General features: G+C 54.8%; 56 protein-coding genes (2 of these 56 cut by a window edge). 31 read left to right on the plus strand and 25 right to left on the minus strand.

Going from position 1 to position 56,848, the window contains the following annotated elements; translation table 11 throughout:
• On the plus strand, positions 1-69 hold the 3' end of the coding sequence (locus tag THINI_RS14955) for an energy transducer TonB (protein ID WP_002709392.1). The gene continues 684 nt to the left of window position 1, outside the view; 69 of the gene's 753 nt are visible here — the last part of the coding sequence; its start codon lies off the left edge, out of view; the stop codon is at positions 67-69.
• A 69-nt stretch (positions 70-138) separates the two neighbouring features.
• Here THINI_RS14955 and THINI_RS14960 read toward each other — a convergent pair whose 3' ends face one another.
• Positions 139-1,023: a bifunctional sulfate adenylyltransferase/adenylylsulfate kinase gene (locus tag THINI_RS14960; RefSeq protein WP_002709393.1), complete on the minus strand. Its 885-nt coding sequence runs from the start codon at positions 1,021-1,023 to the stop codon at positions 139-141.
• 105 nt (positions 1,024-1,128) lie between these two features.
• Here THINI_RS14960 and THINI_RS14965 point away from each other — a divergent pair, with 105 nt between their 5' ends.
• The 7 genes from THINI_RS14965 (at position 1,129) to THINI_RS15000 (ending at position 8,655) form a co-directional block, all read left to right on the plus strand.
• A complete protein-coding gene (locus THINI_RS14965; protein ID WP_002709394.1) occupies positions 1,129-2,034 on the plus strand; it encodes a LysR substrate-binding domain-containing protein in 906 nt (301 codons plus the stop codon).
• Positions 2,035-2,083: 49 nt separating this feature from the next.
• The gene (locus tag THINI_RS14970) at positions 2,084-2,731 is read left to right on the plus strand and encodes an MT-A70 family methyltransferase (RefSeq protein WP_002709395.1); all 648 of its coding nucleotides are present in this window, start codon (positions 2,084-2,086) and stop codon (positions 2,729-2,731) included.
• 15 nt (positions 2,732-2,746) lie between these two features.
• Entirely contained in the window at positions 2,747-3,409 is a 663-nt protein-coding gene (locus THINI_RS14975) for a hypothetical protein (RefSeq protein ID WP_002709396.1), read from the plus strand.
• On the plus strand, positions 3,399-3,866 hold the full coding sequence (locus THINI_RS14980) for a YcgN family cysteine cluster protein (RefSeq protein ID WP_002709397.1): 468 nt from the start codon (positions 3,399-3,401) through the stop codon (positions 3,864-3,866). Before THINI_RS14975 ends, THINI_RS14980 begins: the two co-directional genes overlap by 11 nt.
• The gene (locus THINI_RS14985; protein ID WP_002709398.1) at positions 3,842-4,234 is read left to right on the plus strand and encodes an RNA-binding S4 domain-containing protein; all 393 of its coding nucleotides are present in this window, start codon (positions 3,842-3,844) and stop codon (positions 4,232-4,234) included. Before THINI_RS14980 ends, THINI_RS14985 begins: the two co-directional genes overlap by 25 nt.
• 265 nt (positions 4,235-4,499) lie before the next feature.
• On the plus strand, positions 4,500-7,442 hold the full coding sequence (locus THINI_RS23565) for a SpoIIE family protein phosphatase (RefSeq protein ID WP_002709399.1): 2,943 nt from the start codon (positions 4,500-4,502) through the stop codon (positions 7,440-7,442).
• Positions 7,417-8,655, plus strand: coding sequence for a PhnD/SsuA/transferrin family substrate-binding protein (locus tag THINI_RS15000; protein WP_169314625.1), 1,239 nt, complete (start codon positions 7,417-7,419; stop codon positions 8,653-8,655). Before THINI_RS23565 ends, THINI_RS15000 begins: the two co-directional genes overlap by 26 nt.
• Before the next feature lie 161 nt (positions 8,656-8,816).
• Here THINI_RS15000 and THINI_RS15005 read toward each other — a convergent pair whose 3' ends face one another.
• Entirely contained in the window at positions 8,817-9,731 is a 915-nt protein-coding gene (locus tag THINI_RS15005) for a transporter (RefSeq protein ID WP_169314626.1), read from the minus strand.
• Positions 9,732-10,167: 436 nt separating this feature from the next.
• Between THINI_RS15005 and THINI_RS15010 the strand changes: the two genes are divergently transcribed.
• The 8 genes from THINI_RS15010 (at position 10,168) to THINI_RS15045 (ending at position 15,625) form a co-directional block, all read left to right on the plus strand.
• Positions 10,168-10,551 (plus strand): hypothetical protein, encoded by a 384-nt coding sequence (locus THINI_RS15010; RefSeq protein ID WP_002709403.1) that lies wholly within the window; start codon positions 10,168-10,170, stop codon positions 10,549-10,551.
• Between the two features lie 480 nt (positions 10,552-11,031).
• Positions 11,032-11,331, plus strand: coding sequence for a hypothetical protein (locus THINI_RS15015; RefSeq protein ID WP_002709404.1), 300 nt, complete (start codon positions 11,032-11,034; stop codon positions 11,329-11,331).
• Positions 11,332-11,891: 560 nt separating this feature from the next.
• Entirely contained in the window at positions 11,892-12,407 is a 516-nt protein-coding gene (locus THINI_RS15020; RefSeq protein ID WP_245536627.1) for a C39 family peptidase, read from the plus strand.
• A gap of 147 nt (positions 12,408-12,554) precedes the next feature.
• Positions 12,555-12,821 carry a hypothetical protein gene (locus tag THINI_RS15025; RefSeq protein WP_154724423.1) on the plus strand — a complete coding sequence of 89 codons (267 nt, stop codon included), beginning with the start codon at positions 12,555-12,557 and terminating at the stop codon, positions 12,819-12,821.
• Positions 12,822-12,902: 81 nt separating this feature from the next.
• Positions 12,903-13,424 (plus strand): hypothetical protein, encoded by a 522-nt coding sequence (locus tag THINI_RS15030; RefSeq protein ID WP_002709407.1) that lies wholly within the window; start codon positions 12,903-12,905, stop codon positions 13,422-13,424.
• Between the two features lie 128 nt (positions 13,425-13,552).
• Positions 13,553-13,885: a hypothetical protein gene (locus tag THINI_RS15035; protein ID WP_154724424.1), complete on the plus strand. Its 333-nt coding sequence runs from the start codon at positions 13,553-13,555 to the stop codon at positions 13,883-13,885.
• A gap of 49 nt (positions 13,886-13,934) precedes the next feature.
• A complete protein-coding gene (locus tag THINI_RS15040; RefSeq protein WP_002709409.1) occupies positions 13,935-14,969 on the plus strand; it encodes a hypothetical protein in 1,035 nt (344 codons plus the stop codon).
• 44 nt (positions 14,970-15,013) lie between these two features.
• The gene (locus tag THINI_RS15045; RefSeq protein ID WP_040839484.1) at positions 15,014-15,625 is read left to right on the plus strand and encodes a hypothetical protein; all 612 of its coding nucleotides are present in this window, start codon (positions 15,014-15,016) and stop codon (positions 15,623-15,625) included.
• Here THINI_RS15045 and THINI_RS15050 read toward each other — a convergent pair.
• Positions 15,591-16,649, minus strand: coding sequence for a DUF2333 family protein (locus THINI_RS15050; RefSeq protein ID WP_002709411.1), 1,059 nt, complete (start codon positions 16,647-16,649; stop codon positions 15,591-15,593). The genes THINI_RS15045 and THINI_RS15050 overlap by 35 nt on opposite strands.
• 113 nt (positions 16,650-16,762) lie before the next feature.
• Here THINI_RS15050 and THINI_RS15055 point away from each other — a divergent pair, with 113 nt between their 5' ends.
• On the plus strand, positions 16,763-19,063 hold the full coding sequence (locus THINI_RS15055) for an AsmA family protein (RefSeq protein WP_002709412.1): 2,301 nt from the start codon (positions 16,763-16,765) through the stop codon (positions 19,061-19,063).
• 306 nt (positions 19,064-19,369) lie between these two features.
• Positions 19,370-19,948 (plus strand): class I SAM-dependent methyltransferase, encoded by a 579-nt coding sequence (locus tag THINI_RS23570; protein ID WP_002709413.1) that lies wholly within the window; start codon positions 19,370-19,372, stop codon positions 19,946-19,948.
• Here the strand turns inward: THINI_RS23570 and THINI_RS15065 are convergent.
• Together THINI_RS15065 and typA are read right to left on the minus strand one after the other, a co-directional pair.
• Positions 19,945-20,124 (minus strand): hypothetical protein, encoded by a 180-nt coding sequence (locus tag THINI_RS15065; protein ID WP_002709414.1) that lies wholly within the window; start codon positions 20,122-20,124, stop codon positions 19,945-19,947. The genes THINI_RS23570 and THINI_RS15065 overlap by 4 nt on opposite strands.
• Positions 20,124-21,968, minus strand: coding sequence for a translational GTPase TypA (gene typA, locus THINI_RS15070; RefSeq protein ID WP_002709415.1), 1,845 nt, complete (start codon positions 21,966-21,968; stop codon positions 20,124-20,126). The genes THINI_RS15065 and typA overlap by 1 nt, the downstream gene beginning before the upstream one ends.
• A gap of 154 nt (positions 21,969-22,122) precedes the next feature.
• Here typA and THINI_RS15075 point away from each other — a divergent pair, with 154 nt between their 5' ends.
• Both THINI_RS15075 and THINI_RS15080 read left to right on the plus strand, forming a co-directional pair.
• Positions 22,123-23,262: a Fic family protein gene (locus THINI_RS15075; RefSeq protein WP_002709416.1), complete on the plus strand. Its 1,140-nt coding sequence runs from the start codon at positions 22,123-22,125 to the stop codon at positions 23,260-23,262.
• Between the two features lie 74 nt (positions 23,263-23,336).
• Positions 23,337-24,167 carry a GntR family transcriptional regulator gene (locus THINI_RS15080; protein WP_002709417.1) on the plus strand — a complete coding sequence of 277 codons (831 nt, stop codon included), beginning with the start codon at positions 23,337-23,339 and terminating at the stop codon, positions 24,165-24,167.
• On the opposite strand, the gene THINI_RS15085 is transcribed toward THINI_RS15080, so the two are convergent.
• Entirely contained in the window at positions 24,127-25,068 is a 942-nt protein-coding gene (locus THINI_RS15085; RefSeq protein ID WP_002709418.1) for a ribokinase, read from the minus strand. The genes THINI_RS15080 and THINI_RS15085 overlap by 41 nt on opposite strands.
• A 224-nt stretch (positions 25,069-25,292) precedes the next feature.
• On the opposite strand from THINI_RS15085, the gene THINI_RS15090 reads away from it, so the two are divergent.
• From THINI_RS15090 to THINI_RS15120, 7 genes are all read left to right on the plus strand, one after another.
• Positions 25,293-25,820, plus strand: a complete 528-nt coding sequence (locus THINI_RS15090; protein ID WP_002709419.1) for an RICIN domain-containing protein — start codon at positions 25,293-25,295, stop codon at positions 25,818-25,820.
• Between the two features lie 56 nt (positions 25,821-25,876).
• On the plus strand, positions 25,877-27,136 hold the full coding sequence (locus THINI_RS15095; RefSeq protein ID WP_040839485.1) for a hypothetical protein: 1,260 nt from the start codon (positions 25,877-25,879) through the stop codon (positions 27,134-27,136).
• A 3-nt stretch (positions 27,137-27,139) separates the two neighbouring features.
• Entirely contained in the window at positions 27,140-28,573 is a 1,434-nt protein-coding gene (locus THINI_RS23575; protein WP_002709421.1) for an OmpA family protein, read from the plus strand.
• A 35-nt stretch (positions 28,574-28,608) separates the two neighbouring features.
• Positions 28,609-29,103 carry a hypothetical protein gene (locus THINI_RS15105; RefSeq protein WP_002709422.1) on the plus strand — a complete coding sequence of 165 codons (495 nt, stop codon included), beginning with the start codon at positions 28,609-28,611 and terminating at the stop codon, positions 29,101-29,103.
• A gap of 9 nt (positions 29,104-29,112) precedes the next feature.
• Positions 29,113-29,676, plus strand: coding sequence for a hypothetical protein (locus tag THINI_RS15110; protein WP_002709423.1), 564 nt, complete (start codon positions 29,113-29,115; stop codon positions 29,674-29,676).
• Positions 29,677-29,763: 87 nt separating this feature from the next.
• Positions 29,764-30,156, plus strand: a complete 393-nt coding sequence (locus THINI_RS15115) for a group II truncated hemoglobin (RefSeq protein ID WP_002709424.1) — start codon at positions 29,764-29,766, stop codon at positions 30,154-30,156.
• A gap of 91 nt (positions 30,157-30,247) precedes the next feature.
• Entirely contained in the window at positions 30,248-30,880 is a 633-nt protein-coding gene (locus THINI_RS15120) for an outer membrane beta-barrel protein (RefSeq protein ID WP_002709425.1), read from the plus strand.
• 28 nt (positions 30,881-30,908) lie between these two features.
• Here the strand turns inward: THINI_RS15120 and THINI_RS15125 are convergent, their stop codons facing one another.
• The 13 genes from THINI_RS15125 to THINI_RS15185 form a co-directional block, all read right to left on the minus strand.
• Complete coding sequence (locus tag THINI_RS15125) at positions 30,909-32,264, minus strand: hypothetical protein (protein ID WP_002709426.1); 1,356 nt, start codon at positions 32,262-32,264, stop codon at positions 30,909-30,911.
• 77 nt (positions 32,265-32,341) lie between these two features.
• Positions 32,342-33,097, minus strand: coding sequence for a lysophospholipid acyltransferase family protein (locus THINI_RS15130; protein ID WP_002709427.1), 756 nt, complete (start codon positions 33,095-33,097; stop codon positions 32,342-32,344).
• Entirely contained in the window at positions 33,094-33,639 is a 546-nt protein-coding gene (gene gmhB / locus THINI_RS15135) for a D-glycero-beta-D-manno-heptose 1,7-bisphosphate 7-phosphatase (RefSeq protein ID WP_002709428.1), read from the minus strand. Before gmhB ends, THINI_RS15130 begins: the two co-directional genes overlap by 4 nt.
• Before the next feature lie 2 nt (positions 33,640-33,641).
• Positions 33,642-34,232, minus strand: coding sequence for an RdgB/HAM1 family non-canonical purine NTP pyrophosphatase (gene rdgB, locus THINI_RS15140; RefSeq protein ID WP_002709429.1), 591 nt, complete (start codon positions 34,230-34,232; stop codon positions 33,642-33,644).
• A complete protein-coding gene (gene rph, locus THINI_RS15145) occupies positions 34,229-34,945 on the minus strand; it encodes a ribonuclease PH (RefSeq protein ID WP_002709430.1) in 717 nt (238 codons plus the stop codon). The genes rdgB and rph overlap by 4 nt, the downstream gene beginning before the upstream one ends.
• A gap of 62 nt (positions 34,946-35,007) precedes the next feature.
• Positions 35,008-37,386: a hybrid sensor histidine kinase/response regulator gene (locus THINI_RS15150; RefSeq protein WP_002709431.1), complete on the minus strand. Its 2,379-nt coding sequence runs from the start codon at positions 37,384-37,386 to the stop codon at positions 35,008-35,010.
• Position 37,387: 1 nt separating this feature from the next.
• The gene (locus THINI_RS23580) at positions 37,388-39,610 is read right to left on the minus strand and encodes a hybrid sensor histidine kinase/response regulator (protein ID WP_002709432.1); all 2,223 of its coding nucleotides are present in this window, start codon (positions 39,608-39,610) and stop codon (positions 37,388-37,390) included.
• A gap of 217 nt (positions 39,611-39,827) precedes the next feature.
• The gene (locus THINI_RS15160; protein ID WP_002709433.1) at positions 39,828-40,118 is read right to left on the minus strand and encodes a hypothetical protein; all 291 of its coding nucleotides are present in this window, start codon (positions 40,116-40,118) and stop codon (positions 39,828-39,830) included.
• 138 nt (positions 40,119-40,256) lie between these two features.
• On the minus strand, positions 40,257-40,589 hold the full coding sequence (locus tag THINI_RS15165) for a hypothetical protein (RefSeq protein ID WP_002709434.1): 333 nt from the start codon (positions 40,587-40,589) through the stop codon (positions 40,257-40,259).
• Positions 40,586-41,284, minus strand: a complete 699-nt coding sequence (locus tag THINI_RS15170) for a response regulator transcription factor (protein ID WP_169314627.1) — start codon at positions 41,282-41,284, stop codon at positions 40,586-40,588. The genes THINI_RS15165 and THINI_RS15170 overlap by 4 nt, the downstream gene beginning before the upstream one ends.
• A gap of 80 nt (positions 41,285-41,364) precedes the next feature.
• Entirely contained in the window at positions 41,365-42,564 is a 1,200-nt protein-coding gene (locus tag THINI_RS15175) for an ABC transporter permease (protein ID WP_002709436.1), read from the minus strand.
• Between the two features lie 2 nt (positions 42,565-42,566).
• Positions 42,567-43,769, minus strand: a complete 1,203-nt coding sequence (locus tag THINI_RS15180; RefSeq protein WP_040839486.1) for an ABC transporter permease — start codon at positions 43,767-43,769, stop codon at positions 42,567-42,569.
• Positions 43,770-43,788: 19 nt separating this feature from the next.
• On the minus strand, positions 43,789-44,478 hold the full coding sequence (locus THINI_RS15185) for a DUF3108 domain-containing protein (protein ID WP_002709438.1): 690 nt from the start codon (positions 44,476-44,478) through the stop codon (positions 43,789-43,791).
• A gap of 141 nt (positions 44,479-44,619) precedes the next feature.
• On the opposite strand from THINI_RS15185, the gene trxA reads away from it, so the two are divergent.
• Entirely contained in the window at positions 44,620-44,946 is a 327-nt protein-coding gene (gene trxA / locus THINI_RS15190; RefSeq protein ID WP_040839487.1) for a thioredoxin TrxA, read from the plus strand.
• A gap of 306 nt (positions 44,947-45,252) precedes the next feature.
• The gene (gene rho, locus THINI_RS15195) at positions 45,253-46,512 is read left to right on the plus strand and encodes a transcription termination factor Rho (RefSeq protein WP_002709440.1); all 1,260 of its coding nucleotides are present in this window, start codon (positions 45,253-45,255) and stop codon (positions 46,510-46,512) included.
• 61 nt (positions 46,513-46,573) lie between these two features.
• Here the strand turns inward: rho and hflX are convergent, their stop codons facing one another.
• The 5 genes from hflX to THINI_RS15220 form a co-directional block, all read right to left on the minus strand.
• The gene (gene hflX, locus THINI_RS15200) at positions 46,574-47,854 is read right to left on the minus strand and encodes a ribosome rescue GTPase HflX (protein WP_002709441.1); all 1,281 of its coding nucleotides are present in this window, start codon (positions 47,852-47,854) and stop codon (positions 46,574-46,576) included.
• Between the two features lie 38 nt (positions 47,855-47,892).
• Positions 47,893-48,120, minus strand: a complete 228-nt coding sequence (gene hfq, locus THINI_RS15205; protein ID WP_002709442.1) for an RNA chaperone Hfq — start codon at positions 48,118-48,120, stop codon at positions 47,893-47,895.
• Between the two features lie 160 nt (positions 48,121-48,280).
• A complete protein-coding gene (gene miaA, locus THINI_RS15210) occupies positions 48,281-49,207 on the minus strand; it encodes a tRNA (adenosine(37)-N6)-dimethylallyltransferase MiaA (RefSeq protein ID WP_002709443.1) in 927 nt (308 codons plus the stop codon).
• Positions 49,207-51,039, minus strand: a complete 1,833-nt coding sequence (gene mutL, locus THINI_RS15215; protein WP_002709444.1) for a DNA mismatch repair endonuclease MutL — start codon at positions 51,037-51,039, stop codon at positions 49,207-49,209. The genes miaA and mutL overlap by 1 nt, the downstream gene beginning before the upstream one ends.
• The gene (locus THINI_RS15220; RefSeq protein ID WP_002709445.1) at positions 51,039-53,042 is read right to left on the minus strand and encodes a S1C family serine protease; all 2,004 of its coding nucleotides are present in this window, start codon (positions 53,040-53,042) and stop codon (positions 51,039-51,041) included. The genes mutL and THINI_RS15220 overlap by 1 nt, the downstream gene beginning before the upstream one ends.
• A 196-nt stretch (positions 53,043-53,238) precedes the next feature.
• On the opposite strand from THINI_RS15220, the gene ileS reads away from it, so the two are divergent.
• Both ileS and lspA read left to right on the plus strand, forming a co-directional pair.
• Positions 53,239-56,058: an isoleucine--tRNA ligase gene (gene ileS, locus THINI_RS15225; protein ID WP_002709446.1), complete on the plus strand. Its 2,820-nt coding sequence runs from the start codon at positions 53,239-53,241 to the stop codon at positions 56,056-56,058.
• On the plus strand, positions 56,051-56,578 hold the full coding sequence (lspA, locus tag THINI_RS15230) for a signal peptidase II (protein WP_002709447.1): 528 nt from the start codon (positions 56,051-56,053) through the stop codon (positions 56,576-56,578). The genes ileS and lspA overlap by 8 nt, the downstream gene beginning before the upstream one ends.
• A 35-nt stretch (positions 56,579-56,613) precedes the next feature.
• Here the strand turns inward: lspA and argH are convergent, their stop codons facing one another.
• Positions 56,614-56,848, minus strand: partial view of an argininosuccinate lyase gene (argH, locus tag THINI_RS15235; RefSeq protein ID WP_002709448.1) — the end only. It continues 1,169 nt past the right edge of the window; the window shows 235 of its 1,404 coding nt (coding positions 1,170-1,404); its start codon lies off the right edge, out of view; the stop codon is at positions 56,614-56,616.

The raw sequence follows: 56,848 nt of genomic DNA on the forward strand, positions 1-56,848 counted from the left end.
CCATTCCCACCGGAAATCCGCAAGGCGCAGTGGACGTTTAGCTTGACGGTGAATTTCAGGCTGGAGTGATTGTCAGGATAAAAAATGCGGGCCGAAGCCCGCACCGGATCGCATCACCTGAAGAGAGGCAGGTATGTTTCAGGCGACTTCACAAAGTGGGTGACGCGCTGCCGGTTGGGCGGGGCGGTCACGTTTCAATAGCCCGGAAATGATGTCCAGGCCGATTTCATCGCGGTATTGCAACAACCAGCGGCGGGTTTCCTTGCTGACATGGCTGCTGACCACAAAGCCGGTCGCGCCATAGTTGCGGCTGACCAGCGCTTGCAGCAGCAGGCAACGCTTTTCCCCCAGACCTTCCACGCACGGCAGCAACGACAGCTTGATCTGGCGGGCGGACTGGCATTTGACCTGGCTACGCAGCTTGTGCATGTGCTCGTGGAAATCCGGCTGGCTTTCATCCGCGCCCACCTGCACCAGTAGGCCACCACCGATATTGCTGGCGGTCAGCCATTCGCAGGCTTGGCGCAGGTCGGCGTCCTCCAGTTCCGGGGTGGCTTGCACCGCGACCACGCTATCCCAGTCCTGCAAATGCTGGCGCAGGGTGGGGACATTGAAGCGAATGCTGTTGAACGCCGGGTGCAGGATTTTCTGCAAGGGCTGCACCACGCCACTGGCGTACCAGGTGTCGGCAGTAAGGCTGGGGTCGAAAGCCTGCGCCAGTTCGGCGGCGTCGGCAGGCAGGCGGTAGAAACTGTCAACGCTGACTTCGGCGACCGGGCGGCGTTCCACCGCATCCACCAGTACGATGCGGCCACTCAACTGGGCTGCGCGTTTTTCCGCCGGGGTTAGGGAAAGCGCCAGTGGCAGCGGCCATAAGTAACCGTTGGCCAGCCGGTTGTTGCGCAACACGCTGCTATGGTCGGCTTGATCCAGATAGCCATCCAGGGGAGCCAAGGCTCCGGTCAACAACAGCTCCAGCGTGCTGATTCCATGCTGATCAAGAATTTTGTGCAGAATGCTCATGAGGTTTTCCCTCCGTCAAATATTGCTTGCTGGCCAGTATGCTGCAATGCATAAATAATGAAAAACGATATAATTCGATATGAATATCTGAAAATGAGATAAATTATGAAGCTGTTCCAACTCCGCCTGCTCAAAACCCTGCTCAATAATGGCCTGAATGTGTCGCGCGCCGCCGACCAGCATTACATCGTGCAATCCGCCGTCAGCCGCCAACTGGGCTTGCTGGAAGAGGAGCTGGGAATGCCGCTGTTCGAGCGCAAGGGCAAGCGGCTGGTGGAGCCGACCCCGGTGTGTCAGGCAATTGTGGGCGAACTCGACCGCATCGAGCAGGCGCTGGAAAACATACGTGCCGTGGCCGACGATTACCGCCTACAAACCCGTGGCGAAATCCGCATCGCCACCACCCATACCCAAGCCAAGTATTTCCTGCCGGAAGTGATGCTGGAATTCCGCCAGCGCTACCCCGATGTCGCCATCCATTTCCTGCAAGGCACGCCGGTGGAACTGGTACGGATGCTGCACGACGGCAAGGCCGATATTGCCGTTTGCACCGAGGAGCTGGGGAATGATTCAGCGCTGGACAGCCGCAAATGCTACGACTGGAACCACGGGCTGGTGCTGCCGGACGGGCATCCGCTGGCGGAAGGCGCACTGACCCTGCAACGGATTGCGCAATACCCGGTGCTGACCTACATCTTCGGCTTTACCGGGCGTTCCAAAATCCACGAAACCTTCCGCAGCGCTGGTATGGAACTGGATGTGACCTTCGCCGCCACCGACACCGACGTGATTATCAGCTACGTGCGGCTGGGGCTGGGGGCGGGCATCATCGCCAAGATGGCCTATTCCCACATCCACGACGACGACCTGGTGCTGCGCGACCTGTCGCACTTGTTCCCGGTTTCCACCACCCGCGTGGCGTGGCTGAAAAACAAGTTCCTCAAGCAGTACATCCTCGAAATGGTCGATTTGCTGGTGGAGTACGGGGAAAGCGAAGAGTGGTATGTCTGAACTGAATTCAGGGTATAATCGGCTTATGTTAAGTTTATGGATGGCAGTCATGAGCGCTGCGGACGATTTGCGGAAAGAACTGGAGGGGCAGAAGTTCGCCACCATTCTGGCGGATCCGCCGTGGCAGTTCACCAACCGCACTGGCAAGATGGCTCCCGAGCACCACCGCCTTGCCCGCTACCCCACCATGACGCTGGACGACATCAAAGGTCTGCCTGTCAACGAAGTTGCCGAAGACACGGCACACTTATACCTGTGGGTTCCCAATGCGCTACTGGCTGAAGGGTTGGAAGTCATGAATGCATGGGGTTTTACCTACAAAACCAACATCATCTGGTACAAGGTGCGCAAGGATGGTGGCCCTGACCGGCGCGGTGTCGGTTTCTATTTTCGTAACGTTACCGAAATCATCCTGTTCGGTGTGCGCGGGAAAAATGCCCGTACCCTGCAACCAGGCAGAACCCAGCCCAATATCATTACCTCACAAAAGCGTGAACACAGCCGCAAGCCAGATGAGCAATACCCGGTTATTGAAGAATGCAGTTGGGGGCCATTTCTGGAGCTGTTTGGGCGTGGAGGGCGCAAAGGCTGGACGACTTGGGGCAACCAGTCCGAAACCTACAAGCCTGACTGGCCGACTTATTCCAACCATTCCCAAGCTGATGTTGCTGGCAGTGAACAGCAAGAATTATTCTGAATCAAAGGTTCCCACATGAAACACGTATTGGCAGGCAGCCTGTTCGCGTTGTCGCTGGCTGTTGTCGGCTGTGACCAGACTCCCCAGCATCCCGAAGATTTACCTTGGCAAATCACCGTCACGCCGGATGGCCACCCGCAGGTGTTCAAGCTGGAAATCGGCAAATCCACCCTCAGGGGTGTGATCGAGCACTTGCGCAGCTTCCCGGAAATGGCGGTGTTTTCGCACGAAAGCGGCAAGCGCACCCTGGAAGCCTACTTCGGCACCCAACGCATTGGCCTATTTGATGCCAAAATCGTCGCCGAACTACAGGCCGATGACGCCATGCTGGACAAGTTCCAGAATGAGGCTGGCAAACCTGAAGGCATGGCCAGTGGCCAGTGGAAATACCCGTTATCCGAAACCAGCCTGAAAGCGGCGGATGCTTTGCCAGTGCGCAAGCTGGTCTACATGCCCTCGATCAACTATGAGCCGGATATTGTCACGGCGCGTTTCGGCGAGCCTACCGAACGCTTGCCAGCGCAAAAAGACGGCGTGGAATTCTGGCTCTACCCGCAGAAAGGGTTGGCGATCGTGATGAATAATGACGGTGGCGAAATCCTCTATTACACTGATCGACAGAACTATGCAGCACTGAAGCAGGAATTGCTGGAGACGAAACCGAAGAATGCCAACTAATACCCGCGACCTTCCATGGTGGCAAGCCAAACCGCTGGCCGAGATGACCCTCGACGAATGGGAAAGCCTGTGCGACCACTGCGCCAAATGCTGCCTGATCAAGCTGGAAGACGAGGAAGACGGCACGGTCTATTACACCGACGTAGCCTGTGACCTGCTGGACGGGGAAACCTGCCAGTGCAAGGATTACCGCAACCGCGAAACCCTGGTTCCCGATTGCCTGCGCCTGACGCCCGACAACCTTGACCAGCTTTACTGGATGCCGCCGAGTTGCGCCTACCGTTTGCTGCACGAAGGCAAAAACCTGCCAGCCTGGCATCATCTGGTATCCGGCGACAAGGAAAGCATCCAGCGCACCAAACAGTCCATCGCCGGGCGTTTCGTCTACGCATCCGCCGTGGATGAAGCACACTGGGAGGAGCATGTCGTCACATGGCCGCTGAAGCGGAAACTGTAAGCCAACGTATCGACAAGTGGTTATGGGCAGCGCGCTTTTTCAAGACCCGCCCGTTGGCCGTTGAGGCTGTCGAGGGTGGGCATGTCCACGTCAACAAGGAACGGGTGAAACCGTCACGGAATGTGCGCCCTGGTGATGAAATCCGTATTACCAAGGGTTTTGAAACCTGGGTGGTGACGGTCAGGGGGGTGAATGCGCAACGCCGCCCTGCCACTGAAGCCCGTTTGTTGTATGAGGAATCCGAACACCACCGCGAGCAACGCGAAGCTGTGATTGAGGAGCGGCGGCTGCACGGTGTCAATATCCGGGTAAAGAAGCCGGACAAGCGCGAACGCCGCCTGATTGAGCAGATGAAGAAACATTGGTAATGCCATAAAGGGGTGGCTGATAATATAACAAAACGGTAGAACTTTGACTTGGCGCAGGTTGTCGCTGTGTTTTGCTTGTTTTTAACTCCATTTCTTTGGAGACACTGCCTTGTACCTTCTATAGAATAAACAATCATTAATATTATTAATAAAAATATGGCGCGTTAACGCATGAGTGTTTCGCATGGTGGGTTCTGGCCATTCAGTGCCCACTAATCAGGCAAGGCCGCTTTGCCAACTGTCCGCTTCCAAGAGAATAATACCAATGTTTAATAGAAGCCGGGGTGTTGCGCCCAAACCGCAACAAAAACACGCAGCAGCCTCTGGTTCCAACCCAGATCATCGCACCACAGGGTACAAACCATTACTGACCCGCCCTACTTTATCCGCACGCCTCCATGCGTTTTTTGCCCGGAAAGACCAACACAACCCTGGTATCCGCTCACTGGTTATCGGTGTTTGGTTACGCTCCCTGGTCGGCCTGACCTTGATTGCCATTTTGGCTACTTCCACCTATTTCATTATCCATTCGATGCTAACCATCAATGAAAGTAGTGGCACTATCGTCAATATCAGCGGGCGTCAGCGGATGCTGTCACAACGTGGCGCACTGTTCGCTTTGGAACTGGCCTCCTCGGAAAAGCAGGCAGCGCAGGAGAATGCCCGTGAAGAGCTGCAAAAAGTCGTCGACCTGATGCTCAGCTCCCACTTGGGGCTGACTCAGGGCAGCCAGGAAATGGGCTTGCCGGACACGATGTCTGAGACCATGCGCAAGCTGTATTTTGGGAAACCTGACCAACTGGACAGCCAGGTAAAGCGCTATCTTGATGAAATCAATGCGCTGATCCGTGACAGCCGCACGGGTACAGTCAATTATAGCAACCCACACCTGCAATACATCCTGACAGCAGCTCCCGATCGTTTGCTGAAAACCCTAAATGCAGCTGTCAAACAGTATGAAACCGAAGCCGGGGAGCAAATACAAAACGCTATCCGTTACGAAATGCTGGTGTATCTGGTGACGCTACTCACCTTGCTGCTGGAAGCCCTGCTGATCTACCGCCCATTGGTGAACCGTGTCAGGTCTACAACTGAAAATCTGGTACGCCAGCAGGAATTCAGTGATAGCGTCATCAATACCTCACAGGCGCTCATTATTGGTCTGGACAAGCAAGGCAAGGTTTCCCTGTTCAACGCTTACAGTCAAGCCCTTAGTGGCTACCATGAAGACGCCGTGATCGGGCGTGACTTCCTTGATACATTTATTCCACCTGACAAACGTCAGCAAATGCGGGAGCTGCACGCCAACCTGTTTACCGATAAAAGCAGCCAGCGCTTTGAGGCACCACTCCTGACCGTCAACGGCAAGACCTTGATCGTAGAATGGTCAAAGACCAGCCTGTTTGACCCGGTTACCCGACAGCCTACGCTCCTGCTGGCGACCGGGATCGACATTACCCTACGCAAAAAAACCGAATTCGCCCTCAAGGCGGCATTGAAACAAACCAAGGCACTCAGCGCACGCTTACGGGAAGAGGTTGCCCATGCCGCCGTGCTGCAACGGGCACTATTGCCCCCGCCGGACATCACCCTGCCTGGCTTGCAAGGTCTGGCCTGCCTGACCACTTCGACCGAAGTTGGGGGCGATTATTATGACTATTATGCGGTGGGTGACTACTACTCCGTTTTCCTGGTTGGCGATGTCAGTGGCCACGGAGTGGCCGCAGGTACGCTGGTCAGCGCAGCCAAAATGGGCGTACACCAGCTAGCCAGCCGGGGGGAAACCGACCCCGCGCTCATGTTGGAACACCTTAACGCTGCCCTGCTGACTGCCAGCCATGAAAGCATGTTCATGACCATGGTCTGTTGTTGCCTGGACAGCCGTACCGGAAACTTGCGGGTGGCCAATGCCGGTCATGCCTTCCCTTACCTGTGGATGGCTGCCGAACAGGAATGGGGCATGATCGAAGCTGAAGGTTTGCCATTGGGGCGCGTGCAATTACCCCAATACACTACCCAGTCATTTGATATGGAACCTGGCGACCGCCTGTTCCTGTATACCGACGGCATTCTGGAAGAAGAAAATGTATCCGCTGAAGCCTTTGGTTATGAACGCCTGGAGGGGCTGTTGTATGAAACGGGCAACTCCCCTTTGCAGCAGGCGCATGAGACCTTGTTTAACAGTTTGAAGGCATTCTCCGGGCAAGAACATTTCCATGACGACGTTACCCTGATGATGGTTGAGCATACCGAACGGGTAACGGCTATAGCGGTGGAAGAGCCTGTGGGTCTGCAAGCTGTCGCCAGTCAGGAGCTAAGGCAAATTGACGCTGCCACGCTGTTGGGGCAGCCTGGCGCACTGGCTGAGCATACAGCCCGCCAGTACGTGGTGTTGACCTGTCACGAAGGGCAGGTGGATGACCTGCTGATTCCGATGTGCCGCTTCGGTATCCGCCGCATCCTGCCGGAAGACCAGCCATTCCTGCGTGAACTCGGCTGGCAGAACCTGTTGCGGCAACACCAGTTGACGCTGACTGACGACATCTACCAGTGGCTGCCCAACCCCGCCCTACATCGCGAATGGGTACTGCATCATAGCGATGACAAGGCTTTCATCATTCAGGAAATTGGCTCACTGTTGGCCGAATCCGCGCAAGTGCCGGAGGAGGTGCAGGATGTTGTCCTGTTGATGTCAGACGAGTTACTGGAAAACAGCCTTTATGGTGCGCCCCGCAATGACCAGGGCGCTCCCCGTTTCGTTAAGGGTGGCAGGCGTCAGGTTGGGGCGGAAGAGGGTATCCGCATCACCTTGTCGCAGGATACTTCACGTCTGGGGCTGATGGTCACTGACCATTGGGGAACGCTGACACCTTCGACTTTCCTCAACCGTTTGTTCCTGAACGCTGCGCACCAAGGCATTGAGGCAGGTGTAGGCGGTGCGGGCATGTACCTGATGTGGCGTACATGCGACTACTTGCAAATCCGTGTGCTGCCGAACCGCAAAACCCAGGTCACGCTGTTGTGGTCATTGGCGCATCTGCCTGACCCTGAAACCGATAGCGGCTTCCAGTTCCTGTATCATAATGACCTGGACGAGCGGGTTGCCAATGATGAGCTGAACCAGTTTGAGACCAACCACGGCGATGACAAGCAAGCAACAATAAAGGGTAATGAAAATGAATATGAAAGCGAATACGAATATGCATGAGGTCGCCCACGTACAGATTACATCCAGTATTGACCCGGAAAAGCAAAGCTACACCTTGCTGCTTTCCGGTGAAATTGATGTCACGGCGGCTGAAGCTTTTGCCATCTTGCCCCCGGAACCTCCCCAGCCCTGGGTCATTCTGGATTTTGCCCACGTTGGCAAGGTCAACTCCATGGGCCTGGCCCAGTTGATGCGCCTGCTGGAAAGCTGGAAAAATTTGGGGGTACGGCTGGAAGCCAGAAACCTGAACCGCATGGTCAGCATGTTATTCAAGATGACCGGCATGAGCCGCTATTTCGGGGCGCAGGCAGGTGACGATACACCCGGAGCCAATTTTGCCAATATCAGTAGCGCCACCGGGCGACCCGCGCGTGTAGCTGCTACAGAATCCGCCAGATCCCGCCTTAACCGCCCCAAGTTGCGCAGGGTGGCGCGTGCGGGGGCGCAAGCTGCCGAGCCTGTGGCTCCACCTGCCGATAACAAGATGACATTTTCCATCAGCCTGCAAGGGAACCAGCAACTTGGTGGGTGGTATCTGCTGAATATCCTGTTGCAACGCCAGCTCAACCGCCCGATTTCAGTCAGTATCAACCAGCTGGATAAGCCCTGTAAATTGCATGACCAAGGGTTGGTGTTTGCCACGCCGTTTGAGGCGTGTTTGCTGATCCTGCGCCACCATTTCATTCCCGTAGCCCAGCCGCTGGATGACACGAATGAAGTGTCCATCGTTTGCCGCCAGGATGCCGCAGGCAAGACTTTGGGCGACTTTGCCGGGGCATCGGTGGTGACAACGACCGAATCCAGTTTCGTATTTCTGTTGGGGCGCTTTTTTTGTGATGAATGTGGGCTGGATTCCGCGCAGTTGCAATATCACTTCACAGGCAATGAAATCACTGCGGTGCGTTCGCTGATAAGTGGGCAGGCCGATATGCTGTTCATGCTGAGCAAAAACTACCATCAGCTTTCCCGTATCAGTAAGGAGGCCACCACCTTACTGGATGAAAGTGAAACGGCGGTTGCGCATCACATGCTGTTACTTGCTCCTGAATACGCCGAGGAGCAAGCGGTGTTGCAGCAGACATTGATGGGCTTGCCGGAAACTGACAAAGGGCAGCAGATCCTGGCTGAATTGGGCATCAAGCGCTGGGAGGCTCCCAAGGAAGATGAAATCAAAATGCTGCTGATGCTCTATCAGCGCTATGTTGGCTTGTGAGGTTGGAATGTGGCTGGTGGATAAGTCTTCCCGGATTCCATCTGGTTTTCGGCCGCCTGTACCTGACGCTAGGCAACGACGGATCATGTTTCTGTGGAAAACCAGACAGGTACAGACGCTGCTTGCCCGACAGGTTTCAAACAGAACCGGCTGTTAAGTGGTCACTCGCCTTTTTTGCCACCCTCTTTTCCTTGTTGCTTTGGCTCATTGGCGAAGTTCCGTACCCATCCCATTGTTACCTGCACGTTGTTATCGCCGGAAACCTGCGGACGGACGTTGACATCCAATGTGTCACCCTCATTCAAGGCATAGGCAACCCCAAGGTCAAGCGCTGTCCGGGTAGTAGCGATACCTCCTTTTTGACCATCTTTCCGGCTGGCTTGGGTCGCACGCCAGTTCAGGCCGCCGCTCAGGGTAACTTTATCATTGACAGCAAAGGCAACCGATGGGCTAAGGATCAGGCTGTTGCCGGGGCGAATCCGGCTATCTGCTACCTCGCGTTTGCCGTTGAGCTGGAATGCACCAGTCATTGACAGCACGATGGGGTCATAAGCCTGATAGGCTGTTGCTCCGATTACCATGGATTCCCCATAGGCAGTATCGCCATCAGCTTGACGTTCGGCTACCTGTACCTCGGCGAACCCCAGTAGTCCGGGTTGGTCGGCATTACCATTCAATTGATGGTTAATGCCAATCCAGGCATCTGCAAAGCGTCCGTCGGTGTCTTCAGTGGCAGTCCCTGTGCTGCTCAAGCTACGTTGCTGGAAACCCAGTAGTGAAGCCCGCCCGTAAACTTCATTGCTCTTGTCGATGCCGTAGCGCAAACCGGCGCTGGCAACCATGGCGTCAACGTTGCTGGAGTTTTCTCCCAGTGCTGTTGGTATCCGGACAAAGCTGGTAGGACCCGTCTGGACAGTGATGGACTCAAGGGCTTCCACACCTTTGCGCTCACTGTTGCTATAGGTGGTGGAAAATTCTATGCGCAGCTTACCTTCATCACTGAGCAGGTCATCGACAGTCAGGGGGAGATCCGCCAGTGCATCTGTGAAAGTGGCGGCTATAAAAGGAAGAAGCAAAAATTTTGTCTGTTTTGTAGGCATTGGGGTGTACCAGATTCAGGGGTTGTTCATAAATGATATTATTCAGGACATTAGCAGGCAATAGCCCTTGTCCTGAAAAATGGTCTGATTATCGGTAGAGGATGTTGCCCTGATTAATTAATTCGCTTGGTTTATTTATAGATAAAAGATAAATAAGAATGGATGCATTCATCTGAATACATTTGGGTGGGTTCTTACATAAGAAGTTTCTAATAAAATAAATAGTTATTCTTTTTTTAATACCGTTTGTCGGTATTTCGGGTAATTCCATGATTTCCTCCTATAGTCTTTTTCAAGTGCGGTTTGTTTAACGCGGCACTTGAAAATAACCTGATGAAAAATGAGTGATTGCATGAATCATTAGGTTCTTATTTATCTTGAAACTTTGTCTTGAGTCATAGGAGTTCATTTTATGAAAACTTTGTTTGCTACCATGATGCTGGCTTCCGCTGTTATTGCTTTCCCTGTTTTTGCCGAAGATACTGCTGTCAGTGAAGTATTGGCTGGCAATGCCGCTGAATTGTCTTCCTCCGAAATGGAAACTACTGAAGGTGCTGGATCTGTTCTCGTTTTATCAGGTGCAAGTAATTCTGTACTAAACGTTGCGGGGGCAGGGTCTTTTGTTGGTAGTAGCCAAGTTGCTGGAGCTACCGGAACAGGTGTTGCGCTCGGTCCTTTCGGTACTACAATTGTGGGTGTTGGAAGCAGTAATACTGGTATTAATGCGGCAGTACTTGGCTCTGGCGTGTTCAGTTCTCAAGGTGCATTTGCTAGTGGTTCCGGTTTTTCATTCTAAAAAACTTGGATAATTGATATTAAAATCCGTTTGTTTTAATAGACGAATGTTGGCTGTATATGCTGTCGGCAATTCAATTTCGGTTTTTTTTATTTTTCAATATTTATTAAATATCAATGATTTGATAATTTTAATGAAACTGAATTTTGAATTGCCGATGGTATAGTCGGCCAATCCGGTCTCAGTCACAACTTGAAACTAGCGGCTGTTAGCTGGTGGCGTGTTTATCAGTAATTCCCGGTCAAATTCCTGTACATCCTAGCTCTGAAGCTATTTCAGTGAATAATGTGCATAGGGGTAAGGATTCTGGAATCCTTGCTACATGAGGGTTGTGGGTCGACTGGGAATTGCTGAGTGTTTATGCCGACTTTGGATTTGTTTCTTAGGGTGTTTACCTTAAAGATTAATGCATGTTATAGCGATGGTATATTTATGTTAAAGTGAATATGCCATTTTCTAAATTAATTTCATGAGGTTGTTATGAAAAAAAAATTGCCTATACTTTCTTTTATTGGTTGTTTGATTAGCATTAATGTGTTTGCTGACTCACAAGATATCGAAGATTCAGTATTTTCAGACAATGTTGGAGTTAGCGTCCTTTCTATGTCTGAAATGAAAGAAACAGAGGGATCTGCGATAATCGTTGGCACGCAGCTTGGTCAAGCTTTTTCTAGTGCTACGGGGATTGGAGGGATAGTGGGTGTCGGAGTTGGTGTTGCATTGGCTAATAATATAAGTACTAATATTGTGCTACCTCCAATTAGTATTAATATAAGATAAGGTTTTATTGGTTCTTTGAGCTTTCCTGTGGTTAGGCTTTTGCCATATATGAACACTCCACCGGCTAACAGCCGGTGGTTTCGGGTTGCGGCTGAAGTCGGATTGGTCGGCTATGCAGCCGACTGTAAAAAACCATAACAAAGCAATGTGACAACTGAACAGCAACCTATAAAATAACAGCAGCATCAACCCGATTAAGAATTGATTGACCGGCTAAAGCTGTGGGATTTACCGATCCCCTATTTAAGATGTTAGAAAATGGGCTGTCAAGCTTATTGTGATCAGGTGCTTGCAAGCCTGAGTTTATCGCTTTCCATTTGGCTTGAGAGCAAGAAAGTACCTTAAACCATGGGAGATACCAAAGAACGAACCGTTTTATTAGCCTTCATGGATCCCCAGTTTTGTGAGTATTCATAATGCACAGAATGCTATTGGTAATTTTCTACTTAGTGTTGGCATTGCCATTGAGTGGACAATCTGAAGAGATTGTTTTCTCTAGCCGTACTGTTTCAGGAGTCTTACACATAGAAAGCTGGAAGGCGTTGCGGGATAAGGGGGTGGTGAAACAGGATCTGGACTATTCATGTGGGGCAGCTTCAATAGCCACTTTGCTAACGGAGTATTACCGCAGGCCAACTACTGAAGAGGAAGTGCTGAAACTGTTGGCAAAAGGTGGCAGCCGTGCCTCCTTTGCCGACATGCAGCGCATCCTACCCCAGTTGGGGTTCAAGGGGTTTGGGCTGGCAACTTCATGGGAACAACTGGTTTCCCTGAAGTTACCAGTCGTTGTTTATGTGCGTCACCGTAAGGAAGATCACTTTACGGTGCTGCGTGGCATCAGCGACACGCATGTGAGCCTCGCTGACCCGTCACTGGGCAACCGCATCCTCACCCGCCAGCAGTTCAAGGACATCTGGGAAACCCGTGACGAGCCGGGGCTGGAAGGCAAAATGCTGGCAGTTTTACCTCTGGGTAAAAAGAAAAAGCCTGTTGACAAGGGTTTTTTCGCTAAACCACAGCCCCCCGTCTTGCCACTGAAGCTGCTGACGCAGCGTCGTCCATCCAGCCCTCCATAATTCTTTCATCAGTAGAAACGATCAGGTCATCAATAAAAAATACTTTTCCTCAATAGCCCTTACTACTCTCGATACAGGCTTGGCGGAGCACCAACCCCCAAGCTTGTTTTTTTAATGGCAATAGAAGGAGTTGAGATGAGATCTTTGTTGATTAGTATATTGGGGGTGAGCGCCTTGTGTGTCATGACGGCGGTCAATGCGGATGAGGCGGGTATTGGCGTGGGTACGGCCACAGTTTTGCAGTTACAACTTGATGGTCAGGATAATATCCAGGATTCGATGATCGGCCATCTTGATTCGGCGCTGGAGGATACTGTGATCTTGGTCGGTGAAGCTAGCGTGGTGCAAGTGCAAACAGGCGGCAGGAATAACGTGCAAACCTCATGTATTGGTACACATAGCGCAGACTGTTAATCCCACCCCAGCCTGATATTCCGGGCTGCCTGTCATTACAGTGTGTGACAGGCAGCCCGGTAGCTTTCAACAGGAATCCCCATGCAACGAATCAACGTTTTCAGCTTGGCAGCTGTATGGCTGCTGACAGCCCAGGTATTTGCGGATGATGGCGTCACAATTGCAGTTGACCATGCCAGCGTCAGCCAGTCACAAACCAGTACGGATGGTGCATGGCAGGAAGCAGGTATCGGTGTTGTCTCCAATTTGGCAGGGGCAGCAAGTGGTTATGTCAATGTCAGTAATGTCGCTATTACCCAAATACAAGCCAATGTCTCTGGCGGTCAGCAACAGGTTGTCGTGGGGGGGGGGGATTATATTGTGGGGGCGGAGATTGATATTTCGGTCAGTGATGTGACGGTTATCCAGGTGCAGGATGGCCTTGATGATGGTAGCCAGCTTGTACAGGTTGGTGCAGTGATTGGGGGGCAGGGTAACCCTGTTCACTCTGATGCTGAAATTGCTGTCGCAGGTATTGGGGTCATCATGCAGGAACAAACTGCCAGTAACCATGTCCGGCAGGTTGTCCGTATTGGGGTGGTGGCCAATAAATACCGCCCTTGACCCGAATGATGAGGGTATATGGATATGTTGAGTGGAGTGTGCATTTCACTGGTCATGTGCTTATAACCGTCGGTCAAAGCTGGCCTTATTGGCGTTAAGCACACGCTTTATGATGCCGGAAACACCAGTTGAATCAGGAAGTGACGAAGATGAGCTTAAAACGATTGCTGCTATGTAGTTTGTTGTGCATCAGCATTCCCGTATATGCGGAAGAAGATGCAGAGAGTGAAAACCTGATGACGGAGATGGCTGCCAAAATGGCGCAAATGAAAGCACGGCTACGGGCTTATGAGGCAGATGTGGAATATACCAATGATGATGCTTATGCCTTCTCACCGTTCGATACGACCGGTTGCGACATTAATATTGGCAATGTCATTGTCGATGACGGCGCTGATTCACCTGACGAAGTTATTGTTTTGATTGATGGGGATGTTATCCAGTCCAATAACTGCCGTTAAATTCGCAGCCGCCATCATTTTAGCCAACCATAAACGCGAGACAACAATCATGAAAAAGTCCGTACTATTAGCAAGCGTTGTTGCCATGTCTTTCCTGGGTGGTTGCGCCAGCCTTGATTCCCGGTTAGCGCAAGAATTTGCCAAAATCCGACGTGGCCCTTCTGGTTCGCCCTACAAATCCATCACCAATTTTTCTGATGCCCTGACGTGTGTTGATGATTTGATGCTGGTCAAGGGTGTGAAAGATATTCCTGTTATGGTGGAGGATATTGATGACAAAACAGAGGAGGTCAAAACAGGCACCCGTGACATGCTGATTTCCGCCATTTCCCGAATGACTACCAAAAGCAAGGCCATTAAGCTAATTGCCTACGGTAAGGATTCAGGCAATCTGGTTTCTTTTATGAAAGCAGCCAATTATGTGGGTGCTTACAAGGAAATGCCGTTGTTTGACATTCAGGGATCCATTACCCAGTTTGACAAGGGGGTTGTCAGTACCGATAGCAGTGTTGGGCTGTTCCAGCGTAAAAAAGGTGGGGGCGGTGCTGCCCATGGCAGTTCCCTGAATGTAGTGGCACTGGATTTGAATGTGTTGCAGGCATCTGATATGAGCGTTATGCCTGGTATCACCTCCAGCAATTCTGTCGCCATTTTCCAGCGTGCTGATTCACTGGATATGGATGCCAGTATCAATAAACTTGGCATCTATTTTGACCTGAGCTTGAATGCAAGTGAGGGTAAGGCGCAAGCGGTGCGTAATCTGGTGGATTTGGCCGCGGTTGAACTGGTGGGCAAGTTGGTCGGCGTACCTTACGGTAAGTGCCTGGGCGTTAAAGAGCCAGCGGTAGGCATGGCCGGAGCAACCGGGCAGACCGGCGAAAAAGGGGGCGATAGCCTAAAACCGACAGTATCCCAACCTGTTGATCCTGCTAAGGTGGTCGCGGTGAAACTTCCCAAGCTGACCCCCAAACAGGATGCGTTGGCTTCGTCCCCAACAGTGAGGCGCGTACTCAATGAAGGGGATAGCCTTGACCCGCAAGGGATTGTGAGAGTAAAACGGATTGTCACAACCAGCCAGCCTTAACGTGGATGACGGTTGATCAAGCAATTCAAGAGGAGTTGGTAACGATGAAATGGCCTATCATGACTTCTGCATTGCTGCTGTTGGTGGCAGGCAAGGCATCCGCCGATTTTTTCGATTTCTTCGACATGGGGGACATGTTTGGCGACAACCGCCAGCAGCAAACCCATCGCGCTACTGGCAACGGGCAAAGCTACGGCAACAGCGCCAGTCAATCGTCTGGCCAGTCACGCGGGCGTGGCGAAGCCGACATTAATATGGATTTCAACCTAGATTTTCGTGCGCAAGGCTGGGGCATGGGAGAGGCGGCAGGCAGGGGCAAAAGCCGTGGCGATGTGGCGCAGTCCCAGTACCTGAACAACCAGTACAGTGCTTGGGGTACGGGTTACAATAACCTTTCTGGCTATACTTTCCCGGATGCTACCAGCCTTTCCGGTTATACCTTCCCTGACCCGAACGCCATCAATGCGGCGACGGCTTACCGGAGTGCCTACCCTTATTCGGCTTACGCCTACCGTTACCCATCATATAGCTACTCATATAGCTACGGCTACCCGCAGCCTTACGCGCAGCAAGGGTATCAGGCTTACTACTACCCCTACTACGCGCAGCCTTACTACGGCTTTAGCCCTGTTCCAGTAACCGGCGCAGGTCGATAACGGCGGCATTCGCCCGTGACAGGTAGGAAGCCATGATCAGCGAGTGGTTGGTGACGAAGCCGAAACCGTTGCCATTCAGGATCATCGGACTCCAGATGGTGTTCTGGGTGGATTCCAGTTCGCGGATGATCTGTTGCAGGCTGATGCGTGCGTTCTTCTTGTCCAGTACCGGGCCAAAATCGGTTTCCACCGCTTTCAGGAAATGCAGCAGCGCCCACGCTTGCCCACGCGTTTCGTAGAATACGTTGTCAACCTGCATCCACGGCGTTTTGTTGAACTGGCTACCCGGTGTTGGGGTGGATTGTTCCGCCGCGCTATCGCCTGCCAGGCCAAGGTTCAAGCCTTCCCGTCCGACGCTGGCGCTGAGACGCTGGGAAAGGGAGCCGAGGCGTTTTTCCACCTGCGCCAGCCAGTCGCGCAGGTTGTCGGCGCGGGCGTAAAATTGCGCATTCATCTGTTTAGGGTCGCTCAGGCGCAGCAAATAGCGGTCGAGCGCCTTGATGGCGGTGCGGTATTCGCTTTCGGTCGGCGGGAACAACCAGGAGTCGGAGTCGAAGTTGAAACGCGGCTCGGCGATGATCAGATCCTTGTCTTCGGTCGATTGTGACTGTGAACGGCTGAAATCATTGCGGAAGGCGCGCGCCATGTCGCGGGTTTGCACCAGCACGCCGAATTCCCACTCTGGAATGTTGTCCAGATAAATGCCCGGCGGGGTTACGTCATTGGTGAGGTAACCGCCCGGTTTGTCCAACAGGGTGCTGGCCACCTTGATCAGGGTGCTGGTGGTGGTGACACCGGTGACCAGCCTGGTTTTGGTTTCTTCCACCTTGAGCTTGGCGTTTTCGTTGACGTCAAAGGTATCCGGCTCGTTGCTCCAATAGAGGCCGAGTACCAGCACCACGATGATGTAGGTGACGATGAATAACCCCAGCGTCCACCACAAGCCCTTTTCTTTCCAGGTCTTCGGGTGGTAGAGGTCAAGCACTTTTTTGCTGCCAGAGGCGGATGCGCTCAGTATTGCCATGACAATTCCTTCATGATCCAGTCGTTTTCATTGGTGTATAGTGGAGGATTTTAGGCTAACAGGATTCGTCCGCGATATAAAAACCATTCCGGACGGTTTATCAGGAGAGATTCATGGCGGTTTTACGTCCCCTCGCATGGTTATTTGCGCTGGTGCTATTGGTTGTGGCAGCGATAGCAATGTTTGCGCTGACCTTTGACGCCAACCGTTACAAGCCGGAACTGGTTACACTGGTGAAGGAAAAAACCGGGCGTGACCTCAATATTGATGGCGACATCGAGCTTTCCTTTTACCCCAATATCGCCCTGCAACTGGGGCAGGTGAAACTGGGCAATGCCAAGGGTTTTGACAGTGGCCTGTTTGCCGAAGCCGACAATGCGCGGGTGGCAGTGCAATTCCTGCCCTTGCTGGAACAGCAACTGAAAATCAACGAAGTCTACTTGCAGGGTTTGAAACTGAACCTGCACCGTAACAAGAGTGGAAAAACCAACTGGGAAGACCTGCTGCCTGCCGGTTCCGCACCTGCCGATGACGAAGCAGGCGAAGCCATGACCAAACTGCTGGGTGGTTTCGTGGTGGCGGGCGTGAGCGTGGAAGATTCGCAGGTGCGCTGGCGCGACGATGTGCAAGGCAAAACCCTCACCCTTGCTCCGCTTAACCTGAAAACCAGCGCCATTCACCCCGGCGAACCGGTCGACATCCATCTCGACACCAACCTCAAGCAGAACCAGCCCGCGCTGGATATGCACCTCGACATCGCCACGACTGCGCAACTGGCTGACAACAAGGACGATTTCACCCTTACTGCCCTCAAGGTGCAGGCGCAACTGCCCGATCAACTGGATGCCAGCGTCAGCGGTAACCTGCAAGGCAAGCTCGACAGCCAGCAACTGGCTGTTCCCGATTTGCAGGCGGTGCTCAAACTGGCAGGGCTGGGAACACTCAATCTCGGTGGTAACCTGAAAGCCGATCTGAGCAAACAGACGCTTGACCTCGGCGGCTTGCAGGCCAGGGCGCAACTGGACAACGCCGTTGCTGGCAAGGTGGATGCCGGGCTCAGCGGCGATGCCCATTACAATCTCGACAAACAGGTGCTGAGTATGGGTGGGATGCAACTCCAGGCCAACCTGCAAGGCGGCGAGCTGCCAGTGCAAAGCGTCAGCGCCAAACTCAGCGGCCAGCCCACGTTCAAGGTGAAAGACCAGCAACTCGATATCGACGAATTGCAACTGACTGCCGATGTGGAAGCCGATCAGATTCCCGGTGGCCAATTGCAGCAGCAAGCTAGCGGTAACCTGAAACTTAACCTGGCCAGCGGCAAAGGCGTACTGGATTTACCGAAAACCTGGCTGCAAACCAAGGACTACCAACTGGACGGCCAGCTGCAAGTGCAAGACCCGCTGCTACCGGAACGGAAAGTGGATGGCAGTTTCAAATCCGCCGTGCTGAGTTATCCCCCCTTCGAGTTGCAACAGGCCACCCTCGGCGTGCACCTGGGAAACGGCCAGTTGCAACTGACGCCCACCGGGACGCTGTTCAAGGGTAACTATCAGGGAACCATCAACATCGACACCTTGCAAACCCCAGCGACCCTGCGTACCGAACACAAAGTGCAAAAACTGCGTACTGAAGACTTGTTATTCGCCCTCACCGATGACCGGCTGGTGACCGGCGCGCTGGACATGAACGCCAAGCTGGATTCGGTGGTCGGCGATGCTGCCACTTTCAAGCAGAACCTCAACGGTGTCATCGATTTTGAATTAACGGATGGCACCATCCGCGACGCCAATTTCGCGCAAAAAACCAAGGAAATAGTCAAGCTGTTCGAGAAGGAAAGCATCAACGACATGGGCGAAAAGGAAGTCGCCTTCACCACCCTGAAGGGGCAGTGGAAGGTTAAACAAGGCGTGTTCAGCACTGCCGAAAACGTCATGACCGCGCCGCATTTCCAGGTCAAGGGCAACGGCGAGGTCAACATCGTCAACGAATCCCTCGACTTCAAACTGCGCGTCGGCGAAAAGCCCAAGCCCGACAAGCCGGAAGGGCTGTTTGCGCCGCTGCACATCTTCGGCCCGTGGAGCAAACCCAGCTATGAGGTGGAACTCGACGTGTTGCTCAAGGAAATGGCCAAGCACAAGCTTGATGAGGAAAAAGGCAAGCTGAAAGACAAATTCGAGGCCGAAAAGCAGAAACAGACCGACGCCCTCCAGCAAAAACGTGATGAAGCCAAGGATCGCCTGAAGCAGGAATTACAGGGTGAGCAGGACAAACTGGAACAGCGCTTGCAGGATCAGTTGCAGAAACAATTGGGTGGTTCCGGTGAACAACCGCAAGAAGGCGAAGCCAGCCCGGAAGACCAACTCAAGAAAAAACTGGAAGATGGGTTGAAAGATAAGCTGAAAGGGTTATTTTGAGGCTAATAGCGGGCAGGTTGGCGATTGGGGAAGATAGGCTGGCCGAATTAATTCTGAATTATCAATGCGGTGATAGTGTTGCTGACATCGCCCATAAACTTAAGGGGATATGGTCATGCGGGGCGCGACACGCTGCATTGACGCGGTGGCTATATGCTTTGGATATTTCCTTGGTTCTTGGCAGGTATTGCTATCCTTGCTTATAATCTCCAATAATATTCGATTGTTCTATTTATTTTTATAATAAAAATCAGATTATTTATTGTTACTTATAATTTTCTGGTGGATATTGGAAAGGGATTTTTCATGTTCTACAAGACACTGTACCCCCTCTATAGAAAAACCGGGGCATCAACCTATTTCCGCAAGCGGCGCTTTGACCTGATACGCGAAATGCTGGCATTGACTCCAGGCCAGAGAGTGCTGGAAGTAGGGTGTTCCAGTGGCATCGATTTCATGCAGTTTGCCGATCAGTATCAGGTGATGGGTGTTGATGTGCGCGATGTGCCCAAAGTCTGTGACTTTCCGTTCCGGCAGCTGAATGCGAAATCTTTGCCCTGGCCTGATCGGCATTTTGATGCGGTGGTATCGATTGGGGTACTGGAACACATCCAGCCCATCGATACTTTGTGCGCGGTGACGGCTGAAATCCGTCGTGTGGCGAAGCGGTTTTGCGTGATTGTGCCTTCCAATGGCACCTGGATTGAACCGCATACCTGGGTTCCCTGGTGGCAGTTGCGGGGGCAACACACCAAGCCGCCGTGTGCTTTCGAGTTGAATTATTTCAGTGATGAAGCCTGGTTGCAGTTTCCTGGCTTCCTGGATGCGGTGACGAAACGTTACTGGCATGTGCCGGGCGTGCAGAACCTGATGATCCTCGGTTAATCGCCCGTTACCACGTCCACCACTGCACCGCCTACCTTGAACGGCACTTTGGCAACTTCTACCGCCGCACCCGTGGCAGCACCCACCGCAGCGCCGGTGACGCTGCTGGCGACCTGGACGGCGCAGCCCTGTAATAACAGGGCTAACACCAGCAAACCGGCATAGGCAGGGCGCATTACGCCGCCTCTTCCTTCTTGGAAGCCCGTTTGCGCTCATGTTCCAGCAGGAAGCGTTTACGGATACGGATGCTCTTGGGGGTGATTTCCACCAGTTCGTCGTCGTCGATGAACTCCATCGCCTGTTCCAGCGTCATGCGGATCGGTGGAACCAGGATCAGGTTTTCATCCGTACCGGCAGCGCGGATGTTGGTCAGCTGCTTGGCTTTCAGCGGGTTGACCACCAGGTCGTTGTCGCGGCTGTGGATGCCGATGACCATGCCTTCATAGACTTCTTCACCGTGGCCGATGAACATGCGCCCGCGCTCTTGCAAGTTGAAAATGGCGTAAGCCAGCGCCTTGCCGGTGGCGTTGGCAATCAGCACGCCGTTGTGGCGTTGGCCAATTGAGCCGGGCTTGACCGGTGCGTAATTTTCAAAGGTATGGTAAATCAGGCCAGTGCCGGAGGTCATGGTCATGAAGTCAGTCTGGAAACCGATCAGGCCGCGTGACGGCATGATGTATTCCAGCCGTACCCGCCCTTTGCCATCCGGTGCCATGTCTTTCAGCTCGGCCTTGCGCTCGCCTAGTGCTTCCATCACCTTGCCCTGGCTTTGCTCTTCGATGTCGATGGTGACGCTTTCAAACGGTTCCATTTTAACGCCGTCGATTTCGCGGATGATAACTTCCGGGCGGGAAACAGCGAGTTCGTAGCCTTCGCGGCGCATGTTTTCGATCAGGATGCCGAGGTGCAGTTCGCCACGACCGGATACCTTGAATTTCTCAGGGTCGTTGGTGTCTTCGACGCGCAAGGCGACATTGTGCAGCAGTTCCTGTTTGAGGCGCTCGTTGAGGCGGCGGGAAGAGGTACCGGTTTTGACTTCCTTGCCCGCAAATGGCGAGGTATTGACCTGGAAAGTCATGGTGACGGTCGGCTCGTCCACGCTCAGCGGTGGCAGCGCCACCACATTATCCGGGTCACACAAGGTGTCGGAAATGTGCAGCTCATCCATGCCGGAGAAGGCGATGATGTCACCGGCTTGCGCTTCGTTGACTTCCACGCGGTCGAGGCCGTTGAAGCCGAGGATTTTCAGGATGCGCCCGCTGCGGATATTGCCTTCGGTATCAATGGCCTTGATCTGGGTGTTGGTCTTGACCTTGCCCTGCTTGATGCGCCCGATACCGATAATGCCGAGGTAGGAGTTGTAGTCGAGCTGGCTGACCTGCAACTGGAACGGGGCATCCACGTCTACGTCTGGCGCGGGTACGGAGTCGATAATGGTTTCAAACAGTGCGGTCATGTCGCCGCTGTCGACGGTCTCTTCCAGACCCGCAAAACCGTTCAGGGCGGAGGCGTACACCACCGGGAAGTCGAGTTGCTCGTCGGTGGCGCCGAGGTTGTCGAACAGTTCAAACACCTGATCCATGACCCAGTGCGGGCGTGCGCCGGGGCGGTCGATCTTGTTGACGACCAGGATGGGCTTGAGGCCGTGGGCAAAGGCTTTCTGGGTCACGAAACGGGTTTGCGGCATTGGGCCGTCCACCGCGTCCACCAGCAACAGCACGGAGTCGACCATGGAGAGTACGCGCTCAACTTCGCCACCAAAGTCGGCGTGCCCAGGGGTGTCGACAATGTTGATGCGGTATTCGACGCCATTTTTCGGGTTAGTCCAACGCAGGGCAGTGTTTTTCGCCAGGATGGTAATGCCGCGCTCTTTCTCCAGCGCGTTGGAATCCATCATGCGTTCGGAAACTTCGGCGCGTTCGCCCAAAGTGCCGGATTGTTGTAGCAGTTTGTCCACCAGGGTGGTTTTCCCATGGTCAACGTGGGCGATGATGGCGATGTTTCGCAGGTTCTGGATCACAGCTAAAGTACTCAATGAATGCTTGAAAGGCGCGATTATACTTGGAATATGGTAATTTTCTAATGAATTTGTATCGTAGGGTGGTTTGCATCGCTTGACCTTGTACTTGCGGCGATTACGACCTATAAACACTGCAATACCTGCGGTGATTACGATGACCTGGATACACCAACAACCCGCCTGGCCTCATTTCTACTGGGATGATAAAACCTTGAGCACCCCACTGGCCTCTGTGCGCCACCAGCAAGGACGCTTGTTGGGGCGGATGGATGCACTGGGCTTTTCCTTCCAACGGGAAGCCAGCCTGAATGCACTGACCAATGAGGTGGTGAAATCCTCCGCGATTGAGGGCGAACACCTAAACCGCGAAGAAGTCCGCTCCTCCATTGCCCAAAAGCTGGGGATGGATCAGGGTGGGCGTTTGCCAGCCAGCCGCCACGTCGAGGGCATCGTCGAAGTGATGCTGGATGCGACCCAGGCTTACCAGCAACCGCTGAGCGAAGAACGTTTGTGCGCTTGGCACTGCGCTTTGTTTCCGACCGGTTTCAGTGGCATGACCCCCATTATGGTGGGTATGTGGCGACCACCCTCCGCAGGGGCAATGCAGGTTATTTCCAGCAGCTATGGGCATACAAAGGTACATTTTGAAGCACCGGAAGCGACCCGTTTGCCGGATGAAATGGCGGCATTTCTGGCCTGGTTCGCAGCAGATGGCGGGCTTGACCCGGTGCTGAAAGCGGGCGTGGCGCATTTCTGGTTTATTACCTTGCATCCGTTTGAGGATGGTAACGGGCGTATTGCCAGGGCGATTGCCGATATGGCTTTGGCACGGGCGGATCAAACCCCGCAGCGGTTTTACAGCATGTCGGCGCAAATCGAGGCCGAACGCAAACACTACTACGCACAACTGGAGCGCCAGCAACGCGGCTCGTTGGACATTACCCCGTGGCTGGGTTGGTTTCTGGGTTGTCTGGAACGCGCCATTGGCAGTGCCGGGGAAGCATTGGGCGCGGTATTGCACAAAGCCAGGGTGTGGGAATGCCTGCACCCTTACGCGGTGAATGAGCGCCAGCGGGTGGTGCTGAACCGGATGCTGGGTGATTTTGAGGGTTATCTGAATACCTCAAAATATGCAAAGTTGGCGAAATGCTCGAATGATACCGCCTTGCGCGACATTACCGCGTTGCTGGCGTGGGGTGTTTTGGTACAGAATCCAGCCAAAGGTCGTAGCACTAGTTACCGGCTGGTCACGGCAGAAGAATTGCGCCAGTTTGATCCATCCAAACAGCCATGATTGTCAGCCCCTAAAGTTAAGTGGTCTTTTATGGTATCCTCTGTGGTGATGTTGTTACCGGTTATCCGTCATCCATGAAAAACCAGACCAATGCTGTACCCGACAATGCTTTCAACCTGAATGCGGTCAATGATAGTGCCGTCTTTATCCGGCGTTTGAAGCCGGACGCGGGTATTTCCGAGCCAGTCTACCGGCAGTTGCAACGCCAGATTATCGAAATGATCCAGTCGGGCGAGTTGGGGGAGGGTGACAGCCTGCCTTCCGAGCGTACCCTGGCGGAAGCCCTGAGCCTCAGCCGTACCACCATCCGCCGCTGTTACAATGAGCTGCGCGAACAGGAATACATCACGACCCACGGGCGTGCAGGTGTCATGGTCAACACGCCGCCGCGCATTAACCCGGAACTGGGCAGGCTCAAAGGCTTTACCGAAGAGATGCGCGAAATCGGGGTGGAGCCTTCCACCCGTTTGCTGGAACGGCGCATTGTCTCTGACCGAACCATTGCTTCCATTTTCAACCGCCCGTCGACCGCCCGTTTCCTCAAGCTGGTGCGTTTGCGCCTGGGGGATGGAGTGCCGATGACCCGTGAAGTGGCCTGGTATGATTTGACGCTGGCTCCAGCGCTGGCGGATTGGGATGTGTCCGGTTCCGCTTACCAGTTCCTGCGCCAGCAGTGCGGCGTAACGTTGGCGGATGGCGAGCAGACCATTGAGGCGGCCATGAGCAATGACGAGGAAATGGCAGTCTTCGGGTTTGATGAGCCTGGGCCTTGCCTGCTGCTCAAGCGCAAGACCTACGCCACCAGCGGACAGGTGGTGGAATACGTGGAGGGGACATTCCGGGGGGATGCCTATACCTACCGGATTACCTTGCAGATGAATCCGCGCACGCCTGCCCCTGCATGAATGCCTGTACATGGGTCAGTGCTGGCAAGGCAGATAATACCCCTGCCTGACTTGCGACTATCGCCCCGCAGGCATTGGCAAAGCGCAGTGCTGCATTTAGCGGCGTATTTTGCCCCAGGGCGTAAGCCAACCCAGCAGTGAAGGCATCGCCCGCGCCGGTGGGGTCGGTTACTGTCACCGTCCAGGCAGGTTCATGCATGGCTGTTTCCCCCTGCCTGACAACACAGCCGCGTCCGGCCAGTGTCACCACCAGCAAACGCCCCCGCCATGCCAATGTTGGCAGTAAACGCAGCCATTGGATGATTGATAAAGCCTCTGCATCGGCAAGACCAAAGCAAGCGGCTGCTTCAGTTTCATTGAGAACCAGAATGTCAGTCAGCGCCAACATTTCCGGGTCAGGAGTACGCCAGGGGGATGGGTTCAACAGGGTTGTAATGTCTTGTTGTCGAGCTTGCTGGAAGGCTTCCCGTATCGGCGCATCAGGAATCTCGAACTGGGCGCAAACCAGTTGGCAGGAAGTCAGCATGGGGCTGGCCGCTTTCACATGGGAGCCATCCAGTTTGGCATTCGCACCAGGGTATATGGCGATGATATTGCTGCCATCTTCAGCGACCAAACCGACACCAAAACCAGAAGCGTCGGGCAGGGTAAGTACCAGGCTGGTATCCATGCCTTCAGCGTGCAGCAAGTCCAGCAATGCGGCTCCGGCTGCATCATTGCCTATTGCCAGTAGTGTATGTGCCTGCAAGCCAAGACGGTGCATCCCCACGGCCAGGTTCAGCCCTTTGCCGCCGTGTTCCGCCCAAAATTCGCTGGCTTGCACGGATTCACCGGTTTTGGGCAACTGCCCGACACGCAAACTGTTGGCATTGATGTAACTGCCCAGTACGAATACGTCCATCCTGTTTTCCCTCTGCAAGACAGGCGGATTGTAGAAGAAACCGTGCGAAAGGCTGGCATGTGTTTTTTGGTATCAAGCAATAGGCAGTAGCTAATGTCTATATCGCCATTATAGGGGATACTGGATGCGCAAAAATACCTAGAATGCGCAACGTCTGAACATTGAATAATGGGTTTGTTGGTATTATATTGGTATCTCAAGTTCATAACCAAAGCGAGGATGTCATGAAACCATTATTATTTACTTCACTGTTTTTGGTACTTGTTGGTACGGGCTTAACCACTACAGCAAATGCCGAACCTGCCTCAGATGGCACGTTCTACATCAAAGCCAAGCATAGCGGAAAATGTGTTCACCAACACGGACAGATCAACGACAATGGCGGCAATGTTACCCAATGGGATTGCGTCAACCAGGACAATGTCAAGCTGGAGCGAATCCCAACCGGCAGCGGCTATTTTCTACTCCGTTTCAAACACAGCGGGAAATGTGTCACGGTCGAAAACGACAGCCTGGATCGTGACGCCAATATCATCCAGTGGGACTGCAATTATGACGGCCCGCGCAACCAGACCTGGCACATGGTTAAAGCCAGCAATAGCCCAACTGATCCTTACGTGCAAATTCAATCCGGTAACGGAGCCTGCCTGCATCAGCATGGTGCCACCAACGGTAATGGCGACAACATTACCCAATGGGATTGTATTAACCAGCCCAACGTATTGTGGAAATTTACCCCGGCACCGAACTGAAATCGCTCTTACCAACGTTTAGGAGTGGGTCAATAATGAAAAATCGGGGCGGTATAATGCTGGTAGCGATGCTTCCAGTTTGCGTAATGTTCCCTGCACTAGCGACAGAAGTTACAAAGCCAGCAGATACTTCCAATACGGCAGACACACAAGGGGCGGAGAAGCCGGACATTTCGCTGGATGGTGATATTCAGAGCGAGGTATCCCCAAAGCCTGATGCCATCTCATTCAGTGATGCCGTCAAAGCGATGGAAGCCCCCGAAAAAGGTGAGTTTGCCAAAGCCTTGGAAGCCTCAGAACAAGCAGGACAAGGGGTAAATGCTTCCCCGGTGCCATTTTGTACCGAGGCTTTCCGCTCCGTTAGCATTGGGGGAGGTGGTGGAGGTAACGCCTGCGCTGAGCCCGATCCACAGCGTCAGGCTGAGAAGGATGAACTTCTCAAACAAATCGGGGAAATGAAACCTGCTGATATGGTATCCAGCTTGGTCGACCTGGAATTGCGCCTGCGTCAACTTGAAGCCAATCGTAATACGATCAAGGCACCTTTTAAGGTGGTGGATAACAATGGGCGGGTGATCCTGAGCGTCACAACCGATAACCAAGGGTCGGATTACCTGGTCATGGGTGAACAAGGCAAGCCGAGTATCCTGTTGCAGCGTAATGGCGAATATGCACGCTTGAGCGCCCGTATTTCAGCCGATAACCGGGCTTATTTAAATGCAGATACCGCAACTGGAGCGAGTGCTGCTGCCGAGCATAATCATTTCGCTTCCGGGGTAGGTACTTCTGCCCTGGGAGGGAGTGGTTTGTTTATCCGTCAAGTTCAAGGGCAAGCAGCCTTGCCTGCCGCAGAAATTGCAGCCCTTCCGGGTAAAAAAGTTGCCCTGCGTTTGTATAACGAACAAGGCAAGGCAGTGGTCTCTGCGGGTATGAACCCAGCAGCAGGTGGCGCAGGTACGGTCAGAACGGCTAACACCAAAGGCGAAAATGTTGCCTTTATGGGAACAACCTCGGAGGGGGAAAACGGCGCAGTCGGCGTAGCCAAAAACGGCAAGGATGTCGTTGCCATGCTGGCAGAACCCCGTTTGGTTGCAGTGTATAACGACACAGGTGCGCCGATTGTGTCGATGGGTAAAAGCGATAAATCCGACGGCGGAAATCTGACTACCCGCGATCCCGCTGGTGAGGGCGTTTTCAGTGCAGGCTATAACAGCGCTGTTGGTGGCGGCGATGCTTGTGTATATCGTGCCAAAAGACAGAATACCTTCTGTCTCGGTATCGGTCTTCCTGGCATGATGGGCACAATGGGAAACTGATGGATGAATAGGCGAACTGTACTTCCAATACTCTCGTTATTGCTCGCCGTCAGCAATAATGGTGTGGCAGCAACTACCCCACCTACTATTCCCCTTTGCCCCGGTTTACACATAGTCACTGCTATCAACCAAAGCAGCGGTGATTACGAATCCATCAAGCGCATTATGGCTGTGGATGAAGCCGGTGTTACCCTGCATTATTCCAGTGAACATGAGGTCAATGACCCCTTCAGCGACAAACCGCCGGAACTGGTCAGTACCAACGTGACCCGCCGGGTATTGCGCGCAGACCAGCAAAAAGCGGGCTATTATCTCGCGGTTTTTGACCCCAAATTGCCGAAAACCGTGCCGAACAGCACCGCCATCAGCCTGACCCACGACAATTTCACCCGGCTGAAAAGCACGGGCAAAGCAGACGTTTCCATCGTTACCACGCTCAACTACAGTACCACGCCGGAAAACGTGCTTGACCCTGATTCGCCCTATCGCTGGTGGTTTGCGCCTTCGGTGTACGCGCTGGAATTGTCCGATAAGGCCCCTGTCCCATTCCCCGTCTTGCTGAATGGCAAACCGGCGGAATTGCCTGCACTGCACATCAACGGCTTGTTTGGGGAAGAAAAAGCCGAGTTCTTTGTGCTGGATGACCCTGACAACCCACTGATACTGAAATTCCGCCTGGGTTTTGGCACAGATGAAGCCTTGAAAGCCAAGTTTGCCAATGACCCGGTGATGACCAAAATGCTGGAAGAACTGGCCGCTACAGCGCCCGCACCGTCAGAACGGGATCGCTTGCAGGTGACACAGATTACCTTTGATTGCCACCGCAGCGATGACTTGCCAATGGCAAGCGATACGGGCAAACCACTGGAAATATCCGGCGAATTTGATACCGATACCGAACATTTCCCGACCGGTAGTGGTGGTGTAGCCAATGGCAACGGATCAGGTTCGGGCAGTGGCAACGGTGGTGGCGGTACGGGTGCTGGTTCGCTGGGCGACGGCATGGGTAGTCTGAACCTTGGTACAGGTGCGGGTACGGGTAACGGTGCAGGGAATGGCAACCAAACGGCTGAACTGGAAAAAGCCCTGCAAGCGGGTGAAAAGGTCGACATCTACGACATCTTTTTCAGTTTCAACAGTGCCAAGTTGCGCCCCGAGTCCGATGAAACCCTGCAACGTATTGCTACCCTGTTGGACAAACACCCCGACTGGAAACTGTCTGTCGGCGGGCATACCGACAGCATCGCCAGCGACAGCTTCAACCTTGACCTTTCCAACCGGCGTGCTGCCGCTGTCAAAACAGCCCTGGTGGAACGCTACAAGATTGCAGAAAACCGTCTAGGTACGCAGGGTTACGGCGAAGGTAGCCCGCGTGACACCAATGACACCCTCGAAGGCCGCGCCCGCAACCGCCGGGTCGAGCTGGCGCGGCAGTGAAGCCCCATTATGATGACAAGCCCAAAGGAGTTCCCATGAAACGTATACTCACCACCGCTGCATTGCTTGCTTTGCTGCCGCCTGCGTTCGCGCTGGATGCAGCCTGTGATCCACTGGTCAAATCCAGCGAGGCCAAAATCGCCCAGCCAGCCTGGCATGTTGTCGTGGAAGGCGGGGGCACGAAGCTCGAATCCATCAAGGTGGATGACCAGTTTTTCATGTCCCAGGGCGACAAGTGGATGAAGTCACCGATGAACCTGGATGAGGCCGAAAAAATTGCCATCAAACAGATGCAGGATGGCGGTATCAAAATCACCAACTGCAAGGATGAAGGCACGGAAACCGTGGATGGCGTGGAAATGAACATTCTCAGTTACACCACCGAAATCCCCGGCTCCGGTTTCCCGGCAGTAACAGCTAAACTGTATATCGGCAAGGACGATGGCTTGCCCTATAAATCCGTTGCGGAAGATGAGGACAAGACAACCACCGTCACCCGTTACCAGGATGTCGTTGCCCCCAAACTGTAGGAGCCAGCCATGAAAACGCATTTCCTGTTACCGCTGGCTTTGCTGCTGGCAATGTCTGGTTGTGGCGACAAAGAAAGCACTACCGATGCAGGAACCCCCATATCCCAGGACAAAGCCATCCCGCCCTGCCAGTTGGTGACGGCTGCGGAGGTGCAGGCCGTTTTCGGCAATGTGGTCGAAACCATGGCGGATGAGCCGGAAACCTGCACCTACAACAGCAAGGGGGCAGTCACAGATGTTGCCCCTTTCACCATGCTCATTATTACCCTGACACCGAATGCTGATGAGGCCGAAGCCAAGGATACGTTGCAGATGATGTTGAAAATGCAGGGTTTCGTCGGTGATGTCGTCAATGATGCGATGAAAGCACCCAATACCCATGCGCTGCAAACGCTGGATGGCGTGGGGGATGAGGCTTACCTGAGCAAGGGCAATCTTGACCTGATGTCCAATACCCAGCTGACCTTGCGCAAGGGGCGGATGGTGTTGAACATGGGGGCGATTGGCCTGAAGGGTGAAGACGAGGCTGGAAAACTGGCAACCCTTGCCCGTCAGGTTGCCCCGCGTCTGTAGGATGCTGGTGGTTTGCGAAATCTCCTGCCCCAGCTGCCTGAAACGCCGTAGACTTAGCGCCTTTGCCATTTGTCTACGGAGCAAACAATGGAATTACCGATCGCAAGCCATTACAACATGCTGGGTGGGGAGGCGGGCATTCACCGCTTGGTCGACCGTTTCTACGACCTGATGGACGAGCTGCCGGAAGCCTGGGAGCTGCGCAAAATACACCCGCAGGATTTGCAGGGTTCCCGCGACAAACTGTTCAAGTTCCTGTCCGGCTGGCTGGGTGGGCCGGGCTTGTATGAAGCGGAATACGGCCACCCGCGTTTGCGGATGCGGCATATGCCCTTTCCGGTTGATAGCCAGATGCGTGACCAATGGTTGCTGTGTATTAATATGGCACTGGATGAGCAGGTGCAGGATAATTTGCTAAAAAACCAGTTAAAATCGGCGTTTTCCAATGTGGCTGATCATATGCGTAACCGCCAGGGTTAGGTAAAAATTAATCAATAAAAACAATAAATAATGTTTTTCCTGCCATCTGCTACAGTCAGGGTTACTCTTCATCAGAATAGAGGAAAATACGATGAGTAAATATTGGTACTTGGCAGGAACGTCAATTTTGTTGGCAAGCAGCCTGGCTTATGGCGGAAGCGCTTATGCCCCGTATGTTGGTGCAAGTGTCGGCTACAATACGGCGGTTTCCGAATCGAACCTGAGTGCAGCCTGTGGGGTCGGGACTTCCACCTGTCAGGATCTGGGTGATACCGAGGATGCCTGGCGGGTTTACGCGGGTTACCCCATCACTGACAAATTTGCGGCGGAACTGGGTTACACCGACCTGGTATACACGGCGCGTCTGGAGGAGCAAGCCAATGGCATCGGCGTCTTGCGCGGTGAACAGAAAACCAAAGGGGTCACCCTTGGCCTGACCGCGAAGCAGCCCGTTACCCAACAGGTGGATGTTTACGGCAAGCTGGGCGCATATGTGTGGGATAGCAAAGCCAACACCTCGCTGGGTAGTGCGGATGATTCCGGCACTTCCCCCACCGTGGGCTTGGGGGTCGCGTACAATGTCAATGAACAGTGGGGCGTGAATGCCGGTTGGGATCGTTATTTCGACCTGGGAACCCAGGCCAGGCTGATTGACGGCGGTAAGGTTGGCACGGTTGATGAGGACATCGACACTTTCAGCGTCGGCCTGAACTATAATTTCTGATCTTTTGCTTGCCTGCCGCCAGCCGTGTCTAGCCGCGCTGGCGGCGGGTGACGGTCACTTCCGAATAGTCATCCCCCATCGCCACGCATTTGCCCTGTTCCGCCCAGAAAGAACTGGGTGAACGGTTGATCTGATAGTAGTAATCCAGGTTCAGGTTGGGGCGTTGGGTGATGTCGCCTTCGTACAGCAGGTTCATCAGTGAGGCTGCCACCCCGGTTATCAGGTAATCCACTGGCTGGCTGGCAAGGCCAAACCAGCGCAGGTAGCCGAGTGATTCGTAAGGCCGCCAGACCCGCAGCACCAGCTTTTCATCCGGAACCAGTTCCGCCACCCGCCAGATACCCCAACCCAGCGCGTTGATGACGGCGATGATGCCGTGCAGCCAGTCTTCGCGGGTCTTGATCATGGGCATGACCAGCCCTTCCCAGGCTTCCGAATTCATGATGCCGCCCATGGTGTTGAAGCCGCAGATATGCCCGGCCTCGATCAGCAGGGTGCGCGATAGGCTCATGCCTTCCAGGTTGATGTATTGCTTGTAGTAGAACAGGGCAGGGTAGTCGTAAACCAGCAGGTCAGTGAGGCTGGGGCGTTTTTGCAGCGCTGCTGACAATTGTTGCTCGAAACGGTAGGAAACCAGGTTGTAATAGTCGGCGTAATGGCGGGTCAGTTCCACCCCGAAAGCGGGGATCAGCCCCTGCTGGTTGCCATACAGCGGCGCCTGGCTGACGCCATGGATGACGGCGGCTTCGTCGATATTGCTGTCCACCATGCGTTCGGGGATGACGGAACCCAACCCTGCGGCATCCTGCTGCGCTGTTGCAGTGTTGGTCAGCTGAAACAGGTATTCAAATTCATCCCCGCCCACGTAGATGCGGAACTTGCTGTGCGTACCTTTGAGGGAAATGGCCTCAGGGGTCAGCTCGCCACTGAAGGCTTCCCCAAACGCGGCGGAAAGCGCGCCGATGGCAAAGCCCAGATCGAAATATTCACCTGCACCCCGGCGTTTTTCAAAATTCAGCCCCAGCGCGCGCCCGTAATGGGAGGAATGGGTGCTGAGTTCAAACTGGTTTTTTCCGACCGCCTGCTTGACGGTAGGGAGCAGCGGTAGCAGGCCAAAGCCGCAGAAACGGTAGAGGGATTCGGCATAATGCAGGCGTTCATCCAGCTTCATGTCGGGGTATTGTTGGAAATGTGCCTGTAAGCCCAGAAAGGTGACTTCGGCAGCGGCGTGGATGAGGATTTTCTTGTTGTCGATGTGGCGGCAGTTTTCAATGGTGTTCTGCAAAGTGCGGTTATAGTGGTTACAGTGGAACACCATGGGTTGGTTGTCGATCTCGCAGATGCCTGACGCGCTATCTGCGACCGTAATAACGTCTGTACTCATGACCATATTCCTCTTGTTGGTATCGCTATTATTGCCTAGGAGTCCAGTCGGGTATAAAAGTCACTGACGAGGTGGCGTTAATTCCCCGGCTGGGGAGAAACTGGTGGCAGGCGCGATTTCTCCGCTTCGATCCAGTCCTGGACTCGCTGGTTAATGGCGTCGGCTTTCAGCCCTTTGCTGCTGAAAGCCGGACCGATGCTGACGGTGATGATGCCCGGCTGCTTGATCCAGGCGTGACGGGGCCAGCTTGCGCCCGCATTATGTGCGACCGGCACAACCGGAAAGCCGGAATGGGAGGCGAGGATGGCTCCACCGATTTTATAGGGCAAACTTTCACCGGGTTTGACCCGTGTGCCTTCCGGAAAAATCACGATGCTGATGCCTTCTTCCAGCAATGCTTTGCCCTGGTGGGAAAGCTGCTTGACGGCGGCACGGCCAGCCCCTCGGTCAATGGCGATGGGTTTGATCAGGCGCAACCCCCAGCCGAAGAAAGGAATTTTCAGCAACTCCCGCTTCAGCACCCAGCTCAGGTGTTGCGGGAAAATATGGGTCAGGGCAAAGGTTTCCCAGGTCGACTGGTGGTTGGACATAATGATGAAAGCGCTGTCGGTGGGGATGTTTTCCCGCCCCCACACCTGATAGTTTACCCCGCAGGTCACTTTCAGCCACCACAGGTTGAAACGGTTCCACAAGGTGGTGGCGGGGTAGCGGTATTTGAGCGGAAACAGCCATGCCAGCGGCGTCAACAGGCCAGCCAGCAGGGTGCTGAGGGCGAAGCCGACCCAGAATACAGTGGCGCGCGTGCCCAGCCAGAGCTTGTAGAGTGCATTCATGCAGTTGGGGTTCCGGTAAGCGAATGGGCATAGTCTGACAGATTATCGAACACAGGTATATCGGCGGGTAACTGGCCGCCTGCCAGGGTGCGTTCGCCCTTGCCGGTGCGTACTTGCACATAGTTTGCCCCGGCGGCGGCGGCGGCCTGCCAGTCGCGCAAGGAATCGCCGACAACGGTGGCTTGCGTCAGGTCGGCGCCGACATACGCCGCTATCTCATGCAACATGCCCGGTTTGGGTTTGCGGCAATTGCACTGCTCATCACCCAGATGCGGGCAGTAAGCGATATAGGCGACTTCGCCGTCGTGTTCCGTCAGCAACCTGCGCAATTTGGCGTGCATCGCATCGAGGGTCGCCAGATCGTACAAACCACGGGCAATGCCGGACTGGTTGGTGGCGACGGCCAGCGTGTAACCTGCCTTGTTAAGGTGCGCCATGGCCTCAATACTGCCGGGTATGGGAACCCATTCCGCTGCCGACTTGATGAAATGGTCTGAGTCTTCGTTGATCACGCCGTCACGGTCGAGAATGATCAGCTTCATGACTATTCCTGTTCCAGCAACTGATGCAGTTTGCGCAGCGCCTGGCCGCGATGGCTGATGCGGTTTTTTTCTTCCGGCGGCAGTTCGGCGGAGGAGCAGCCGTGGGTTGGCACGAAAAACAGCGGGTCGTAACCAAAGCCATTTGCGCCGCTGAGGGCGTGCATGATGCTGCCTTCCCAGCTGGCTTCAGCGATGATCGGCAACTGGTCTTCGGCGTGGCGCAGGTACACGATGCAGCAGTAGAAACGCGCGCTACGCTGGCTGTCGGGTACGTCTTTCATGTCCTCTAGCAACTTGGTGTTGTTGGCGTCATCGCCAGCGCCGGAATAGCGGGCGGAATACAGCCCCGGCGCGCCGCCAAGGGCGTCCACCACGATGCCGGAATCGTCTGCCATCGCGGGCATTCCGGTGGCTTGGGCGGCGTTGCGTGCTTTGAGCAGGGCGTTTTCGACGAAGGTCAGGCCGGTTTCTTCCGCATCCGCTACGCCGAATTCGCTTTGGCGCACGAATTCGATGCCAAGGTCGGCCATCATGGCGTTGAATTCACGTAATTTCCCGGCGTTGCCGGATGCCAGGACAATTTTCTTGCTCATGTTCCCAGTACCTCTTGTTGCGCACGCATGATTTCACGGATGCCTTTTTCCGCCAGTGCCAGCATGGTGTCCAGCTCATCGCGGCGGAAGGCGTGGCCTTCGGCAGTGCCTTGCAGTTCGATGAACTGGCCTGCCTCATTCATGACCACGTTCATGTCAGTTTCGGCGCTGGAATCTTCCGCGTAGTCCAGATCCAGTACCGGTACGCCGTTGAAAATGCCGACGGAGACGGAGGCAATCTGGCCGTGCAACGGGTTTTTCTTCAGGCGGCGGTTTTTTTGCAGCCAGGTAATCGCGTCGCACAGTGCCACGTAGCTGCCGCTGATGGAGGCAGTGCGGGTTCCGCCGTCAGCCTGAATGACGTCGCAGTCGAGAGTGATCTGGAATTCGCCCAGGGCTTCGAGGTCGACGATGGCGCGCAGGGAACGCCCGATCAGGCGCTGGATTTCCATGGTGCGGCCACCCTGTTTGCCTCTGGAGGCTTCGCGGGCAGTGCGGGAACCGGTGGAGCGCGGCAACATGCCGTATTCGGCAGTCACCCAGCCTTGCCCTTTGCCTTTCAGCCAGCCGGGTAGGCGGTCTTCGACAGTGGCGGTACACAGCACCTTGGTGTTGCCGAATTCCACCAGCACGGAACCTTCCGCGTGGCAGGTGTAATTACGGGTGAATTTAATTGTCCTCATTTGGTCGGGTGCGCGTTCGCTTGGCCTCATCTGGGTTCCTTTGTGTCTTTCTGCTAGGGGAGGGGTGATTATACGCATCCTTGGCGTGGGTTTCACGGTCGGGTATCGGTTTTGAGCCAGCGCAATAGCAGGGTTTGCATGTCTACGAGGGCGAAAGGCTTGGTGAGATAATCGTTCATCCCGGCGTCGAGACAACGTTCTTTTTCCCCTGTAATGGCGTGGGCTGTCAGCGCAATAATGGGCAGTTTGGCGAAGCGAGGGTCAGTGCGGATTTTACGGGTGGTTTCGTAGCCATCCATTTCCGGCATGCTCACATCCATGAATATCAGGTCGAAAGTGTGTTGCTCTAATTGGTGGATGGCTTCTGCGCCGCTATCGACGGCAGTGGTTGTGGCATTTAGCCTATTCAGTAATTCGCGTCCGAAAAAGCGGTTCATTTCGTCATCGTCAACGAGGAGAATGTGTTTGTTAGCGATGGCTGTTGCAGGAGCCAGCTTTGCTGACGATTCTTCTGAGGAATCGCTTGCAGGGCAAGCTTCTGTGGGAGAGTTCGTCTGTAACGGAAACGTTAATGTGAAAAAGAACCGGCTGCCTTCACCAGCTACGCTGTCCATTTCCAGTTTGCCACCCATCGCCTCTACCAGCTTGCGGCTGATGGCCAGCCCCAGCCCGAAACCGCCATGGCGACGGGTACGCTGGTTGTCGATCTGGTTGAAAGGTTGGAATAAACGGCTTTGGTCTTCCGGCGCAATGCCTATGCCGGTGTCGGCTACCTCGAAATGCAGGCGGATGTCGCCGTTATCCGTGCTCCCTGCTTCCCGTACATACAGATCGATTGAGCCCTGATCTGTGAACTTGATGGCATTGCCCAGCAGGTTAAGCAGCACCTGGGAAAGGCGCTGCGGGTCACCCTTCAGATACAGGTCTGGGATTGCTGCTGAGTGTAATCGCAATGTCAGATTTTTTGCGGTAGCGCTTGTTTGCAGCATTTGTTGCAGACGGTTCAACAGGGTGGGTAGGTGGAAAACTTCGTTGTGAAGGGTGATTGTTGTTACCTGTAGGCGTGCCAGGTCGAGAATGTTGTTGATTAACTCCAGCATGTGACGGGATACGGTTTCCAGGCGGGATACATACTCCTGTTCCCGCACCGGGAGCTGGCTTTGCTTCAGCAACTCTGCCGTGACCACCACCGAGTTCACCGGGGTGCGCAGTTCGTGACTCATGGTGGTGAGGAACTCATCCTTGACCCGGTTTTCTATTGCTGCCTGCTCCGCCCTGATGCGTATCTGTCGGGTATGTTCGGCCAGTGTCAATGACAAAAGAATTCCGGTAGCCAGCGTACCGAGGGCAAAAATGTCATTGAGTAATGCCGGGTCAGCATATTCAAACAGACCCAGTCGCCATAAGGTTATCGGCATTGCGCAACCGACAAAGACGATGGTTCCGGGGGCAACACTAAGTATCATGCGAGAACCCCGGTAAGCAGCAACTCCGCCAGCAGTGCTGCCAAATAATGTCACCACTACGATCAGGACGAAACTCCAGAGTTCGGCTTCAGGTAGCCACGGGATGACGGCTGTCATGCCGAGGATGAGTAATGACAGGGGGGTGAATATCCTGTCCAAGGTTGGTATCAGGTTTTTCGTGCCCAGCAGTTGCCGCCAGAATTGTATGCAACTGAGCAGCAGCAGGTTGACGGAACCGGTAAACCAGGGCAAATCAGGATTACTGATAAACGATAGCCAGGGGATGACGTTGTAAATACGCTGTAAAACCAGCACCAGGCTTAGCAGAAACGCGACCAGAGTCAGATAGCTGCGATCACGCAGACTGACAAACAGGAACAGGTTATAGCTGGCGAGCGCCAGCAACCCCATGATAATCCCGCCGTAAACCAGGTAGTCATGTGCTGTCTGCTGGTTCAGGGCATCAGCGGACATTAGCTGAAACGGTATATGTTTCCATATACTGCTCCGGCTGCTGCTACGCAGGTAAATCTGGTAGGAACTTGCGGTTTGTACCGGTGGCAATTGGAGGGTTGGCAGCCGTTGCCAGCTATTTTCTTTACGCATGTTGCCCGCGAACCGGATACTCTGGTTTGCTGGATCCACAATGTAGGCATCCATGTGGGCAAGCATGGGTGTGTCAGATACAAGATACCAGCCAGTGTTGCCTGATTGCTGGATATCCAGCCGCATCCACCATACATGGGGGGTGGTAGCCTCATGGATTAACTGGCTGTGCTGATCCCACGTTGTTGCTTGAAATCGCCCGGCGAATTCAGGCGAACTGACCTGCTCAATGCCGAGTTGGCCGGAGGTGTCAGGAAACATCATAAGATCGGGGATTGTGGATACCTGTTCCCGGCTATCCGTCAGGATTAACGGTTGCGCAAGCAGGATACCCGGCAAAAGCCAGAAGAATAGACAGGACAAGGCCAGCATGAATCGGGGTAACAGCATAACTGCCATTTTATCTGATCCAATGGGCTATGCACTGCCTTAACGTTTCTGTTTCAACTGGTTTGGTCAGGTAATCGCTCATCCTCGCTGCCAGACAACGTTCCCGTTCGCCCGGCAGCGCGTGTGCGGTCAGGGCAATGATGGGCAGATTGGCAAAGCGCGGGTCGGCACGGATGCGCCGGGTGGTTTCGTGGCCATCCATCTCTGGCATACTCACATCCATGAATACCAGGTCAACGTGTTGTGTATAGAGAAGGCGGATAGCTTCTGAGCCACCGCTGGCTGTCGTCACTTGAGCGCCGGATAGCTGCAAGATTTCACGCACGAAGAACAGGTTCATTTCATCATCATCGACCAGCAGAATGGAATAAGCCCGATTCTTCGGGAATGTCAGCATAAAGAAAAACCGGCTGCCTTCATCCGGGATGCTTTCCACGGCCAACTGGCCGCCCATCCGTTCCACCAGTTTGCGGCTGATGGCCAGCCCAAGGCCGGTTCCGCCGTAACGTCGGCCAATGTTGCTGTGCGCCTGGGTAAAGGGTTCAAACAGGTGATCCTGTTGCGTGGGCGGTATGCCAATGCCGCTGTCGGCCACTTCAAAGTGCAGTAATACCTGGGTTGGGTTGGCGGTCGTCTCCTCGTTGATGAATAGGTCTACTCGCCCTTTCTCAGTAAACCTGATGGCATTATCCAGCAGGTTCAGTAGTATCTGGGAAAGCCGGGTAGGGTCGCCGCTCAAATTGGTATCGATAGGAAAACTGCTGTGTAAATTAAACCGCAAGCCTTTTTGCCGCGCACGGTCATGCAATAGCGTATCCAGATTAGCCAGAATATTGCCCAAGGTGAAAGGCTGTTGTTCCAGTACTAACTGTGGGCTTTCCAGACTCGACAGGTCAAGAATGTCGTTGACCAAGTTCAGCATGTGGCGGGAAGAAGTTTCCAGCCGGTCAACATAATCCTGTTGTTGCGGGTTCAGCGGTGTTTGTTGCAATAACACCCCGGTACTGATGACAGCATTCATCGGCGTGCGCAACTCATGGCTCATGGTGGTAAGAAACTCGCCTTTGGCAAGGCTGGCCGCCTCCGCCCGCTGGCTTTGTTCCCGCAGCGTGCAGGTGCGTTCCGACTGGGTAAGGGAGAGCAGGATCATGAAGCCCAGTATGCCAACCTGCATCAGGGCAAAGGCTGGCGGCCAGTGGCGGATGATTCCCGCCCCCATGAGTATGAGCGGCAAGCTGGTCGGTAGGATAACCAGAAAAGCCCAGGCAAAACTGCTGGCCTCCCTTAGCCCCTGGCGGTGCAGGATGGCAGTTGCCGGTAACAGGATCAGCAAAAGCCCCAGTGCCAGCAACGAGGCAAGCGCAAAGTCATGGGCAATAAACGGCGCAGCCAGCAATGACAACCAGCACAGGAGCAGGAGTGCCCGGAATATGCGCACAAATGCGGGCAGGTTGCGGGGAATATCCATCAGGTGAAAGAAAAAGCTGGCGGCACTGATGATGGCTATCTGGGTAAAAACGGCGGGCATTTCCTTGGCCAGCGGGATAATGGCCGGGACATGATGCTGTATGCCGTTCAGATAGAGCAGTTCAGCGGTGGAGGCGAGAATCAGGAAGGTCAGGCTGAAAAAACTGAATTCCCGCAAGCGCAGATAAGTCAGGAGATTGTAGGCCGCCAGTGCCAGCATACCCCCGAGAATAGCGCCGTAAAACAGGTATTCCATGATCGCGGAATTCAGCATGTTGGCGGGCGACCTGACCTCCAGTTGGAAGGCGAGTGGTATGTCGGGGTTGTTGACTTGCACATAAACCCAGTACGGTATGCTGGGTTGCAGCGCAAATGGGTAGGCGGGCATCCTGAAATCGGTTAACGCATCCAGCGCTGAGGGAGGGGCGTTTCCCTGTGAAATATAGGCATGAACCCGATTGAGACCCTGGCCATGAAACAGCAGATACCAGTCATGCGGCTGGCTAGATGGGTTGGCCACCTTGAAACGCGCCCACCAGGTATTTTGTGTGTAACCAATGTGCGGGTTGTCATGCCAGCCGCCCCGGAATTTGCCTTGCAGGGCTGTCATTGCCTGCTGTGCTGGCCGGTTATCAGGGTCTTCTGCCACTTCGAGATAGGGGTATAGCCAGGCGTAGGCAGTGCTGTCATCCAGCACCAGGGTGGGGGTGGCAACGACTGGCCGGATGGGCAACAGGCAGAAAATAAGCAAGGCGGCGCGCAGCAAGGGTGAGTTCCCATTTCATGACACAGTAGCAGTATAAGCCAGGAGTGTACGCATATCAGGACTGTGACCGCCATTCCAACGCGAAAATGAAATGGGCTACGCCGCAGGCAGGGGAAAAGCCAGCCCCATCTTCAGGGGAAGCGAGAGGGGCTGGAAACAGAGAAAAACGTCAAAAGCAGCCTGCCATTTCTTGGCGTAGTAGGCAGACGGCTGGGAATCATGGGCTAGCGTATTTTGCCTTCATGCTTTCAGCCCAGCCCACCAGGGTGATGAACGTGTCTGATTGCAACAGGTTCAGGTAAAGCTTTGGGCCAATTAGCTCCGGCAGGAAATGGTGCAGGGCAGATGGCTCTGCCAGGTAATATTCCCCCGCATTGCCACTATTGGTTGTGTCAACAGCTTGGGTTTGAAGGTGTTTGCCTAGCGTAGAGATTGCCGCAGTGGGTTGGGCGGAGAGTATTCCCGCTGTCAGGCAGGCAACTATCATGAAGTTTTTTTTGAAAAACATGATCTTAACATCCTTTTAAAATTAAATTTTTTGATGAAAAAGAAAACTCAACTGATCATCTGTTCATCACCTTAACGGATGCATACGCAATTGTAACGGCAAAAATTGTAAGAAAATGTAACAGTGAAATGGTGTGGGTTATTTATTATTCAGCCAGATGGCAATAGCGTTTTCAACATGTTGGAACTCTGCCTCAAGCCCGTTCTGGAAAACCTGTTGCTGTAGCTGGCTTGAGTCTTTGGCCAGAATGGCGGTGATGTAATCCTGCAAGGTCGGGCTGCCATAGAGGTGTGCAGTCGCCTTGAGGCGGTGGGCAATGGCAGCAGCAGCCTTCCAGTCCTGTTCCCGCAGGCAGGCCAGCAAGTCATGTCGGGCCTGATGGATCAGTGGCTGGGCAGCAACCAGGAAGCGCCGTGCGCCGACCACCCCAAGGCTTTCGGCCAGTGTGTGCAGGGCGCTTGGCGCTGTCATGCGTTCAAGGTCAGGCGGTAGCCTTTGCGCCAGACAGTATGCAGGTATTGGGGTTTTTCCTTGTCGTCACCCAGTTTTTTGCGCAGGCGGGTGATGGCCATGTCGATGCTGCGGTTCAGCGGGTGGTGCTCATTGCCGTTCAGTGCCAGGGAAATGGCGTCGCGCGTCAGGGTTTGCCCGGCGTTTTCGCAGAAAAACAGCAGGAGGCGGCTTTCCAGTGTTGAGAGCCTGATTTGGTTGTTTTCAGCCTGCAAGGTTTCCTGCATGGGGTCAAACAGGTACTCCCCAACCTGATACCGCTTATGGCCGGTGATGTGTTGGGGATGCAGGATATGACTGATCCGGATCAGGAGTTCCCCGGGGTGGAACGGCTTGATCAAGTAATCGGCAGCGCCTGACTCAAACCCCCTCAAACGGTCATCGGGTTGATTTTTGGCTGACAGCAACAACACCGGGATATGGGGGTGGCATCTTTTCAGCCAGTCGAGCCAGTACCAGCCATCTTTTCCCGGCAGCATGATGTCGAGCATGATCATGTCCGGTTGCTGTTTGTCAATCAACAAGCCTATCCCTTCGCCATCCTGCAAGGCATGAATTTTGTAGCTGCCATGCGCACGGAAGCATTCCTCCAGCAATGTATGCAGAAGCAGGTCGTCATCCACTAGCAGGATATGGTGCGAGGTCTTATTGTTCAAAGGTTTAGGTTCTTGGAAAATCAAACGCTAGTTATGTAGGGCAGTATATTGCAACCTTAAAAAGGAAAACAGTAGCGTGATCATTTATTGCGCAATGCTTCCACCGGGGGTAGCCCCGAAGCACGCCGTGCCGGGGCAAAACCCGCAGCCAGTCCAGTAACCACGGCCACGGATTCGGCCAGCAAAACGTATGACCAGTCGATTTGTACAGGCATCGCCGGGATAAAAGCGTGTAACAGCCAGGTAACCCCGAGTCCGGCCAGCATCCCGGCGATACCACCTAGCCCCGCCAGTGTCGCCGCTTCCAGCAGGAATAGGTGCGTCACCTGTTGGCGTGAAGCACCCAAGGCGCGCAACAGGCCAATTTCGCCGGTACGCTCATTCACCGCAATGCTCATGATGGTGAGGATGCCAACCCCGCCCACCAGCAGGGAAATGCTGCCAATGCCCGCCACCACTGCCTTGAGGATGTTCAAGATAGAACCCAGCGTTTTCAGCATGTCGGTCTGGCTAGTGATGGTCACGTCTTCCGACCCATGCCGTTGGGTGAGGGTGGTTTTCACCTGTTTGAGGATTTGCTTTTCATCAGCCCCGCTTTTGTAGAGCAGGTCGATTTCCATCAGCCCTTCACGGTTGAACAGCGCCATGGCGCGCGCTACCGGGATGTAGACAGTGTCGTCCATGTCAAAACCCAGTATCTGCCCCTTGGATTCCATCACACCAATCACGCGGAAACGTTCCTGCCCGATACGGATGCGTTGCCCCAGTGGGTTGGTGTCGGGGAACAGTTCCGCCTGTATTTTTGCGCCAATAACCGCCAGGTTGCGCGCCTGTTGGGTGGAATCATCCGGCAGGAAACGCCCGGTGGCCACATACAGCCGAAATGTTTGCGGCATGTCGTGGTTAACGCCGAGCACGGTCGTCCAGCGGGTGCGGTTACCTGCTTCCAGCGGGGAATTGCCCTGCACCACCGGCACGGCGGTTTCCACGCCCTGAATCCGCCGCAGCGCCTCGGCGTCATCAATGGAAAGTGGGCGCACGCTGCTGAACAGCGCGCCGGAAATCCCCAGGGTGGTGCTTTTGCCGGGGTTGATGGCGATGATATTGGAACCGAACTGGGTGAACTGTTGCAGGATGTATTGCTGCATCCCCCCGCCCAGTGCGGTCAGCAGTACCACGGCGGCAATCCCCACCGCAATGCCCAGCGCGGTCAGGAAGCTGCGCATCCGGCTGAAACGGATGCTGGTGGTGGCAAGGTGCAGGTAATCGGCCAGCAGCATGTTCACCTCCCCGACAGTGCTGCAACGGGGTCAAGCCGTGCCGCCTGCCGTGCCGGAATGCTGCCGAACAGTAATCCGGTGATAAAGGTGATCACGACCGAAGCAATCAGTGCCCACAGTGGCGGTTGGGCGGTGAATTCTGGTACTGCCTGGTTCAGCGCCACCACCCCGCCCAACCCCAGCAGCAGGCCAATCGCGCCGCCCGCTGCCGCCAGCAGGGTGGCTTCCGTCAGGAAAAGGCGCAGCACCTGGGTGGTGGGTGCGCCCAGCGCCTTGAGCAGGCCGATTTCCGCCTTGCGCTGGCTGACCGCGACCAGCATCACATTCATGATCAGGATGCCCGCCACTACCAAGCTGATGGCGGCGATTCCGCCCAGCGCCCAGGTGAGGGAGGAAAGGATGTTGTCGAAAGTGCCGATCAGGGAATCCTGGGTGATCACGGTGACATCATCTTCGCCGTCATGCCGCTGGCGCAGGATGGTTTCAATGTCCTTTTTGGCCTGTTGCAACAGTTCGCGGCTTTCCGCTGTCACCACGATCTGGAACAGCGATGGCTGGTTGAACAGGTTGCGGGCGCTGGCGACCGGGATGATCACCATGTCATTGATGTTGGAGCCGAGCGACTGCCCCTTGTCAGCCATCACCCCAATCACGCGGAAACGCGCCGCGCCGATCCGTACCCATTTACCCAGTGCGTTGCGGTTGGCGAACAGTTCCTTCCACACCGTTTCCCCCAGTACGCAGACGGCAGTGGCAATGCGCGGGTCGGTATCGGGCAACGGGCGACCTATGGCCAGTTCAAGCTGGCGGGCGTTGAGCAGGGCAGGGGTGGAACCCATGATGCTGACTTCGCGTTCCCGTGCTTCAAATGAGACGGGGGCAGCGCCGAAAATGATCGGGGCGACATCCTTGATTGCGGTGCTACGTTGCAGGGCGAGAGCGTCGTCCAGCGTCAGGTCACGGGTTGTGCCCAGCATCGGTGGGGCTGAACCCGTGGTTTCGGTACGCCCCGGCATCACCAGCAGCAGGTTGGAACCCAGCCCCTGAAACTGGCCGATGACATACAGGCGTGCGCCTTCCCCCAGTGAGGTCAGCAGGATAATGGCGGCCACACTGATGCACATCGCCAGCAGGATCAGGGCAGTGCGGCCCGGGTAGGCGCGCAATGCCTGGTAGCTGAAATGGAGGGTGTCTTGCGCTTTCATACCCTCCATTCTAGTCCCTTTAGCGGGGCTGGTAACTGCTCAGGCGGGTTTCGATCAGGTCGCCGTCTTCAGTATGGCTGACCTGCACGATGGCGTAATTCAGCTCAGGTGCAAGCCACAGGGTGGTCTGGCGTTCGCCGCTTTTATGGACGACTTCGACCGTTTCGCATTCATAGCTGCCTGCCGGCACCTTGATGGTTTCCTTGCCCAGTTTGCGGAAGCGGTAATCCTGCAACTTGCCGTGGCTGACCACTTTGTAGGCCAGTGGCTGGTTGGCGGCCAGCGCATCCATCAGGTACAGCTCCAGCGTGGCGGCGTCCAGCGTGCCTTTGGGAACATCCATGGTATAGGCGTCGCCCGCGAATGTTCCGCTGACGTGGGTGGGGGAGGTGAAATCGAGTTCGTCCTTTTTATCCTTACGCTTGTTTTTGTGGTGGTTCAGGTAATGCGTCGGGATCAGGTTTTCGCCGTTTTTGCTGCCGGTGCTGCGTTCGGTCAGGGTGTCGCCACTGAGGAGCGCCGCCAGCCCGTTGGCCTTGGTCAGTTTCTGGTAGGTGTAGGTGTTGCCGGTATAGCTGAGATTGGCCGCCATCGTGCCCACGTTCATGCCTTTGGCTGTGACGGTATAGTTGGCCTGGAATGCCTGCGGGGCTGCTTCCGCGCCATTCGCCAGCAGCAATAAACCAAGCGCCAGTAGTGGATATTTCATGCTATTTTCCTTCTGGTTGGAACCATCTCTGAGGTTAGACTACAAAACAGCAGACAGGTTCTGACAGGCTATACTACAAAGATGGCCGGAAATGTAAGAGAATAGCGGCTGTGAACATCGAAAATCAGGGAGAACCCGTCTGTGAGTGACAATATTATGCAACTTTCCGATGCCACCTTTGAACAAGAGGTGCTGAAATCCGGTACACCCGTGCTGGTTGACTACTGGGCGGAATGGTGCGGCCCATGCAAGATGATTGCGCCAATACTGGAGGAAATTGCCACCGATTTTGCGGGCAAGCTGAAGGTCGCCAAACTGAATATTGACGAAAACCCAGGGATTCCTCCCCGTTACGGCATCCGTGGCATTCCTACCCTGATGCTGTTCAAGAATGGGGCGGTGGAAGCCACCAAGGTGGGGGCATTGTCCAAATCCCAATTGACTGCGTTTCTCAACCAGAGTCTGTAAGCCCATTCTGGGACGCCCTGCGGGGTATTTTTATTTCCGTAGGGCGTCAGATGCACTATTTTACTGGACTCCACGCCCGTGGCTGTGCTAGTTTAGCCATACTTGAATCTGTATCCAGATTCATTCCTGAAAATCCTGTCCCGTATTCCTGATCATAGATTTCTGCTGAAAGCTGTCACGGTCTGTCGAGCGTTGTCCGCCGCAGTCTTTAGGGTATCCAGTCGTTTGTTCTTGGTTAGGGCGTGCTCCACGGGCAGGTGCTTCCTGATTACATAGGACAATTCCTTCACCAACTCATCATTATCTATGAACCTGTCTGAATTAAAAAAGAAATCTGCCGCCGAAGTCTTTGATATGGCGCAGGCACTGGGTATCGAAAGCGTTTCCCGTACCCGCAAGCAAGACATTATTTTCGCACTGCTGAAAGCCACCGCCCAAAATGGCGAAGACATTTATGCCGATGGTGTACTGGAAATCCTCCAGGACGGTTTCGGTTTCCTGCGTTCCCAGGACTCCAGCTACCTCGCGGGTGCTGACGACATCTACGTTTCCCCTAGCCAGATCCGCCGTTTCGGGCTGCGCACGGGCGACACCATTGCTGGCAAAATTCGCCCGCCCAAGGATAACGAGCGTTATTTCGCCCTGCTGAAAGTTGACACCATCAACTACGAGCCGCCCGAAAGCGCCCGCAACAAGATTGCGTTTGAAAACCTGACGCCGTTGCACCCCGATGAGCGTATGCGCATGGAGCGCGGCAACGGCAGCCGTGAAGACATTACCGCCCGTGTCATTGACATCGTTGCCCCTTATGGTAAAGGCCAGCGCGGCCTGATTATTGCGCCGCCCAAGGCCGGTAAGACCATCATGCTGCAAAACATTGCGCAGAGTATTGCTTCCAATTACCCCGAGAGTTACCTGATCGTCTTGCTGATTGACGAACGCCCGGAAGAGGTTACGGAAATGTCGCGTATGGTGCAGGGCGAAGTGGTTTCCTCCACTTTCGACGAACCGGCTTCGCGCCATGTGCAGGTGGCTGAAATGGTCATCGAAAAGGCCAAGCGTCTGGTTGAACACAAGCGTGATGTAGTCATTCTGCTGGATTCCATTACCCGTCTGGCGCGCGCCTACAACACTGTCGTGCCCTCATCCGGCAAGGTGCTGACCGGTGGTGTGGATGCGAATGCCCTGCATCGCCCCAAACGTTTCTTCGGTGCGGCCCGTAACATCGAGGAAGGCGGTAGCCTGACCATCATCGCCACCGCACTGATTGACACCGGTTCCAAGATGGACGAGGTTATCTACGAAGAATTCAAGGGAACCGGCAATATGGAAGTCCATCTGGATCGCCGCATTTCCGAGAAGCGCGTGTTCCCGGCCATCAATATCAACCGTTCCGGTACGCGCCGTGAAGAGTTGCTCACCACCCAGGACGAGCTGCAAACCTTGTGGGTACTGCGCAAGTTCCTGCATGGCATGGACGACCTGGAAGCGATGGAACTGCTGTTCGATAAGCTTTCCAAGACCAAGACCAACAGCGAATTCTTCGACGTGATGCGTCGGGGATGATGGTAGAGGTGGCTCCCTGTGTGCGCCCTGTCTTGAAGAGGGTAGACACAGGGCCTAGCCTTTACAGATCTGTCAACAACAAGCCTTCTTCGTGCAGATACTGATTCAGCCGCCGCTGGTCAATCGCCACTTTTAGGCGGAAATTACCTTCATCCGTAATACTTTCCTGCTGGATAGCCTTGTCGGCATACAGGCGGGCACGTAAGCGGGCGTGCAGTGGCGGGATGTTCAACTCACCACGGAACATTTGCCCGGCGAAATAATTGCCGAGATATTCCAGCAGTATATCCAACCCCGACTGCTTTTGCGCGGAAACGTAAATGCGGGTGGGGGTGATGCCGTTGCCTTCTTCTACGTGCGGGGTTTGCCCGCCGAGATCAATCTTGTTCATCACTTCGATCTGTGGCACGTTTTCTGCGCCGATTTCGGCAATGACCTTGTTGACTTGCTCGCGGTAAAGCTCCAGCTGTTCGTCGTGGCTGTCGATGACGTGTAGCAGCAGGTCGGCGTCGATGGTTTCCTGCAAGGTGGAACGGAAGGCGGCCACCAGGTCGTGTGGTAGGTGGCGGATAAAACCTACTGTGTCCGCAAGGATGGTTTCCTGCTGGTTGGGTAGTTGTACCTTGCGCAGGGTGGGGTCAAGCGTGGCGAACAACTGATCGGCAGCGTAGACTTCCGCTTCGGTCAGTGCGTTGAACAGGGTGGATTTACCTGCATTGGTGTAGCCAACCAGCGAAACAGTGGGGATTTCGGCTTTTTTACGCGCTTGCCGACCTTGTTCGCGCTGGTTCTGGACCTTTTCCAGGCGTTTGTTGATCTGCTTGATGCGTTCACCGATCAGGCGGCGGTCGGTTTCCAGCTGGGTTTCGCCAGGGCCGCGCAGGCCGATCCCACCTTTCTGGCGCTCAAGGTGAGTCCAGCCGCGCACCAGGCGGGTTGACAGGTGTTTCAGCTGGGCGAGTTCCACCTGCAACTTGCCTTCATGGCTGCGGGCGCGTTGGGCGAAAATGTCGAGGATCAGGCCGGTACGATCCAGAACGCGGCATTGCAGCCGCTTTTCCAGATTACGTTCCTGCGCGGGCGAAAGGGAATGGTCGAAAATGGCCAGATTGGCATCTTTGGCATTCAGCAGGAGGCGAATTTCCTCTGCTTTGCCTTCGCCAATGAAATAGCGGGGGTCGGGACTCTGGCGTGAACCTGCGACAAAACCGACAAGCTGCGCGCCCGCCGAATATGCCAGTTCGACAAATTCCTTTTCGTCTTGCGGGGATTTTGCCGCATTGAAACTGATTTGAACCAAGACTGCGCGCTCGCCGCCCCCAGGACGTTCAAACAGTTCCAATCGGCATCCTTCCTGAAGTTTGTGTGTTCAACCGTTATTTATTCAGGAGCAAGCGCCAGTTTGATCGGGCGCGCTGGCACGATGGTGGAAATGGCGTGCTTATAAACCAGTTGGCTGACAGTGTTATCCAACAAGACAACAAATTGGTCAAATGACCCAACATGACCTTGCAATTTGATGCCGTTGACCAGGTAAATGGAGACAGGAATCCGTTCCTTTCTCAGAGCATTAAGGAAGGGTTCTTGTAAAGTGTGCCCTTTCGACATGAGCTTCTCCTAAAAATATTCTCGGGTTTGTGGTTGTTATGGTCTCACCAGCCTAAAGCACTAGGGGTTGCCGGTGATCCAGTCGCTCTTATCCTTCGACGCATAAAAGCTTATCAGTTCCATCATTGTGCATGAATGCCAGTTTGTCGGACGTATCCGTTCATCCGCCAATAAACGTTGAAACGTTGTTGATGACCGATGAAAGGTGGAGTTCCTGGGGATCGTAAGCAATAATGTCCTTTTCGGAACGTAACCACGTCATCTGACGCTTGGCAAGCTGCCGTGTTGCGACAATAGCACGATCGCGCATCTGATTATAGTCCATTTCGTTAATTAAATAGCCCCATATTTGCCGGTAGCCTACTGCGCGGATGGCGGGCTGGTGGGTGTCGAGGTCGCCACGGGCAAACAGTTTCCGCACTTCTTCCACTACACCTCGTTCCAGCATTTGCTCGAAGCGTTGTGCCAGGCGTGCATGTAACCAGGCACGATTTTCTGGTATCAGGGCGATCTTGAGCAATTTATACGGGCAGGCGTCATGCCAGGCAGCCTGTTGCAGTTCGGTCATGGGCTTGCCGGTCAGTTCGTACACTTCCAGCGCGCGTTGCAGGCGTTGCGGGTCATTGGGGTGGATGCGTGCTGCTGCTGCTGGATCCAGTTGCGCCAACCGGTCGTGCAGGGCTTGCCAGCCTTGTGCGGCAGCTTCGGCTTCCAGGCGGGTGCGGATGGCGGGGTCAGCCTGTGGCAGTTGCGACAAGCCGTATTCCAGGGCGCGGAAATACAGCATGGTGCCACCTACCAGCAAGGGAATGCGCCCACGGGTGGTAATGTCGGCCATTTCACGCAAGGCATCCTCGCGGAAATCGGCGGCGGAATAGGGCTGGGATGGGTCAAGGAAATCAATCAGGTGGTGGGGTGCTTGCGCCAGGGTCATGGCATCCGGTTTGGCGCTGCCGATGTCCATGCCCTTGTACACCAGGGCGGAGTCAACGCTGATGATCTCGATCGGGAAATGTTTGCGCAATTCCACCGCAAGATCAGTCTTGCCAGTCCCCGTCGGCCCCATGATACATATGGCTTTATCCATCACCGCCCCCGCAGAAACAGCTTGTCAATCTGGTCGAGGGACATCTGCGTCCAGGTCGGGCGGCCATGGTTGCATTGTCCGCTGCGTTCGGTGCGTTCCATGTCGCGCAACAGGGCGTTCATTTCTGGGGTGCTGAGCCTGCGGTTGGCGCGTACCGAGCTGTGGCAGGCCATGGTGGCAAGGATTTCGTTCATGGCGTTCTGGATACGCTGGCTGCCACCGTGGGTGATGAGGTCGGCTAGCACGTCGCGTACCAGTGCTTCCGTATCCGATTCTTTCAGTAGGCTGGGAACGGCGCGAATGGTGAGCTTTTCCAGCCCCAGCCGGTCAAGCTCAAAGCCGAGGGCGTGGAAGGCGTCAGCGTGCTGTTCGGCGTAATCTGCTTCCTTTTTGCTGACATTCAGGCTGGTTGGAACCAGCAGCGGCTGTGAGCGGATGGCGTCTTCAGCCATGCTCTGTTTGAGGTGTTCGTAGGTGATGCGCTCATGGGCGGCGTGCATGTCTACCACGACCAATCCGGCTTGGTTCTGGGCGAGGATGTAGATGCCGTGTAATTGGGCGATGGCATAGCCGAGGGGAGGAAGGCCATTGGCCTCCCCCTCTCCCGCAAGGGGCGCGGGGGCTGTTATGGGAGGCTCAACAGGTTGATATAATTGTTGGTAAATACCCATTTGTTCCCGCACGGGCATCTGCAAACGTTGTTGATGTTGTGCTTGGTATGTTGGCCGATACGGCGTGGGTTCTTGCTCCTTCCTCCCTTGCGGGGGAGGGTCGGGGGGGGTATCCGGTGCTTGCACCGGCAGTTGCGCAGGTGCACCGCTTTCATCCCCAGGCCGAATATCTGCCAATGCCTGATGCAGTGTGCGGAACAGGAAGTCGTGCACCAGCCGCCCTTCCCGAAACCGCACTTCCTGTTTGGTTGGGTGTGCATTCACATCCACCAGTTGCGGGTTCAGCTCCAGAAACAGTACGAAAGCGGGATGCCGCCCGTGGTACATCACATCCTGATACGCCTGTTTTACTGCGTGGGTGATCAGCCGGTCGCGCACGTTGCGCCCATTGACGTAGAAATGCTGCAAATCGGCCTGGGAGCGCGAAAAGGTGGGCAGGCCAACCCAGCCCCACAGGCGCAATCCGGCAGCTTCATAATCCAGGTACAGGCTCTGTTCGGCGAAAGCGCTGCCGCAGATGTCCGCGATGCGGCGTTCCGCACCGCTACGGTCATCCGTCGGGCGCAGGCGCAGGGTGTTTTTCTGGTTATGGTTGAGTTCAAACCCGACATCAAAGCGGCTGAGGGCGATTTTACGCAGCATGTCTTCGATATGCCCAAATTCGGTTTTTTCCGTTTTCAGGAACTTGCGTCGCGCAGGGGTGTTGAAGAACAGGTCGGTAACGTCGATTGTTGTGCCGTTGGTGTGGGCGACGGGTTCCGGCTCGCCGAAAACTTCCTGGCCATCGCCATACAGTTGCCAGCCTTGGTCGGCGTCCTGGTGGCGGGAGCTGAGGATTAGGCGGGAAACTGAGGCAATGCTGGGCAGGGCTTCGCCGCGGAAACCCAGGCTGCGCACTTGTTCCAGGTCGTCGAGGCTGGCGATTTTGCTGGTGGCGTGGCGGCTGAGCGCCAACGCCAGTTCCGTTTTGGGGATGCCGCAACCGTTGTCACGGATGCGGATGCGTTTGCCGCCGCCTTGTTCAATGTCGACCTCGATGCGGGTGGCCCCGGCATCGAGGGCGTTTTCCAGCAGTTCCTTTACCACCGAGGCGGGACGTTCAACGACCTCGCCAGCAGCAATCTGATTGATCAGGTGGGCAGGAAGCTGGCGGATCGGCATCAGTGGGCGGCGCCTCCTGTGGCAGGCATTTGCTCAAGGGTAGGTTGGGGCATACCCGGGGCAATGGTCTGCGCCTGTGGCTGGACAGGAGGGGGCAGCGGTATGGCGGGAGCCGTAGGCTGGGCTTGTGTGGGAATACCCGGCATGACTGGGGCGGCAGGCTGGGCTTGCGCAGGTGTGCCCGGTATGGTTGGGGAGGAGGCAGGCTGGGCTTGCGCAGGTAATTCAGGCGCAGGCGGCGCTGCCGGTTGGGTTTGAGCCTGGGCATTGGCATCAGTTGGGATAGGGGTGGCTGGTGTCACTGCGGGTTGTGCGGCTATGCCCGCTGCTGGCGCAGGTTTGTTTTCCTGGGCTACAGCGGTTGGAATGGCTTGCAAATCCTTGGAGCGGTCGCTGGTGATGCCGTAACGCGACAGGATGTTGGGTTGGTTGGCCAGTGCTTCCTTGCGCTCAATCACAATCTGGTAATCGTCAGCTGTTTCCAGGGTGATGAAGTCGCTGCTGGCCGATTGTATTTTCTGGAAAAATTCCGCGAAGTTGCGGATGTTTTCACCGTTAATTTTTTCAATCAGCAGGTTACTGTCGTGGTGGTAGTCCTTGTTGATGTCGGCGGGCAGTACCTTGGTCATGATGACGGCTTCACTGCGGTTTTCATCCGGTGATTCGTAAGTGAGTGCGCCGATGCGGGCAGGCAGGCCATCCATTGCGTCAATCACGTCCTGGTTCAGGGGCATGAACACAAAACCGCCGTAGATGAAGTAGGAAGGTTGCTTGTCATACTGGTTGGGTTTGACCAGCAGGTACTCCTTACCGGGTTTTTCCAGGTTCAGGGAAATGGCCTGTTCCTGTTTGTCGCGAATGATCTTGACCTTCAGATCCTCGCCGATTTGGTGCATATCAATGTAATGGGTGTAGTCGATGTATTCGCCGGGGCGGAATTCGACTGTGCCATTGTTTTCGATTTTGTGCCCGTCAATTTCGGTCACAATGTCGCCAATCTGGACTTTGCCATCAGCCGGTGACTGTTTGTAAACCTTGTGCACCAACATGCCAGTCTGATCTTCGCTCAGGCCGTATTTGTCGCGCAGCGCCGGGTTTTCCAGCGATTGGGTCATGAAACCGTGGAAACCATAGCCGTCGACCTGGCCATCTTTTACATCATTCAGTACGTGACGGATGATGGGTGTTGGGATCATGTAACCAATGTTTTCTGTCAGGAAACCGGACTGCATGGCAACGCCAACCACCTTGCCGCCGGAGATGACCGGCCCGCCGCTGTTGCCAAAGTTGATGGCTGCGTCAACTTGCACGGCGATCAGGTTTTCTCCAGTGTGCACGTAGTTCTGCTTTTCGATGCGCGAAACCACGCCACGGGTGACGCTCAGGGTGTTGCCACCGATCGGGAAGCCGTATACTTCCACCTGTTGCTGCATTTTGGGCAGTTCGCCCAGTTCCAGAGGCTTGACGCCCTTGTAAGCCTCAGGATTTTTGGTGCGTAACAGGGCGAGGTCGGATTCATGCGAGATGTAGACCACTTCCGCTTCATAGCGCTTGGTTTCACCGTGGCGCTGTACTTCCAGGAAGGTGGCGTCAGCGGCAACGTGGGCATTGGTGAGGATCAGGTTGCCCTCAATCAGCAGGCCGGAGCCGGAACCTTTTTGTGAATCGGAGTTCCATGGGGAAAGGGTTTCATACGTGTGCTGGACGATGTGGACTTTTACCACAGCATCCTTGATCTTTTCGCGTGGGTCATTGGCGTCAGTGGGGATTGAGGCCGCTTCTTCCGGCGGCACGTCAGTGTCCTCTGCTGGGGGTGGGGCGTATACACCGGTTTCAATCGGGTTGGGTGTGCGCCTTTCCGGGGTTGCTTCGTCAGCCGGTGCTGCTGTTTGGGGTTCGGCAGCGGCAGGCGCTGGGGTGAGGCCAATTTCCGCTAACAGAGCAGGGGAACTGGCGAGGCCAAGGCACAGCGCGGCAGCAGTAATAATGGTTGTTTTGCGCATTTGATTTAGAGTCCCATTGGTAAAATTGTCACAGCCCTTGAGAGTGGGGGAATAAATTAATGGAAGACTATAGCGTATCCGCCAGTAGAGTGAAAACACTTTAATCTGACGGTAATCTATCGGTTTTTAGGGGAAAACTTGCTATTCTTCGCCAACCAAGGCGCAGCAATGGCTGCAACAAATGACAGGACAGACGATGACGGATTACAAAACCACCCTCAACTTGCCCAATACCCCGTTTCCCATGCGTGGGGACTTGGCCAAACGTGAGCCGGGGATGCTGGAAGACTGGGAAAACCGCCAGCTGTATCAGCAGTTGCGGCAACATGCTGCTGGCCGCCCCAAATTCGTTTTGCATGATGGCCCGCCGTATGCCAACGGTATCATCCATATCGGTCATGCCGTCAACAAAATCCTCAAGGATATTATCGTCAAGAGTAAAACCCTGAGTGGTTTCGATGCGCCGTATGTGCCGGGCTGGGATTGCCACGGCCTGCCGATTGAGCTGAAAGTGGAAGAAAAGCTGGGCAAAGCAGGCGACAAGGTGGATGCGTTCGTGTTCCGCAAAGCCTGCCGTGAATACGCCAGCGAGCAAGTTGATTTGCAACGCAAGGACTTCAAGCGCCTGGGTGTGCTGGGTGACTGGGAAAACCCGTACCTGACCATGGCTTTCCAGACCGAGGCGGACATCGTGCGCGCGTTGGGGCGTATTGCCACCAATGGCCACTTGCACAAGGGTGCGAAGCCGGTGCACTGGTGTACGGATTGTGGTTCCGCGTTGGCCGAGGCTGAAGTGGAATATGCCGACAAAACTTCATTTTCCATCGACGTGCGTTTTACGGTGGCGGATGAGACGGAGTTCCTCAAGCGCGTGCCGGATGCCGCTGGCAATGGCGAGCTGGCAATCGTTATCTGGACGACGACGCCGTGGACATTGCCCGCCAACCAGGCGGTCGCCCTCAACCCGGAACTGGAATATGTTGTCGTGCAGACGCCAACCGAGCGGCTGGTATTGGCGGAGGCGCTGTACGAACCTGTCCTGCAACGTGCCGACATCAGCGATTACAGCATCATTGCCCGTTGCATGGGTGGGGCGCTGGAAAGCTTGCAACTGCAACACCCATTCTATGCCCGCACTGTGCCGGTGATCCTGGGTGATCACGTTACCACGGATGCGGGTACCGGCGCTGTCCATACTGCGCCTGGGCATGGTCAGGAAGACTTTGTGGTCGGGCAGAAATACGGCTTGCCGGTGGACAATCCGATCGGTGGTGATGGCTGTTTTTTGCCTAATACCGAACTGTTCGCGGGTGAATCCGTGCACAAGGCCAACCCGCATGTGCTGGAAGTGCTGGCCGAGCGCGGCAAGCTACTGAAAGCCGACAAGTTGCGCCATAGCTATCCGCATTGCTGGCGGCACAAGACCCCGCTGATTTTCCGTGCCACGCCGCAATGGTTCATCAGCCTTGACCAGAATGGCTTGCGTTCCAAGGCGTTGGAAGCCATCCAGGGTGTGAAATGGGTTCCGGATTGGGGCAAGGCGCGTATCGAAGGCATGGTGAAGAACCGCCCGGACTGGTGTATTTCCCGCCAGCGCAATTGGGGCGTGCCGATCACGCTGTTCGTGCACAAGGAAACGGGCGAATTACATCCACATACCGACGCCCTGATTGAGGCAGTGGCACAGCGTATTGAGCGTGAAGGCATCGATGCCTGGTTCCGCCTGCAACCGGAAGACCTGCTGGGCAAGGATGCGCCGCATTATGACAAGGTAGGCGACACGCTGGATGTGTGGTTTGATTCCGGCGTCACCCATGCTTCCGTACTGGAGCGGCGCGCTGACCTGCAATTCCCGGCGGATGTGTATCTGGAAGGTTCTGACCAGCATCGTGGCTGGTTTCAGTCTTCGCTGCTGTCAGCGATTGGCACGCGCGGCACAGCGCCTTACCGCACGGTGCTGACGCACGGTTTTACGGTGGATGCGAAAGGCGAGAAAATGTCCAAGTCCAAGGGCAATATCGTTGTGCCACAGGAGGTGACTGGCAAGCTGGGTGCTGACATCCTGCGCCTGTGGGTGGCGGCCACCGATTACAGCCGCGAAATGTCAGTGTCGGATGAAATCCTCAAGCGCACGGCGGACGCTTACCGGCGCATCCGCAATACCGCGCGCTTCCTGCTCGCTAACCTGAATGACTTCGACCCGGCAACAGATGTGCTTCCTGCGGCTGATATGTTGGCGCTGGATCGCTGGGCGGTGGATCAGGCGGCGCAAGTACAGGTTAGGGTATTGGCGGCTTATGACCGTTTCCAGTTCCACCTGATTGCACAGGAAATCCTCAATTTCTGTACGGTGGAGTTGGGCAGCCTGTTCCTCGACATTACCAAAGACCGGCAGTACACCATGCAGGCCAATAGTCGCGGGCGGCGTTCCGCGCAGACGGCGGCCTGGCATATCCTCAATGCCATGGTGCGCTGGTTGTATCCGGTGTTGAGCTTTACCGCTGAGGAAATCTGGCAGCACATGCCGGGGGGGAAAGTGGCGGATTCCGTGCTGTTTACCCAATGGTATGACGGCCTGTTTACGCTGGATGCCAGTGACAAACTGTCCGGCAGCGAATGGAGCTACGTGTTCAATCTGCGTGAGCTGATCAGCAAGCAACTGGAGGAAGTACGGGTGGCGGGCAAGATTGGTGCGGGTCTGGATGCGGAAGTCGACATTTACTACCGTCAGGCTGCGCGTGAGCCGGGTTCTGACCCGCTGGTCAAGCTGGGGGATGAACTGCGTTTTGTGTTGATTACCTCTGCCGCGCATCTGCACGATCTGGCGGCAGTGCCGGGCGATGCTGTGGAAGTGATGGAACATGTGTTTGTCCGGGTGACGCCTTCGGCACATGGCAAGTGCGTGCGTTGCTGGCATCACCGTGAGGATGTCGGCAGTCACGCGGAACACCCTGGGTTGTGTGGGCGCTGCGCCGATAATGTGGATGGCGCGGGCGAGGTGCGTGAATATGCGTAGTTTCCGCTCCCTGTCGGAACAAACCGGCATGATTGGCTGGTTGTGGTTGTCAGCGGTGGTGATTGCAGTTGACCAGTTGACCAAGTGGATGGCGGAAGCCAATCTGGAACCGGGGCAATCATTCGCCGTGATGCCACACCTGAACATGACGCTGACTTACAACATGGGGGCGGCCTTCAGTTTTCTCGGCACTCAAGGTGGGTGGCAACGCTGGTTTTTTGCCATTCTGGCCATTATTGTCAGTATTTTTATCATCAACTGGCTGCGTAAGTTGCGGAAAAGGCAAGTCTGGACGGCAGTCGGGTTGGCGCTGGTGCTGGGCGGTGCAATCGGTAATCTGATTGACCGGCTGCTGTACGGTAAGGTTATCGACTTTGTTGATTTTTATGTGAATTTTGATGTGCCGTTCATCCTTAATGGTGGGCATTTCGCTATCTTCAATGTGGCGGATATTGCCATCACGGTCGGGGCGGTGTTGCTGGTTATCCTGAGCCTGTTTTCCTCGGAACAAATGGAGTAGGGGCGTATTGCCTACGCCCTTCCTGCCCGGTTTGTTTATTGGCCGAGTAATTCCCGCGCAATTTGTATCTGCTTCCTGACCTGTTCCGGTGCCGTTCCACCCAAATGGTTGCGGGCGGCTACCGAGCCTTCTAGTGTCAAGACTGCAAACACGTCGGCGTGGATTGCGCCGGAAAATGCCTGCAATTCCTCCAAGCGCATTTCACTGAGGTCGCGCCCGGTTTCCACGCCTAATGCTACCGCCTTGCCAACCACTTCATGTGCGTCACGG

Source organism: Thiothrix nivea DSM 5205 (genome assembly GCF_000260135.1).
In the GTDB taxonomy this organism is placed as follows: domain Bacteria; phylum Pseudomonadota; class Gammaproteobacteria; order Thiotrichales; family Thiotrichaceae; genus Thiothrix; species Thiothrix nivea.

What these genes read in the sequence shown, in the direction of transcription:
- rph (WP_002709430.1), bottom strand. Translation starts at nt 34,945, where the DNA reads ATGAGGCCAAGCGAACGCGCACCCGACCAAATGAGGACAATTAAATTC.
- THINI_RS15075 (WP_002709416.1), top strand. Translation starts at nt 22,123, where the DNA reads ATGACCTGGATACACCAACAACCCGCCTGGCCTCATTTCTACTGGGAT.
- THINI_RS23575 (WP_002709421.1), top strand. Translation starts at nt 27,140, where the DNA reads ATGAATAGGCGAACTGTACTTCCAATACTCTCGTTATTGCTCGCCGTC.
- THINI_RS14970 (WP_002709395.1), top strand. Translation starts at nt 2,084, where the DNA reads ATGAGCGCTGCGGACGATTTGCGGAAAGAACTGGAGGGGCAGAAGTTC.
- THINI_RS14965 (WP_002709394.1), top strand. Translation starts at nt 1,129, where the DNA reads ATGAAGCTGTTCCAACTCCGCCTGCTCAAAACCCTGCTCAATAATGGC.
- THINI_RS15165 (WP_002709434.1), bottom strand. Translation starts at nt 40,589, where the DNA reads ATGACAGCGCCAAGCGCCCTGCACACACTGGCCGAAAGCCTTGGGGTG.
- THINI_RS23570 (WP_002709413.1), top strand. Translation starts at nt 19,370, where the DNA reads ATGTTCTACAAGACACTGTACCCCCTCTATAGAAAAACCGGGGCATCA.
- THINI_RS15115 (WP_002709424.1), top strand. Translation starts at nt 29,764, where the DNA reads ATGGAATTACCGATCGCAAGCCATTACAACATGCTGGGTGGGGAGGCG.
- THINI_RS14975 (WP_002709396.1), top strand. Translation starts at nt 2,747, where the DNA reads ATGAAACACGTATTGGCAGGCAGCCTGTTCGCGTTGTCGCTGGCTGTT.
- THINI_RS15085 (WP_002709418.1), bottom strand. Translation starts at nt 25,068, where the DNA reads ATGGACGTATTCGTACTGGGCAGTTACATCAATGCCAACAGTTTGCGT.
- THINI_RS14980 (WP_002709397.1), top strand. Translation starts at nt 3,399, where the DNA reads ATGCCAACTAATACCCGCGACCTTCCATGGTGGCAAGCCAAACCGCTG.
- THINI_RS15095 (WP_040839485.1), top strand. Translation starts at nt 25,877, where the DNA reads ATGCTGGTAGCGATGCTTCCAGTTTGCGTAATGTTCCCTGCACTAGCG.
- THINI_RS15120 (WP_002709425.1), top strand. Translation starts at nt 30,248, where the DNA reads ATGAGTAAATATTGGTACTTGGCAGGAACGTCAATTTTGTTGGCAAGC.
- rho (WP_002709440.1), top strand. Translation starts at nt 45,253, where the DNA reads ATGAACCTGTCTGAATTAAAAAAGAAATCTGCCGCCGAAGTCTTTGAT.
- THINI_RS15015 (WP_002709404.1), top strand. Translation starts at nt 11,032, where the DNA reads ATGAAAAAAAAATTGCCTATACTTTCTTTTATTGGTTGTTTGATTAGC.
- THINI_RS15175 (WP_002709436.1), bottom strand. Translation starts at nt 42,564, where the DNA reads ATGCTGCTGGCCGATTACCTGCACCTTGCCACCACCAGCATCCGTTTC.
- THINI_RS15010 (WP_002709403.1), top strand. Translation starts at nt 10,168, where the DNA reads ATGAAAACTTTGTTTGCTACCATGATGCTGGCTTCCGCTGTTATTGCT.
- THINI_RS15130 (WP_002709427.1), bottom strand. Translation starts at nt 33,097, where the DNA reads ATGAATGCACTCTACAAGCTCTGGCTGGGCACGCGCGCCACTGTATTC.
- THINI_RS15055 (WP_002709412.1), top strand. Translation starts at nt 16,763, where the DNA reads ATGGCGGTTTTACGTCCCCTCGCATGGTTATTTGCGCTGGTGCTATTG.
- THINI_RS15000 (WP_169314625.1), top strand. Translation starts at nt 7,417, where the DNA reads ATGAAAGCGAATACGAATATGCATGAGGTCGCCCACGTACAGATTACA.
- THINI_RS15065 (WP_002709414.1), bottom strand. Translation starts at nt 20,124, where the DNA reads ATGCGCCCTGCCTATGCCGGTTTGCTGGTGTTAGCCCTGTTATTACAG.
- THINI_RS15160 (WP_002709433.1), bottom strand. Translation starts at nt 40,118, where the DNA reads ATGTTTTTCAAAAAAAACTTCATGATAGTTGCCTGCCTGACAGCGGGA.
- THINI_RS15105 (WP_002709422.1), top strand. Translation starts at nt 28,609, where the DNA reads ATGAAACGTATACTCACCACCGCTGCATTGCTTGCTTTGCTGCCGCCT.
- THINI_RS15080 (WP_002709417.1), top strand. Translation starts at nt 23,337, where the DNA reads ATGAAAAACCAGACCAATGCTGTACCCGACAATGCTTTCAACCTGAAT.
- THINI_RS15040 (WP_002709409.1), top strand. Translation starts at nt 13,935, where the DNA reads ATGAAAAAGTCCGTACTATTAGCAAGCGTTGTTGCCATGTCTTTCCTG.
- THINI_RS15150 (WP_002709431.1), bottom strand. Translation starts at nt 37,386, where the DNA reads ATGGCAGTTATGCTGTTACCCCGATTCATGCTGGCCTTGTCCTGTCTA.
- THINI_RS15045 (WP_040839484.1), top strand. Translation starts at nt 15,014, where the DNA reads ATGAAATGGCCTATCATGACTTCTGCATTGCTGCTGTTGGTGGCAGGC.
- mutL (WP_002709444.1), bottom strand. Translation starts at nt 51,039, where the DNA reads ATGCCGATCCGCCAGCTTCCTGCCCACCTGATCAATCAGATTGCTGCT.
- THINI_RS15030 (WP_002709407.1), top strand. Translation starts at nt 12,903, where the DNA reads ATGCAACGAATCAACGTTTTCAGCTTGGCAGCTGTATGGCTGCTGACA.
- lspA (WP_002709447.1), top strand. Translation starts at nt 56,051, where the DNA reads ATGCGTAGTTTCCGCTCCCTGTCGGAACAAACCGGCATGATTGGCTGG.
- THINI_RS15180 (WP_040839486.1), bottom strand. Translation starts at nt 43,769, where the DNA reads ATGAAAGCGCAAGACACCCTCCATTTCAGCTACCAGGCATTGCGCGCC.
- THINI_RS15110 (WP_002709423.1), top strand. Translation starts at nt 29,113, where the DNA reads ATGAAAACGCATTTCCTGTTACCGCTGGCTTTGCTGCTGGCAATGTCT.
- hfq (WP_002709442.1), bottom strand. Translation starts at nt 48,120, where the DNA reads ATGTCGAAAGGGCACACTTTACAAGAACCCTTCCTTAATGCTCTGAGA.
- THINI_RS14985 (WP_002709398.1), top strand. Translation starts at nt 3,842, where the DNA reads ATGGCCGCTGAAGCGGAAACTGTAAGCCAACGTATCGACAAGTGGTTA.
- rdgB (WP_002709429.1), bottom strand. Translation starts at nt 34,232, where the DNA reads ATGAGCAAGAAAATTGTCCTGGCATCCGGCAACGCCGGGAAATTACGT.
- THINI_RS15050 (WP_002709411.1), bottom strand. Translation starts at nt 16,649, where the DNA reads ATGGCAATACTGAGCGCATCCGCCTCTGGCAGCAAAAAAGTGCTTGAC.
- THINI_RS14960 (WP_002709393.1), bottom strand. Translation starts at nt 1,023, where the DNA reads ATGAGCATTCTGCACAAAATTCTTGATCAGCATGGAATCAGCACGCTG.
- THINI_RS15125 (WP_002709426.1), bottom strand. Translation starts at nt 32,264, where the DNA reads ATGAGTACAGACGTTATTACGGTCGCAGATAGCGCGTCAGGCATCTGC.
- THINI_RS15185 (WP_002709438.1), bottom strand. Translation starts at nt 44,478, where the DNA reads ATGAAATATCCACTACTGGCGCTTGGTTTATTGCTGCTGGCGAATGGC.
- gmhB (WP_002709428.1), bottom strand. Translation starts at nt 33,639, where the DNA reads ATGAAGCTGATCATTCTCGACCGTGACGGCGTGATCAACGAAGACTCA.
- THINI_RS15220 (WP_002709445.1), bottom strand. Translation starts at nt 53,042, where the DNA reads ATGCGCAAAACAACCATTATTACTGCTGCCGCGCTGTGCCTTGGCCTC.
- miaA (WP_002709443.1), bottom strand. Translation starts at nt 49,207, where the DNA reads ATGGATAAAGCCATATGTATCATGGGGCCGACGGGGACTGGCAAGACT.
- THINI_RS15090 (WP_002709419.1), top strand. Translation starts at nt 25,293, where the DNA reads ATGAAACCATTATTATTTACTTCACTGTTTTTGGTACTTGTTGGTACG.
- ileS (WP_002709446.1), top strand. Translation starts at nt 53,239, where the DNA reads ATGACGGATTACAAAACCACCCTCAACTTGCCCAATACCCCGTTTCCC.
- THINI_RS23565 (WP_002709399.1), top strand. Translation starts at nt 4,500, where the DNA reads ATGTTTAATAGAAGCCGGGGTGTTGCGCCCAAACCGCAACAAAAACAC.